The sequence below is a fragment of the Aquamicrobium segne genome, from assembly GCF_042656785.1.
Classification (GTDB): Bacteria; Pseudomonadota; Alphaproteobacteria; order Rhizobiales; family Rhizobiaceae; genus Mesorhizobium; species Mesorhizobium segne.
The window spans coordinates 1-56,889 of the sequence record NZ_JBHSLL010000062.1 but is presented as its reverse complement, the minus strand read 5'-3'; the positions used below and the strand labels follow the sequence as shown (position 1 = coordinate 56,889).

The following is a 56,889-nucleotide window of genomic DNA, read 5'->3' as shown; positions in this document are numbered from 1 at the left end:
CGTTTGAATATGGTGTCACCATTACCGGCATCGAGGCTTCCGGTGGCAAGATCACCGGCGTCATGACAGATGCCGGCAGGCGCAGCGCCGATAGCTATGTCATGGCGCTCGGCTCTTATTCGCCGATCTGGATGCGCAAGCTTGGCCAGTCGATTCCGGTCTATCCGGTCAAGGGCTATTCGATTACGGTTCCGATCAAGGATGCTTCCCGGGCGCCTGAATCAACCATCATGGACGACACCTACAAGATCGCCATCACCCGTCTTGGCGACCGTATTCGTGTTGGTGGCACGGCAGAGATTTCCGGCTATAATCTTGATCTCCATGATGCCCGCCGCGACACGCTGGTGAATTCGGTAAGCGATCTGTTTCCCGGAGCCGGAGATTTTGACCAGATGACTTTCTGGGCCGGTCAGCGCCCGATGACGCCGGATGGACCGCCAATCATCGGAATGTCGAAATATTCCAACCTTTACCTTAACACGGGCCATGGCACACTTGGCTGGACCATGGCTTGCGGCTCGGCGCGGGTGCTTGCCGATCTGATGTCAGGCCGCAAGCCTGATGTGGATGCCAGTGCGCTGGGGCCACAGCGCTACACAGCCTGAAGGTTCATGTTTCGGGTATGAAATTCAGCGCCACACCATTGATGCAATAGCGCAAGCCAGTGGGGGGCGGACCATCGGGGAAAACATGGCCCAGATGGCTGCCGCAATTGGCGCAATGCACCTCCGTGCGGACCATGCCGCGGCTGCGATCTTCAGTGGTTGCAACCGAGCCGGGCACCGGATCGTTAAAACTTGGCCAGCCGGTGCCGCTCTCGAATTTGAGTGTGGCTTCAAACAGTTTTTCATCGCAGCCCGCGCAATGAAAAGCGCCTGCGCGGTGTTCATGCAGCAGGGCGCAGCTTCCCGGACGTTCGGTGGCATGCTGGCGCATGACCGCATATTGTTCGGGCGAAAGCCGCGCCCGCCATTCGGCATCGCTGCGGGTGACGGGGAAAGTGGCGCTATCCATGAAATTCTCCTGCCAATGCGGTTGTTTTAACTTTTAAATAGGGATGCAGACGGCATCTGACCAGCGCTAAAGCTTGTCTCTTGAGACTTGAAAACCAGTTTCGAGATAAAGACATACGTAATAACAATAACTTAAAGCGTGTCGTATGAATCTGAAAGATCGCGACATGCTTTAAGGCAAACAAACCGGTTTTGTAGCGCCTTTCCTTATGCGCCGACTTTGTGTAAAGCCATGGTCAACAATTCTCGCAACGTCACTATGGGTACAGACCATGGATAAATTCACCAAACTCACTGGCGTCGCCGCACCCTTACCCATCGTCAATGTCGATACCGACATGATCATCCCCAAGGATTATCTGAAGACGATCAAGCGCACAGGGCTTGGCACCGGCCTGTTTGCCGAAATGCGCTATCATGAGGATGGTTCGGAAAATCCCGACTTCGTGCTGAACAAGCCAGCCTATCGCAATGCGCAAATTCTGGTTGCCGGTGATAATTTTGGCTGCGGTTCCAGCCGCGAACATGCGCCATGGGCGCTGCTTGATTTCGGTATCCGTTGCGTGATCTCGACCTCATTTGCCGATATTTTCTACAATAACTGCTTCAAGAATGGCATTTTGCCGATTACGGTCAGCCCTGAAGATCTCGACAAGCTGATGGATGATGCCTCGCGTGGCGCCAATGCCACCTTGTCGGTCGATCTGGAAGCCAAGGAAATCCGTGGCCCTGATGGCGGCGTCATCGCCTTTGATCTGGATGAGTTCCGGCGTCACTGCCTGTTGAACGGTCTCGACGATATCGGGCTGACCATGGAAAAATCCACCCTGATCAGCACATTTGAGGCAAAAAACGCCGAAACGCGCCCCTGGGCCTGATCTGTTTGGGCTTTGTGCTGTGTCAAAAAATTCCATCCGCTTGCAAAACATCCTAAAGCGGGTCGCAATCTTTCAGATTCACGCAACCCGCTTTAAGCTTTTGTTTTTATGCATGTCTTTATCTCGAAACTGATTCTTAAGTTCGAGAGACAGGCTTTAGCAAAATAACCACTCACGCCCTTTTTTAGGAAACACGACATGGCTGTGAAAAAACTTCTTCTTCTTCCCGGTGACGGGATTGGTCCCGAAGCCATGGCGGAGGTGAAGAAGCTGATTGCTGTCATGAATACGCAAGGTGCGGGCTTTGAGACCGAGGAAGGTCTGGTTGGCGGCTGCGCTTATGATGCCCATGGGCAGGCCATTTCCGAGGCCGATATGGAAAAGGCGCTGGCGGCGGATGCCGTGCTGTTTGGCGCGGTTGGCGGCCCAAAATGGGACCCTGTTCCTTACGAGGTTCGCCCTGAAGCCGGGTTGTTGCGCCTGCGCAAGGATCTTGAGCTGTTTGCCAATCTGCGTCCGGCCATCTGCTATCCGGCTCTTGCTTCGTCCTCTTCGCTGCGGCAGGAGGTGGTGGAAGGGCTTGATATTCTTATCGTGCGTGAACTGACCGGTGGTGTCTATTTTGGTGAACCCAAGCAGATCATTGATCTGGGCAATGGCCAGAAGCGCGGTATCGACACGCAAGTGTATGACACATTCGAGATCGAGCGCATTTCGGGCGTCGCCTTTGAACTGGCGCGTACCCGCAACAACCATGTCACCTCCATGGAAAAGCGCAATGTCATGAAGTCGGGCGTGTTGTGGCATGAGGTTGTGTCTGCCACGCATAAGGCAAAATACAGTGACGTGAAACTGGACCACATGCTGGCCGATGCCGGTGGCATGCAGTTGGTGCGCTGGCCCAAGCAGTTTGACGTGATTGTCACCGACAATCTGTTTGGCGACATGCTTTCCGATGTGGCGGCAATGCTGACCGGTTCGCTGGGCATGTTGCCTTCTGCCTCATTGGGGGCACCTGATCCAAAAACCGGCAAGCGCAGGGCACTTTATGAGCCGGTGCATGGTTCAGCACCCGATATTGCAGGCAAAGGCATTGCCAATCCGCTGGCCATGATTGCCTCTTTTGCCATGTGCCTGCGCTATTCCTTCAACATGATTGAAGAGGCCGACCGTCTGGAAAAGGCGATTTCTGCTGTTCTCGATGAAGGCTATCGCACCAGCGATATCATGTCAGAGGGCATGAAGCAGGCCAGCACCAGCGAGATGGGCGACGCTATCGTCGCCAAATATCGCGGCTGAACCTAGGGTCAGGACCTGTTAATTTGATCAGAATGGCGCTTGAAACGACAAGAAAATGCAAGGAGAAGTCCAATGGTCGATGTGCTTCCATCGACCGAGGGCTTCGACGTGGCAGTTTGAAGCCGTTTCAGCGTCCCTTTGGATGTGGTTCATTTGGTCGGCAACAGCGTCGAAAAGCCTTGAAAATGTTCATATTTCCTGCGCCTTTTCTTCTCGTATCCAACCAAATGACCTCACATCATTCTAAACAAATTAGCAGATCATGACCCTAAGGTCAGACCGCGCTCTTTGCCCGCAATGAGCTGGTCTTGAACAGCCATTCCTCCTCCACGCTGCTTGGTATCAGCCTGATGGCTGCCGCCATGCTTTTGGTGCCGACACTGGATGGCATCGCCAAAATGCTGAGTGCGTCCTATTCTCCTTTGCTGATAAGCTGGGCGCGCTACGCATTTTCCTGCATCTTTGTGCTGCCATGGGCGCTTTTGCATCGCGGCAGAAATTTTTTGCCGCGTGAAGAACTGCCCGCTCACGCCTTGCGTACCTTTTTTGCAGCAGCATCCATGTGTTGTTTTTTCATGGCGATTTCATTTTCGCCCATGGCCGATGTCACCAGCGCCTATTTCGTCGGCCCCATCATTGCTGCCTTGCTGTCCGTCTTTATTCTGGGTGAGGCACTGACCGCCCGCAAACTGGCAGCGCTGGTTTTCGGTTTTATCGGCGCTCTCATTATCGTCAATCCGGCCGGGGGGCTGAATATCGGCCTGTTGCTTGGGGCAACCGCAGGTGGGTTCTTTGCGCTTTATGCCATCACAACAAGGCAGGCCTCACGCGCCAGTGATCCTGTCAGCACACTGGCCTTCCAGTGTCTGTTTGGCACCTTCATCCTCGCCCCGCTGGCGATCTGGCAATGGTCGCTGCCGAGCATGGACCAGCTTTATCTGCTCTTTGTCATGGGGGCGATTTCAGCAGCCTGCCATTTCATGACCATCAGCGCCTTTCGCCATGCAGAGGCCTCACTGCTGGCGCCATTGGCTTATCTGGAACTGCTCAGTTCCGTTGCGGTCGGCTATCTCATGTTCAATGATCTGCCCGGCCCCCGCATTGGCATTGGCGCGATGTTGATTGTCGCAGGTGGATTGATTCTGGTGCAGCGGCGCAAGATGCTTCAGGCTTATTGAAGGAGGTGTCTGGATGGCACCCCTCATGGATTGCAAGTTTTACTGTTATGAGGATTTTGGCTTTTTCCGGGGCTTGGCCGGAGCAATTGGATTGGCAGGTTTCTTGCCAGATTTCGGTTTGGCTGGCTTTCCGGCCTTGCTCTTTGCTTCCCAGGGTTTGTCTTTCCCGGTAAAATTACCCTTGCCACGATGTGGCTTCTTGTCGGGTCGTGGCGTGCGGTAGGCGCTGCGTCCAAAATCAGGTTCACCTTCAACCATGGCAACGCGGATATTGCCCTGAATGGTCATTTGCGGGCCGATGGCCTGCAAGAAGCTGTCGGCGCTATTGGCCGCAATCTGCACAAAAGTTTCTTCCGGCTGCATACGGATGGCGCCAATCTCACGCTTGGTCAGATCTGCGGTGCGGCACAGCATCGGGATCAGCCAGCGAGGCTCGGCATTCTGCTTGCGGCCAACGGAGAGCGAAAACCAGACGCTGTCACCAAAATCATCACGGTCTCTGGAGGGGGTTCCTGCATGATTTGCAGATTTGCCCATGGCAGGAAGCGGCCCGCTTTCCGACAGATATTCAGGTGCAGAACGGCTGGACCGGTTCTGGCGCAGATAGGCGGCGGCCATCTGTTGCGGACCAAATTTTTCAAGCAGGGTTGTCACAAATTCCTGTTCGCTTTCGCCCACCGGCTCTGACAGGGCCGGATCGGCAAGCATCCGCTCATTGTCACGTGCAATCACATCTTCGGCTGAAGGCGGGCGCGCCCATTCGGCGGCAATGCGGGCTGCCTGCAACACACGCTCACAGCGGCGGCGTGCGGGGTGGGGCACGATCAGTGCGCTGATGCCCTTGCGTCCGGCACGACCGGTGCGGCCGGAGCGGTGCAGAAGCGTGTCCGGATTGGTGGGCAGATCGGCATGGATCACCAGTTCAAGCCCTGGCAGGTCAATGCCGCGTGCCGCCACATCGGTGGCAATACACACCCGGGCGCGCCCGTCGCGCATGGCCTGCAAGGCATGGCTGCGCTCGTTCTGGCTCAATTCGCCTGAAAGCGCCACCACTGAAAAATTGCGATTGTTCAGCCGCGCTGTCAGGTGATTGACGGCAGCGCGCGTATTGCAAAACACAATGGCGTTGCGCGCCTCATAAAAGCGCAGCACATTGACGATGGCGTTGTCACGATCGGAAGCAGCCACCAGCAAGGCGCGATATTCAATATCATGGTGCTGTTTTGCCTCGCCCGCCGCCTCGATGCGCACCGCATTGTGCTGATATTTTTTGGCAAGCGTTGCAATGGCGCGCGGCACGGTTGCCGAAAACATCAATGTGCGTCGCTCAGCTGGCGCTTCACCCAGAATAAATTCCAGATCTTCGCGAAAGCCGAGATCAAGCATCTCATCGGCCTCATCCAGCACCACGGCGGTCAAACCGGAAATATCGAGCGCCCCACGTGTGATGTGGTCGCGCAGGCGGCCGGGTGTGCCAACCACAATATGCGCCCCACGCTCCAATGTTCTGCGCTCGGAGCGCATATCCATGCCGCCGACACAGGTGGCAATGGTGGCGCCAGTCTGTTCGTAGAGCCATGAAAGTTCACGTGCCACCTGCAAGGCCAGTTCACGTGTGGGCGCAACCACCAGGCCCAGCGGGGCCTGAGCCTGGCCAAAGCGTTCAGCTTCACCCAGCAATGTTGGGGCCAGCGCCAGCCCGAACGCCACGGTCTTACCGGAGCCGGTCTGGGCTGAGACCAGCGCATCCGCCTGCTTCACGGCAGGCTCAAGAACGGCTTTTTGTACGGCGGTCAGTTCCAGATAGCCACGCTTTTCCAGCGCTTTGGCCAGCGCAGGCGCAATACCTTCAATCATTATTGTCATCTTTCGGCAATGTCAGGCTTGTTTGCGGCCTGCAACAAGTAAAGTCGGCCGCAAGCGGCAAATGCAAGCGCGACCGAAACGAATCTTGCGCCGCTCCTACTGCGCCTTGTCACACTTGTACAGTGCAATACAATTGACTCTTGCGGCAAAACGCGCCAAAAGCGCTCCGAACAGGGCGTTTTTGACATGCGTGGCCTTATTTTGGCTCATCTTTCATCGGGCGGCATTTTCAGCCGCAAGGACCCGGCTGGCGCCGGGCGCATGAGCGCGCCTGTGCTTTCGACCAAAACCATGGCCAAAAAAACGACCGCCACTACGGTCTGATCTCCCTTGGCCTGCTCGCCCTCTCCCCGGGTCCGGTCTGAGGGAGGCGGGACCCGCAACTGGCCAGCGGGTTTCTCCAAGCAAGCAAGCGGAGAGCGACAGGAGATAGATTTTATGGGCTTCAAGGTTGCGGTTGTCGGCGCCACAGGAAATGTGGGCCGCGAAATGCTCAATATTTTAGAAGAGCGCGGCTTTCCCGTCAGTGAGGTTGTGGCGCTTGCCTCGCGTCGCAGTCAGGGCACCGAAGTGTCTTTTGGTGACAGGACGCTGAAGGTCAAGGCGCTTGAGACCTATGATTTTTCCGACACGGACATTGCCTTCATGTCTGCCGGTGGCAATATTTCCAGGGAATGGGCGCCCAAGATCGGCAAGCAGGGCTGTGTTGTCATCGACAATTCCTCCGCCTACCGCACCGACCCGGACGTCCCGCTGATTGTGCCGGAAGTCAATCCTGCCGCCATTGATGGTTTTACAAAGAAAAACATCATTGCCAATCCGAATTGCTCGACCGCACAAATGCTGGTGGCGCTCAAGCCCTTGCATGATGCGGCCACCATCAAGCGGGTTGTGGTTTCCACCTATCAGTCGGTTTCAGGTGCGGGCAAGGAGGGTATGGACGAATTGTTTACGCAGACCCGCGCCGTGTTTGTGGCTGATCCGGTTGAAGCCAAAAAATTCACCAAGCGGATTGCCTTCAATGTGATCCCGCATATTGATTCCTTCATGGAAGACGGGTCCACCAAGGAAGAATGGAAGATGGTGGCCGAGACCAAGAAGATGCTCGACCCGAAGATCAAAGTCACGGCAACCTGTGTGCGGGTGCCGGTTTTCATCGGCCATTCCGAAGCCGTCAATCTTGAGTTTGAAAAGCCGATCACCGCCGAAGAAGCCCGTGATATCCTGCGTGAAGCACCGGGCTGTCTGGTCATCGACAAGCATGAAGATGGCGGCTACATCACGCCGATCGACAGTGCGGGTGAAGATGCTACCTACATCTCCCGTATCCGCGAAGATTCAACCCTTGATAATGGCCTGAACCTGTGGATCGTGTCGGATAATCTGCGTAAAGGGGCAGCCCTTAACACCATTCAGATTGCCGAGCTTTTAATTGCCCGCGGGTTGATCCAGCCAAAGCAGCAAGCCGCCTGACCCTTTTGCCGGCAGATGGTTTTTTCTGGTGCGGTATAAGGGCGGTTAAAATAAACAGTTTAGAGCGCTGTGCATCCAGCGCTCTAAACAACATTGCGCCCGCCAGCCTTGGCCAGCGCTTCGGGAGTGTCGACATCGACAGCGGCATCTGCCCCGATCTCGACATCAATAATGTCCAGCTCGCTTGTTTCAACCAGATGGCGGGCGCCAATATCGCCGTGCAGACCAGCAACAGTTTCAAATAATGAGCGGGGCAGGATGACGGGATTGCCACGCTTGCCGTTACTGACGGCCCGTACAATGCTGGTTCCACCGCTGGTGCGGAATTCATGGATCAGAAGATCCATATCCTCACTGGTGATATTGGGCATATCACCCAGAACGATCAGGGCTCCATCGGCAGAATCTGGCACAGCCGCAATTGCGGTCTTGAGCGAGGTGGACAAGCCGTCGGCAAAAGCAGGATTGTGAACCAGCCTCAGGTCAAGATCCTGCAAGGCTGCTTCCACCAGTTCGCGCTGATGGCCGGTGACCAGAAGCGCGCCATCCGCCTTTGTCGCCAGAACCCGTGCAGCGGTGCGGTGGACCAGTGGCTCATCATCAAACAGAGCCAGCATCTTGTTGGGGCCGCCCATGCGGCTGGAGCGGCCAGCCGCCAGCACTACAGCGTGTACTTTAGGGTGATCGGATGGTGGCGGGGCTCCACGCGGTTGTGGTCTGGAAGGAATTTCCATCAACAGACCGCCAACACCCATTGCAGCAATATCGTGAGAGGTTACGCCAATTCCGGCAAAAATACGGTCCAGTGCCCAGTCAAAGCCATTGGGGCGGGCGCTGCGTGCACAGCCCGGGGCGCCAAGGACTGGCTTGCCCTCGTGTTCGCCCAGCACAAACAGATTACCCGGATCAACCGGCATCCCGGAGCGCAAGACCTTGCCGCCGGATGCGCGGATCGCCGCGGGGATCACATCATCTTCCGGGTCGCTTAAGGATGAGGCGCCAAAGATCAGCACCATATCGCTGCGCGCCGCCAGGTCATGGATTGCATCGGCCACATCTTTTGCCGTGTGAGGGGTACGCAATTCGTCGCAAATATTGCTGCCCGAGCGCAGTAACCGGCTTTTGGTGGTCTGCGAGGTTTTATCCAGAACGCTTTCCTTCATGCCCGGCAAAACGGTCTGCACAAGGCCGACCTGATGCGGCTGGAAGGCATGAACGGCAAAGGCAGAACGACCAGCGGCCAATTGCACAATGGCCTCCACGGCGGAAGAGGACATGGCAAAGGGAATGATCTTCAGGGTTGCGATCATCTGGCCGGGAGTTACCGAAACATAGGGGGCCAGCGTTGCCAATGTGGCATCGGGATCGATTTCGTTGATGGCGTCGACCAGCGCCTTGTTCACGGTAAACAGACCGGCGCGCTCGGCAAAAATACTGACACGCCCGGTGGTTGCCGGTTTGGCCTGCGCTCCACTAAACTCAAGCGCTGCTGCAATGCGGGTTGCAGCCTCATTTTCCTCAATATCGCCTTCTTCCAGAATTGCCACGACAACCTGTTCAATGTGGGCGGCGCGCAATGTTTCAATATCTTCAGCGCTCAATATATGGGCCTTGCGGATACGCTTGCCGCTTGCCGTGATTGAATGCGCCAGCAAAGCTCCTTGTGCCTGGTCGATAGGAACCGGGCCATATTTCATATCGCTACTTTCCTGCCTTGATGCCGCGTGTGCGAAAAGCCTGTACGATTTGGGCAAGGATTGCAACTGCGATTTCTGAAGGGTTTGCCGCTGTAATGTCGAGCCCGATTGGTGCGTGGATGCGCGCAATCTGTTCCTGGCTTATACCGGCAGTCAAAAACCGTTCAACCCGTCTGGCATGTGTCTTGCGGCTGCCCAGTGCCCCGACATAAAAACAATTGGCTGCAAGGGCGGCCTGAAGCGGCATGTCGTCAATCTTGGGGTCATGCGTCAAAGCCGCCAGCGCGGTATAATCGTCAAGCGGCATCCGGGCCAGCGCCTCCTGCGGCCAGCAGGCCTGCAAGTTGCCATCGGGAAAACGCTCTTTTGTTGCAAAAGCCGTGCGCGGATCAATAATTTCAACCGGAAAACCGGCAATGCGGGCCATGGGTGCGAGTGCTTGAGTGATATGCACCGCACCGACAAGAACAAGGCGTGGCGATGGCACATGAACATTGAGAAACAAGGCGTGACCTTCAACCTCGATGTTGCATGATTTTCCGGTGCGCAATGCCTCGGTCACGGCTTCGCCCAATGGGCCTTTCACCTCGTCTTCCTGGCGCAGCAAATAGCTTGAGCCATTGTCCAGATTGGTGACGACAATGGCGGCGCGACGTGCATGGCGTTCTTTGTTGAGTGCTTCAAGAACATCACGTTTCATAAGTTCGATCCTAGAGCACTTTGCAGTCAGATGGAAATATCTGGCGCGGCTCAATTAAGCGCCTGGATTGTCTAAAACCTGCCTCCCGGACCGGGAACCGGTTTCGGGATAAGGACAGGCATAAAAACAAGGGTTTAAAGCAAGCGTGTGAATCTGAAAGATCACGTCATGCTCTAATGTGGTGTCCTGACCGAAAATCAGAAGGGCAGTTTCATGCCGGGCGGAAGCGGCAGGCCGGCCGTCAGTGCGCTGGTCTTTTCCTGCATGATCTGTTCCACCTTGGCTTTGGCATCATTATGTGCGGCCAGGATCAGGTCTTCGAGAATTTCTGCTTCATCGGGTTTGAGCAGGGAAGGGTCGATATGCAGGGCCTTCATGTCAGACTTGCCGGACAGCGTGACACGGACCAGCCCGCCGCCTGACTGGCCTGTTGCGTCGATCAGGGCAATTTCTTCCTGCATGGCCTGCATTTTAGCCTGCATTTCCTTGGCTTTGCCCATCAGGCCGAGCAGATCTTTCATTGCAATATCCTTAAATCAGTTTGTCGGGTTTGCGCGCCCATCAAAGGAAGGGGCCGTTTTTTAATCAGAGTCGTCAGTTTCGGGATCGGTTTCAGGCCCCGTCAGCATATCGCCATCGGCAGTCTGATCCTGCAAAGCGTCGGGAATGCGAATATCAGTGATTTTTGCACCGGGAAAGTGCTCCAGAATTGCAGCCACTGCCGGATCGTTGCGGGCATCAAGCAGGGCGGTTTCGCGCCGTTGCGTTTCCGCCTCAAACAGTGTGCTGCCGCCTTCCTGACTGGACAGCGATACAACCCAATGCCGTCCCGTCCATTGTTTCAACTTGATGGTAAGCTCATTGAGCAGGGTGCGCGGGGCATCTTCGGTAAGGTTGACCTCGGCATGTCCGGGTTCAATACGCACCGGGCGAATATAGCGCTTGATCGAAACCTTGAAGGCGATGTCGCGTTGTGCGTCAGCCAGCGCGATCATGTCGTTGAGGGAGCTAATGGAAACCTGTGGCAGTTCAGGTTCTGGCTGCTCTTTTGGCGGGGCGGTGAAAGAGACGGGTTCTGCCGCCTCCACCAGCCGCATGACTTGCGCATGGCCTGAAGGGGCGGGTCTTGCGGGAGGTATTGCTTGTTGCTGGGCCGGTTGCGGGGTGATTGTGGCTGTTGGAGGATTGCGCGGTGTTTGAACAGGTGCGGATTGGGCTGATTGTGGACGCGGCGCGGAGGCTGACTGGCTGTCGAGTGCTTTGAGCGCCTCATCCAGTGTCGGCAGATCGGCCGCATGGGCAATGCGGATCAGCACCATTTCGGCCGCACTGACCGGGCGGTTCGAGCTTTGCACTTCCGGTATGCCCTTCAGCAGCATTTGCCAGCAGCGCGACAGTACTTTTACGGAAAGCGCATCTGAAAATTCAAGGCCGCGGCGGCGTTCGGCTTCTGAAAGCGAAGCATCCGCGGCTGCATCAGGCACAAAACGCAGGCGTGTCACCAGATGGTTGAACTCGGCCAGATCAGTCAGTACCGAGGCGGGATCGGCGCCCGTATCATATTGGGTGCGAAATTCGCCAAGTGCTGCCGCAACATCGCCCTTCATCAGATGTTCAAACAGATCAATAATCCGGCCGCGGTCGGCAAGGCCAAGCATGGCGCGCACCGCTTCAGCAGAAACCGCACCTCCACCATGGGCAATCGCCTGATCAAGGATGGACAGGCAATCGCGCGCCGAGCCTTCGCCGGCACGGGCAATCATCGCCAGTGCCTCATCGTCAACGGCAACGCCTTCCTGATCGGCAATGCTGCTCAAATGTGTCACCAGCTGGCTGGCATCGATGCGGCGCAGGTCAAAGCGCTGGCAGCGCGACAAAACGGTGATCGGCACCTTGCGGATTTCAGTGGTGGCAAAGATGAATTTGACATGGGGCGGCGGCTCTTCCAGCGTTTTGAGCAGGCCATTGAAGGCCTGTGTGGAGAGCATATGCACCTCGTCGATAATATAGACCTTGTAGCGGGCCGATACCGGCGCATAGCGCACCCGGTCGATAATATCGCGAATATCGTCAATGCCGGTATGGGAGGCGGCATCCATTTCGATCACATCGACATGGCGGCCTTCCATGATGGCCTGACAATGCTCACCTTGCTCGGCAAGGTCGATACAGGGCCTGTCGATTTGTGATGTGCGGTAGTTAAGGGCACGGGCCAGAATGCGGGCTGTGGTTGTCTTGCCCACGCCGCGTACACCCGTCAGCATCCAGGCCTGGGCAATGCGGCCGGAAGAAAAAGCATTGGTGAGTGTGCGCACCATCGGCTCCTGGCCGATGAGTTGTGAAAAATCGGAAGGACGATATTTACGGGCCAGAACCCGGTAGGGCACGGAAAGGGGTCCGGCTTGTGAAATACCCTGATCGCTGGCTCCGGCGTTGTTCATGGATCAACTCTGCTCCAGACAAGTAACAAAAACGCGACCGGAAGCCATGGCCGACGCATGTCCGTTTCGCCGATGCGCCCGAGACAGTCTTTCCCGAGGCACTTAACGGGCAAGCCGTTATGAACGCGGAACTTGATCAACGCGGAACCTGGCGAAGATGAGGCGGGAGGCTGGAACAATGACCCGTTCCGGGCTCGTTAGGGCTGCTTCCTTCCGGACCTGACCCGGTTGGCGAGTGGATCGTCCACCACCAACCTCCCGGTTTTCATATCGGCAATTTGGCCATGAAATGCAAGTGCAGGAATGAAAACATCGTGGCCATGAAGCCAAAACACTTGCAGCGCGGGCAAGCTCGCAATACCGTTCCGATCTGAGGGCAGCAATGTCTTCATTCAAGATCATGCGCCGGTGATGCCGGTTGTGGGAGAACGCCGATGTTGCGCGAACTCAAGACCGGATTTTCGCTGGATGCACGTCTTGAAGCGGACAGTGAGCCGTTGATGTGGCTTGGCCTGTGCGAATTGCGGATCATGAATGACTGCCGCTGGCCCTGGCTCATTCTGGTTCCACAGCGGCCCGGTGCAGAAGAAATCCACGATATGGCGCCGCTGGATCAGGCCATGCTGACTTTCGAGACCAATATGGTGGCGCAGGCGCTCAAACAGGTGAGCGCCTGCACCAAGATCAATATGGCGGCTCTTGGCAATATGGTGCGCCAGCTTCATATCCACGTCATTGCCCGTGATATAGGCGATCCGGCCTGGCCCGGACCTGTCTGGGGCCATGGTGTAGCCAAGCCTTATCAGGCTGATGATTTGCACCGGTTTACAGAAAGAGTTCGGGCCGCATTATAAGCGCCCTTTCCCGTTTTGGATCATTTCTGATGTATTTTCCCTTTTTTGACACGCCTTTGCGTGAACCCAGCCAGTTTGTCGGATTTGCTGGCAATCGCATCGATCGGCAGTCGGAGCGGCGTCCTGATCATTGTGTGTTTGATGCGCTGACCGATCCAAGTGCGCGCATCATGGTTTTAGGCAATGGGCGTGTTCTGCTGCGGCCCCATGGCGAGGCTTTTGATCCGTGGTTTTCGGTGGCCGAATGCGGGCAACTTGGCTTTGATGTTGCAGGCGCCATTCTGCTTGGCACGGCTGATCATGGCCCGGCATTGGCTCTTTCTGCAGCACTTGATCCTGAAAAACCGCTTGCCGGGCTGGAAATTCTGGAACACCGCACCGTCTATATACAGGGGCTGATCGGGGAGCCGGAACTGGGAGCATTGGCGCAGGCGTCTTCCTTGCTGACTTGGAACCACACGCATGGGTTTTGTGGGCGTTGCGGGCAAAAGACGGATATGCGCGCCGGTGGTTATCGGCGCAATTGTCCGGCCTGCGGCACGGATCATTTCCCGCGCACCGATCCGGTGGCAATCATGCTGACGGTGACGGAGGAAAAATGCCTGATGGGGCGCGGGCGGCATTTTGCGCCGGGTTCATATTCCGCCCTTGCCGGATTTATTGAACCGGGTGAGACTTTTGAAGATGCGGTGCGGCGTGAGACTTTTGAAGAGGCCGGTATCCGGCTTGGCCGTGTCGTCTATCACGCCAGCCAGCCCTGGCCTTTTCCGCATTCGCTGATGATTGGCTGCTATGGCGAGCCATTGAATGACGAAATCAATATGGATCTGAATGAGCTGGAAGATTGCCGCTGGTTTTCGCGCAACGAAGTGCGCCTGATGCTGGCGCGCACACACCCGCAGCAGCTTGTCGTGCCGCCGCAAGGTGCGATTGCTCACCATCTGATCAGGGCCTGGGCGGAAAATACGCCGTAAGGTCAGGCATCTATATTAGAGCATTTTGCAGTCAGATGGAAACATCTGGTGTCGCAGAAGTGCGGCTAAAACAAGAGATTAGAGCATTTCACCCGTTTCCGTAAAAACAAGAAATGCTCTAGGTATCTATATTTTGTGTGGCGCGAAATTCATGGGCCGGATAGACGCCCAGAATGCGCACCTCCCTGGAGAAAAAGCGCAATTCCTCAAGGGCGTTTTTCAAGCCCGGATCATCGGGATGGCCTTCCACATCGGCATAAAACTGTGTGGCCGTGAAGGCCCCCAATTGATAGCTTTCCAGCTTGGTCATGTTGACGCCATTGGTGGCAAAGCCACCTGTCGCCTTGTAAAGGGCTGCGGGCACGTTGCGCACACGAAAGACAAAAGTGGAAATCATTGCCTGCCCGTTGATGCGTGGCGCCCAGCTTTTGGTTTTTGACAGCACCACGAAACGGGTGACATTGTTTTCAGTGTCCTCGACATTTTCTTCAATGATGTCGAGGCCGTAAAGGCTGGCTGCAAGGTGGGGCGCAAGGGCTGCCATGGTGCGGTCCTGCGTATCTGAAACCAGTTTGGCCGCACCCGCCGTGTCGCCGGCCACGATCGGTGTCCAGCGATTCTTGCGGATATATTTCCGGCACTGGCCAAGCGCATGAATGTGGCTGTGAATCGTGCTGATTTCTTCGCGCCTGACGCCCGGCAGCACCATGAGTTGAAAATGGATCGGTAAAAAATATTCGCCGACAATATGCAGCTTTGATTCGGGCAGCAGATAATGAATATCGGCCACGCGCCCGGCAATCGTGTTTTCGATCGGGATCATCGCCAGATCAGCCTTGCCTGTTTCCACGGCATTGAAGGCGTCTTCAAAGGTCGGACATGGCAAAGGGTCCATGGCGGGGTAGACATTGCGGCAGGCCGTGTCGGAATTGGCGCCCGGTTCGCCCTGAAAGGCAATTTTATTGGTTTTTGCTTTATTGATTTTTGCTGGCATTTTTTGCCCTGTTAATTGGAAAGAATTTCTCTGGCGCGTTCCAGATCTTCAGGCGTGTCAACACCCAGTGGCAGAGAATTGACGATCTCGACATCAATGCGCATGCCAGCCTCCAGAGCGCGCAACTGCTCCAGTTTCTCGCGTTGTTCCAAAACGGAGGGCGTCAGTGCCACAAAGCGCTCCAGTGCGGCGCGCCGATAGGCATAAAGCCCGATATGGTGATAGAGCGGTCCTTCCCCCCAAGGCGCGGTGGCGCGGGTGAAATAGAGCGCTCTCATGCGAAAGGCCGAGAGTGGTGAGCCAATGATCTTCACGACGGCCGGATTGGTTTTTTCCTCATCGCGTACAATCTCGACGCCCAGCGTGGCAATGCCCACAGCTTCATTTTCAAGCGGGCGCAGGGCGGCGGCAACACTGTCGGGGTCAAGCGTTGGCAGGTCACCTTGGATGTTGATGATTGTTTCGACTTTTTTGTGTGGGTCGAGCGCTGCCAGCGCCTCGAAAATGCGATCAGACCCTGATTCGTGATCGGTGCGGGTCAAGATTGTCTCAAAACCATGGGCTGTCACGGCCTCGATGATTTCCCGGGTGTCTGTGGCGACAACGATACGGCCAAGCCCTGCTTCTGCGGCGCGGCGCGCCACATGCACGATCATCGGCAGGCCCGCTATATCGGCCAGTGGTTTGCCCGGTAAACGGGTTGAGGCCATGCGCGCCGGAATAAGAACAAGTGTGGACATGGATACCGTGCGAAATGGAAGTGTCTGTGATAAAGTGTCAAAAGGTCTCACTGATATGCTCTTATAGGTGTTGCAAGAGCGGAGCAAAAGACCTAGTTTTTGCCCAATTTCGCGGCCTTGCGTTTTCAGGGCGGTGAGGGTATTGCCAAAAAAACGGAGGGCGGATCAGTCAGCCGGTTATGGGAGTCTGGGCGGTATGGGTTCATTCGAGGTCAATAAGGTCCTGGGCGCTCTGCTCGGCGCCGTTTTTATCATTTTCTCGGTTGCTATCGTTTCCAACTCGCTTTTTGCTACGCATGCCCCCGAGACGCCAGGCTTTGCCATCGAGGTTGCTGAAGCGGATGCGGGCGGGTCTGCTGCCGATGCTGCCGAAGAAGTTTCGATTGCCGAACTGCTGGCCAGCGCTGATGCCGGTGCAGGTGAGGCCGTGTTCAAGAAATGTGTTGCCTGCCACTCGATTGAAAAGGGCGGTCCAAACAAGGTTGGCCCCGATCTGTGGGACATTGTCGATCGTCCTGTCGGCATGCATGAAGGCTTTTCCTATTCCAGCGCCATGAAGGAATTTTCCAAGGGTGGCGAGGAGAAGTGGACCTTTGACAATCTCGACCATTTCCTCACTTCGCCCAGAGGTTTTATCAAAGGGACCGCGATGGGCTTTGCCGGTCTGAAAAGGGATAGTGAACGGGCCAATCTGATCGCCTATATGCGCGAACAGGCCGACAGCCCGGTTCCTCTGCCCTCACCCGAGGCTGCTGCTCCTGCAGAAGAAGAGGCCGCACCGGCTGAAGAAGCGCCTGCTACAGAGGAAGCTGCACCTGCTGAAGAAGCACCTGAGGCCGAAACGGCTCCTGCAGAAGAGGCTGCGCCGGTCGAGGAAGCGCCTGCTGAGGAGGCCGCACCGGCCGAAGAAGCACCTGCTCCAGAACAGCCCATTGAGCAGGAACAGCCGGCTGAATAATAAATTGTACTTTCGTCGAGTCTTGAAAAAGCCGGGTTTTTCCCGGCTTTTTTGCTACTGTGGACCGGATACGGCATTGTCGTCACAATCCGGGGGAAACTGGCCGGGGGAAACTGGTAAAATGCTGATTCAGGCAGCGAAAGGACAGGGATGAACTTTCACCATATCAAGGCACGGATTTTGGCTCTGGGGCTGACGATTGTCGCTTTGTCGTGCAGCGCATGGGCAGAGGAATGGCACACCACCTCCTCGCTGACTGGCGGTTCCAAATATGGTGAGAATTTTGAACATTATGATTATGTGAACCCGGATGCTCCCAAGGGCGGAACGCTCAATTCCACTGTTATTGGCACTTTTGACAGTTTCAATCCCTATATTGTGCAGGGCACACCGGCAGCAGGACTTGTTCAGTTCGGCGGCGGGCTGCTTTATGACACGCTGATGGAGCAGGCCACCGATGAAGGCAGTGTCAGCCATCCGCTGCTGGCGCAGGCCTATCAATATCCGGATGATTTTTCTTCCGCCACCTATCGGCTTGATCCGCGCGCCCGCTGGCATGATGGTCAGCCAGTGACGGTTGAAGATGTGATCTGGTCTTTTGAGGTGCTCAAAGCCAACAGCCCCATGTATAACCGCTATTATGAGAACGTCACTGAAGCGGTAAAGCTTTCGCAGCATGAGGTGAAATTCCAGTTTGACCAGAAGGGCAACCGTGAACTGCCAAAGATCATGGGCGATCTGGTGGTACTGCCCAAACATTGGTGGGAAGGTGAGGATGCCAAAGGTGTCAAGCGCGACATCAGCCGTGCAACGCTGGAGCCGCCGCTGGGGTCAGCCGCCTACCGCATCAAGAGTTTCAAGCCGGGTGCTGAAATCATCTGGGAACGGGTGCCCGATTATTGGGGGGCGGCGTTGCCGGTAAAAGTGGGTCGTGAAAATTTCGATCTGCGCCGCTATCGTTATTTTCTTGACAATAATGCGGCCTGGCAGGCTTTCACCAAGGGTGGCTTTGAAGATATTCACTCTGAAAACAGTGGCCGCCGCTGGATGACGGCCTATGATTTTCCAGCACTTCATTCCGGTGATGTGATCAGGAAAGAATTTATCTCAAATGCGCGGGCCAATATGCAGGGCTTTGTCATGAACACCCGCCGTCCGCTGTTTCAGGACCGGCGCGTGCGTGAGGCATTATCTTATGCATTCGACTTCGACACGGTCAATCGCACCCAGTCTTTCGGGCTGAACACGCGCATCACCAGCTATTTCATGGGTGGAGATTTTGCTTCCCATGGACTGCCGCAGGGCAAGGAGCTGGAAATTCTTGAAAATTATCGTGACAGCCTGCCGCCAGAACTGTTCACGACAGAATTTGCGTTGCCGCGCTTTGATACACGGCAGGCCGAGCGCAAGATTTTACGTGATGCGGTGGCCCTGTTCAAACAGGCAGGCTGGGAAATTCGCAATGGCCGGATGGTCAATGTCGAAAGCGGCCAGCCATTCAGCTTTGAAATTCTTGAGACACGCCAGGATGCGGAACCCACCATCAACCCGTTCATTGAAATGCTGCGCAAAATTGGTGTGACCGCCACGCTGCGCATTGTTGATACCAGCCAATATATCAACCGGGTCAATGATTTTGACTATGACATGATTACCGCGGTGCTGCCGCAATCGAGTTCACCGGGCAATGAGCAGCGTGACTATTGGAGTACGCGGGCGGCCAATACACCCGGATCGCGCAATTATTCGGGTATCAAAGACCCGGTTATTGATGAGCTGGTTGATCGCGTCATCTTTGCCGATGATCGTGAGGATCTGATTGCCGCCACCCGTGCGCTCGATCGTGTCTTGTTGTGGAGTTATTATGTGGTGCCGCAATTTACGCGGCCGAATGTGTGGCTTGCCTATTGGAACAAGTTCGGCATTCCTGAAAACCAGCCTGCCTATCTTGGCGCGGATATTGATTCCTGGTGGATCGACCCGGTAAAGGAACAGGCATTGGCAACCCACAACCAGAGCGCAAACTGATGGGTGCTTATATTCTGCGCCGCCTGCTTTTGATGATCCCGACGCTGTTCGGCATTATGGCGATCTCTTTTGTGGTGATCCAGTTTGCACCGGGCGGACCGGTTGAACAGGTGGTGGCGCGGCTGACCGGGCAGGGTGGCGATTCCAGTGACCGTCTGGGTTCTGGTGGTGGCAGTGACCTTGGCATGGGGGCTGGCTTTGAAGCTGGCGGTGGCGCGGTTTCCAGTAAATATCGTGGTGCACAGGGGCTTGATCCTGAATTTATTGCCCGGCTGGAACAGCAATTCGGTTTTGACAAGCCGCCGCTGGAACGCTTTGTTCTGATGTTGTGGAACTATGCCCGTTTTGATTTTGGTCAAAGCTATTTCCGCGACATTTCGGTGGTCGATCTGATTTTGGAAAAAATGCCGGTGTCGATTTCGCTGGGGCTGTGGCTGACGCTGATTTCCTACCTGATCTCGATACCGCTTGGCATTCGCAAGGCGGTCAAGGATGGCTCGGCTTTTGACACGTGGACCAGCGCCATTGTCATTGTCGGCTATGCCATTCCCGGCTTTTTATTCGCCATTTTATTGATGGTGCTGTTTGCCGGCGGCTCCTTCTATGACTGGTTTCCGCTGCGTGGCCTGACCTCCGACAATTGGGAGCAATTGTCGTGGCCCGACCGTATCATCGACTATTTCTGGCATCTGACGCTGCCGCTGACGGCCATGGTTTTGTCGGCCTTCGCCACCAACACATTGCTGACCAAAAATTCCTTCCTTGATGAAATTCGCAAGCAATATGTGGTGACGGCTCGCGCCAAGGGACTTTCTGAACACCGGGTGCTTTATGGCCATGTGTTCCGCAACGCCATGCTGATCGTGATTGCCGGTTTTCCCGGCGCGTTCATTTCCGCCTTTTTCACGGGCTCCTTGTTGATTGAAAATATTTTCTCGCTGGATGGTCTGGGCCTGCTGGGTTTCAAATCGGTGGTGGATCGCGATTATCCCGTGGTGTTTGCCAATTTGTATATTTTTTCGCTGATTGGCCTGTTTGTCAGTCTTATTTCGGACCTGACCTATACATGGATCGACCCCCGCATTGATTTTGAGCGGAGGGATGTGTGATGAGCGATGCTGTTTTGCCTGCGGCTTCAGCCAGAAGGCGCCGACCATGGCTGTCACCGCTCAACCAGCGGCGGTGGTCGAATTTCAAGGCCAACCGGCGCGGCTACTGGTCGTTGTGGATTTTTCTTGTTTTATTCATTGGCTCGATGTTTTCCGAATTTATCGCCAATGACAGGCCAATTCTTGCCTCTTACAAGGGTGAAATCCTGTTTCCGGTGCTGGTTGCCTATCCGGAAGAAAAATTTGGCGGTTTTTATGCGGTGACCGATTATCGTGATCCGGTCATCCGCGACGAGATCGAGGCCAATGGCTGGATGATCTGGCCGCCGATCCGCTATTCCTACCGTACCGTCAATAATGCCGTGCCGCAGGCGGCCCCGGCCAAGCCCTCATGGAGCTATGATGCCGCCACACGCTGCGCTCGCTATATGGAAGGGGCGGCCGACCCCGACTGTATTGTCGGCAACTGGAACTGGCTGGGCACGGACGATCAGGCCCGCGATGTGCTGGCGCGTGTCATTTACGGCTTTCGTGTTTCCGTGCTGTTTGGGCTGATTCTGACATTGGGGTCGGCCATTATCGGTGTTTCGGCAGGGGCCATTCAAGGCTATTTCGGTGGCTGGGTGGATCTTCTGTTCCAGCGTTTTGTTGAAATCTGGTCAGCAATCCCTGTGCTTTACCTGCTGCTGATCGTGGCAGCGGTGCTGCCGCCCGGTTTCTTCATTCTGCTTGGCCTTATGCTGCTGTTTTCATGGGTGGCCTTTGTCGGTGTGGTGCGGGCCGAGTTTTTACGGGCGCGCAATTTTGAATATGTGAATGCGGCGCGCGCGCTTGGTGTGTCTAACCGCACCATCATGTTTCGTCACCTTTTGCCCAATGCCATGGTGGCGACGCTAACCTTCCTGCCCTTCATTCTGAATGGCTCGATCGCCACGCTGACCTCACTGGATTTTTTGGGCTTTGGCCTGCCGCCCGGCTCGGCTTCCCTGGGTGAAATGCTCAAACAGGGGCAGCGTTATCTTAATGCGCCATGGCTGGGCATTACCGGCTTCATCACGCTTTCCATCATGCTGTCGCTGTTAATCTTCATCGGTGAAGCCACCCGCGACGCCTTCGACCCGAGGAAGACATTCCGGTGAGCGCACCTCTTCTTTCCGTTCGTGATCTTTCTGTGGCCTTTTCAGCGGGGGGCAAAACCTCGCTGGCTGTCGATCAGGTTTCCTTCGACATCGCCAGAGGCGAAACGCTGGCGCTTGTTGGCGAGTCAGGCTCGGGCAAATCGGTCTCGGCGCTGTCGGTGCTGAAATTGCTGCCCTATCCGCCTGCCTCCCACCCTTCAGGAAAAATCCTGTTTGGCGATCAGGATTTGATGCAGATGGGTGAAAAGGAATTGCGCAAGGTGCGCGGCAACAAGATCACCATGATCTTTCAGGAGCCGATGACCTCGCTCAACCCGCTGCACACGATCGAACAGCAGATTGTTGAAGTGTTGAAGCTGCATCGCGGCATGGGTGATGGGGTTGCGCGTCAGCGCACGCTGGATCTGCTCAATGAGGTGGGCATTCGTGAGCCGGAAAAGCGCCTTTTTGCCTATCCGCATCAGCTTTCAGGCGGCCAGCGCCAGCGTGTGATGATTGCCATGGCGCTGGCCAATGAGCCGGAATTGCTGATTGCCGATGAGCCGACCACGGCGCTTGATGTGACGGTGCAGGCGCAAATTCTTCTGCTTCTGGATTCCTTGAAGAAAAAGAACGGCATGTCGATGCTGTTCATCACCCATGATCTGGGCATTGTGCGCAAGATTGCCGATCGGGTCTGTGTGATGACCGGGGGCAAGGTGGTGGAGACGGGACCAACACAGGAAATTTTTGCCCGCCCACAGCATGACTATACCCGCCATTTGCTGGCGGCTGAGCCAAAGGGCAGGCCGCCTGCTGCTGATCCTCAGGCAAAAATCGTGATGCAGGGGCAGGATGTAAAGGTCTGGTTTCCGATCAAGCAGGGTTTTTTCCGAAAAGTCGTTGATCATGTGAAGGCGGTGGACGGTATTGATGTGACGGTGCGTGCCGGTCAGACGCTGGGCATTGTTGGCGAATCGGGTTCGGGAAAGACCACGCTTGGCCTTGCGCTGGCACGCATGATTTCATCAACCGGAAACATATGTTTTGACGGGCGCGCTATTGATGCTTTGTCCTTTAATGATATGCGCCCACTGCGGCGTGAAATGCAGATCGTGTTTCAGGACCCTTACGGATCGCTCAGCCCGCGTATGTCGGTGTCTGAAATCATTGAGGAGGGTTTGAAAATTCACGAGCCGAAATTGTCGGCTGATGCGCGCGACAAGCGCGTGGTTGATGTGCTTGAAGAAGTTGGTCTGGATGCTGAAACGCGCTTTCGTTATCCGCATGAATTTTCAGGAGGCCAGCGCCAGCGCATCGCCATTGCCCGCGCCATGGTGCTGAAGCCGCGCTTTGTCATGCTTGATGAGCCGACCTCGGCGCTGGATATGAGTGTGCAGGCGCAAGTGGTGGACCTGTTGCGCAATTTGCAGGCAAGACATGATCTTGCCTATCTGTTTATCAGCCATGATCTGAAAGTGGTGCGGGCGCTGGCCAATGAGGTGATTGTCATGCGCAATGGCAAGGTGGTGGAGGCAGGCCCTTCCCGGAATATATTTGAAACCCCGAAAACAGATTACACCAGAGCGCTGATTTCGGCGGCTTTCCAGATTGAAACTGCACCGGAAGGGGTGGTTTCGCAATAAAGCATGGCCCCAAAAAGTTGCAGACTTTTTGGATAGGGACCATGCGATACAAGGCAGGCATGGCCTTAAAAAAGTTGCAGGTTTTTTTGGATAAGGACCATGCGTTAAGCAAGAAAAGCTCTAAAGAGCGCAGCACGCTTTGATGATGAGGAGAATGATTTGAGTACAGGCCGTATTCTTCTGGAGGTGAATAGTTTTCAGCCCAAGCGCTGGGAAGAGCTGATTGGTGCGCAGCGAAAGATTGCTCTTGAGCGCTCGCCTGAAATCGATCCATCCATCACCTATGCAGTGTTGTGGAAGCAGAAGCCCAACCTGCTTGCCGGTCTTCCCAATCTGAAGGTGATTTTCTCGGTTGGCGCCGGTGTCGATCACATCATGGAAGATGCCACCATTCCCGCCAATATACCGGTGGTGCGCGTGGTGGCCGATGATCTGACCAGACATATGGTTGAATATGTGGTGTGGCGGGTGCTCGATCATCATCGTCAGGGTCGCCACTATCGTGAGTATCAGCGGCTGCGGGCCTGGCATGAACTGCCCCAGAGCAACGCCTCGGATATATCGGTCGGCATTATGGGGCTGGGGCAATTGGGGCAGGCTGCGGCACGCGCACTGATGGCGCTGGGCTTTCGCGTCAATGGCTGGTCGCGCCGGGCAGCGGAGATGGAAGGGGTCAACAGCTTTGCCGGTGAGGCCGGATTGACGCCATTTTTGAACGCCACCGATATTCTGGTCGTGCTGCTGCCTTTGACGAAGGCAACCACCGGCATCATCGACTATCAGCTTTTGAGAAAATTGCGCCGGGATAACCGGCTGGGCGGTGCGGTGCTGATCAATGGGGGACGCGGCCGGCTGCAAAAGGAAGCCGACATCTTGCGCGCGCTGGAAGATGAAACGCTCAAGGAAGCCAGCCTTGATGTGTTCCAGATTGAGCCATTGCCGAAAACCAGCCCGTTATGGAGCCATCCGGCCGTGTTTATCACGCCACATGCGGCGGCGACCTCAGACCCCATGCATCTGGTTCCGATCATGCTGGAGCAGATCAAAGCCTATGAGCGGGGTGAGCCATTGCAAAATCTGGTTGATCGAGAATCAGGCTACTGAATGTCTGTGATAGCTGGGGCGACGCATTTGCGGCGCTTCAGCGAGCGGTTCATGGCGGCAATTTCGCCACGTGCCTCTTCGGCCTTGCGGCGTTGCAGGGTGCGGGTATCGGGTGTCAGCGGTCCTATGCCATAAGGCTGTTTGACAAAAACGGGATTGGCGTCAAGCGGCAGCCCATATTGGGCGGCCAGCGCATTGCGGTTCATGAACAGAATCTGGCAGGAAACGCGATCATAAGGCAGGGCCGAGGCAACAGCCTGATCCTGATGCACTGTCAGCGATGAGCCGCAGCCAGCCAGTATCAGGCCAAGACCTGCCAGGCTGAAAACATGTTTTAGTGTCCTTGCTGCTGACAAGGCAGTCTCCGGATTTTTTAGCCAGAGCCTGCTTATGGCCAGATTTGGGCATTGTGTGGGCAATGCAAACCGGTTTTTGTTTTTGAAAAAATGCCCTATAGGCACAATTCATAAAATAAGGCCATGAAATAAGGACTGCTAGGCAACAGTAGCAGGCGTGCAGGAGTGCAGAAAATGAGTGCAAAGACCCTGATTGCCCCATCGGTTCTGGCATCAGACTTCTCAAAACTTGGCGATGAGGTCGAGGCGATTGTCGAGGCCGGTGCAGACTGGGTGCATCTTGATGTGATGGATGGCCATTTCGTGCCCAACATCACCTTTGGCGCACCTATCATCAAGGCGATCCGCAATCGCACCGACGCCTATTTTGACGCTCATCTGATGATTGCGCCGGTCGATCCTTATCTGGAGGCTTTTGCCGAGGCTGGCTGTGATGGCATTACAATTCATGCCGAAGCCGGACCGCATCTTGACCGCTCCTTGCAGACCATTCGCAATCTCGGCAAAAAGGCCGGTGTCTCGCTCAATCCCGGCACGCCGGAACATGTCATTGAATATGTGCTCGACCGGCTTGATCTCATCCTGCTGATGACGGTCAATCCGGGCTTTGGCGGGCAGGCCTTCATTCCGGCGGTGGTGGAAAAAGTCAGGCGCGTCAAGGCCATGATCGGTGATCGCCCCATCGACATTCAGATAGATGGCGGCGTGACTGCCCAGACCGCGCCGTTGGTTGCGGCTGCCGGGGCAAATGTGCTGGTGGCGGGTGCTGCCGTGTTCAAGGGCGGAACGGTGGAGGCTTACCGCGCCAATATTGAGGCAATCCGTCAGGCTGCGGATGAAGCCAGCAGTCGATCATGATGCCTGTCAGTTCTTGAAAACCTGCGCTCCGTCAATCCAGACGCTGCCAACATCAAGTGTGTCGTTCAAGGCTGTGATATTGGCGCTGGCGCCTTTGACCAGCCGTCCCAGACGGTGTGACTGGCCAATTGCCTGTGCGGGATACAATGAGGCCATACGCAAGGCTTCACCCAGATCAAGGCCGATGGTGCGGTGCATGAAGCGCACGGCCGAAATCATGTCGAGATCGGCTCCGGCCAGCGTGCCGTCTTCCAGCCGCAGACTGCCCTGGGCGCGCCGGATGGTGCGGCCATTCAGCGTAAATGAAGGCAAGGATGTGCCGATTGTTGCCATGGCGTCGGTAACAAGAAAGAGTTTTGCAGGCTTGCGCTTGGCGCGCAGTGCAAGGCTGATGGTGGCCGGATCGACATGGATGCCATCTGCGATCAGCCCGGTAAATAGCGTGTCGCTATCAAGGGCTGCCCCGACAAGTCCCGGTTCCCGGTTGCCCAGCGGGCTCATGGCATTGAACAAATGGGTGACCATGCCAGCCCCTGCCCGAGCATAGGCACACGCTGTTGCATGGCTGGCATCGGAATGGCCAAGGCTGACAATGACGCCTGCTTTTGCCAGTGCTTCAACCTGTTCAAGTGTAACCGATTCCGGCGCAAGGGTGGTGAGCAATACGGGAAGGCAACTGACCGCGGAGATCAGCGCGTTCAGGTCTTTCTCCTCCATCTTGCGGATCAATCTTTCATCATGTGCGCCCTTGCGGGAGGTGGAAAGATGCGGACCTTCCAGATGCAGGCCCAAAAAACCCGGAATTTTTTGCTCATGGGCTTGTTGCCCCGCCTTGATTGCAGCAGCCGTGATTTTGGCTGTGTCGGTAATCAGGGTTGGCAATAATGCGGTTGTGCCAAACGGCGCATGGGCAGCACAGATGGTTTGAATGGAGGCAAGATCGGGATGGTCATTGAGCATGACCCCGCCACCGCCATTGACCTGCAAATCAATAAAGCCTGGAGCCAGCAGAGCACAATCGGCATCCACATGTTTGATATCGGTAGAAAGAGTGGCCAGCGGCGTGATAGCCTCAATCACATTGCCGACAATGACAAGGGCTGCGTCCTTATGCCAGTCCTGTCCGTCAAAAATGCGGGGGGCGCAGAGTGCATAATGCCCGCTCATACTGTTTCCGTGACCTTGTTCAAATGGCGGGGCTGATCAGGATTATGGCCTTTGTGCCGGGCAAAAGCCTCGACAAAAGCATAAAAGGAAACAATCAGCGGCAGCGGATGATCGGTCGTGACAAAGGGCAGGCGGGCAGCCCTGGTAACCCGGTCACTGGTGGCAAAGACTGCTGCCTGTTTTTCGCGCATCGCATCGGCAATTTGTGTCAGTGAAGGCTCGGCCGCATCGCGCGCAGCCAGCGCCAGTATCGGAAAGCCGGGACCGACCAGCGCCATCGGGCCGTGCATGACTTCGGCAGCGCTATAAGCTTCGGCATGGATACTGCAGGTTTCTTTCAGCTTGAGGGCAGCTTCATTGGCCATGGCGCTTGATGGGCCGCGCCCGAGAATATAAAGTGAGTTTTGATCCTCAAACGCTGAGCTTAGCGCGCTCCAGTCGCAGGAAAGCGCCTGTTCCAGTTGTGGCGGCAGATTTTTAAGGGCGCCCAGAAGCGCCTTGTTTCTGGTCGCATACGCCATCAGCGCCAATCCTGCCACGATAGAATTGACGAAGGTTTTGGTGGCGGCCACACTCAGTTCGGGACCTGCCATGATGTCGATGGGATAATCGCAAATAGCAGCCAGCGGTGAACTGGCTGCGTTGGTTAGTGCAACCGTGACCGCACCTTGCGTGGCTGCATTATTGGCAAGTGCGATAATATCCGGACTTTTGCCCGATTGTGAGACGATAAAACAGGCGGCGTTTTTCAGTCGCAGCCTTGTTCCATAGATGGAAGCAATCGAAGGGCCAATGGGGGCAACAGCCAGCCCGGTGGTCAGTTCCAATGCGTAATTCAGATAGGTTGCGGCATGGGCGGAAGAGCCCCGTGCGACAGTGGCGATAAAGCTGGGCGAGCGGCGGCGCAAATCCTGCCCGATATTTGACAAGGACTGGTCTGACTGGTCGAGGAAGCGGGCAACGGCCTGCGGTATTTCCTCGATCTCGGTGCGCATGTAGGTTTTGACTGCCATCATGTGTTTTCTCCCCGCTCAGAGGCAGGCTGGTGGCTGAAGCTGCGTTTGGCAATGTGCAATGCGCCGCTTAAGGCATCGCCTTTTGGTTTTTGCAGCAAGGCCTGGTAGCGGGGGCCAAGCAATGGCGCATAAAGCTCTGCCAGACCGCCCAGCAGGCAAAGCGGTTCATTTTCGTGCAAATTCAGTGTGTTGAGAACAGCCTCGATATCGGCCACTGCCTTGCCGATGATGAATTGCGCCACAGCGTCTTCTTGTGCGGCATGATCAAACAGTTTGGGTGCAAAACGGCCATAGTCGCCCGGTCTTGCGTCAATGGTGAATTCTACAAGCAAAGCGGGGTCATTGTTGAAAGCCGCCATAATGTCACGGGTCAGGGGCGAGGCGTGGATGATGTCGTCATAAGCAAGCAGCGTCTGTTCCAGCAGATCGCGGCCAAGGCGGGCGCCGCTTGCCTGATCGCCAAGCTGAAAGCCCCAGCCGCCAGTGGAGGAAACAACACCATTGCGGCGCAGCATATAGACACTGCCGGTGCCAAATATGGCAATAGCGCCGTCATGTGAGCCGATCGCCCCTTCCAGCGCAATCTTGGCGTCGCTTTCTATCCGGCTTTCCCGGAATGGCAAAAGTGTCTGCAATTGCTGACGATAGGGGCCGATATTGGTGCCTGCCAGCCCCAGCACGGCAGGGATGTGTGATATCAGTTCGGGATCTAGTCCCGCAGCGTTCAAAGCCTGATTTGCTGCCTCGATGATATGGGCGCAAGCGCCAGTCAGGTCGGTGCGGATATTGGCGGCCCCGGAATGGCCGCGCCCCAGCACCTGCCCCTCGCTATTGGCCAGTGCCGCCCTGCATCCGGTGCCGCCGCCATCAATGCCCAGTATGAAATCCACCAACCGTGCCCCCTGATGGATGATACCAGCTCTTTTTTAGCCGCCCGGAAAAAAGATCAGTCGACGAAAGCGCGTTCGACCACGAAATCGCCGGGGCTGCTCAATGAGCCTTCGATGAAGCCGCGTGCTTCCACCAGCGCCTTGACATCATGCAGCATATTCATCGACCCGCAGATCATCACACGGTCGGTTTCGCGGTTTAACGGCTCAATGCCAAGATCGCTGAAGAGTTTGCCGTTTTCGATCAGGTGGGTGATGCGCCCCATGACCGGGGTCTCTTCGCGGGTGGTGGAATTATAAAGGGTGACGCGCCCGGCAAATTCACCAATCAGCGGATCTTTTCTCAGATTGGCAAGCAGGTCCTGCCCATAGGTCAGTTCGGCGCGGTCACGGCAGGTATGGGTCAGGATGACCTCGTCAAACCGGTCATATGTGTCAGGATCGCGCAGCAGGCTGGCAAAGGGTGCAATGCCGGTGCCGGTGGAAAACATGAACACCCGTTTGGCTGGGGTCAAGGCATCCAGCACCAGCGTGCCGGTGGATTTGTGGCGCATAAGGATCGTATCGCCGGGCTGAATTTTCTGCAAATGCTCGGTCAGCGGGCCATTGGGCACCTTGATGGAGAAGAATTCCAGTTCTTCATCCCATGAGGGGCTGGCAATCGAATAGGCCCGGTAGACCGGCTTTTGGGCATTGGGCAGGCCGATCATGACAAATTCGCCCGAGCGGAAGCGCAAGCTTTGCGGGCGCGTGATCCGAAAAGAAAACAGCCTGTCGGTGTAATGTTTTACAGATACGACCGTTTCGACATGAACATTGGCTGGAATTGGAAACTGGGCCGGAGTGCTCTGAACTGGCGTGTTCTGAACTGGTGCGGTCTGGGCCGGGTCCAGACGGGGAACTGTATTCATCAAGAAAACTTTCTGCACGTGCAGCGCATCGAATCTACGCTATCCATATGTTGAGTACCGGCGCGCGCAAATATTATTCGTGTGCGCACCGTGAAAGTCCTGTCTGCCCAGAGCCTAGATATATGATCGGCAGGTTTTTCGTCAAGAAGCGTGGCCAGACCTTGCTTGCAATCTGCTTGCCTCTGCCGGTGGGGGTTCCTATAGAAGAAACAAGCCTGTTTTGGACCCGCACCCGGCATAAAGCTGTATGAGCGGAACAAAACAACAGGAAAGGAACCGGATGGCTGATCAGCTCGCAAGTGAAATCATCGACAAGATCAAGGAGCATGCCGGACCGGGTGAGGAGGAGATCACCACCGGCACGGAACTGACCTCGCTTGGTATCCATTCACTGGAATTGACGGAAATCATTTTCGATCTTGAAGAGCAATATGGCATTGAGATCGAGATGAACACGGTTGATGCCTGGGCCAATCTGAAAAATGTCGGTGACATGGTCGAAGCCGTGCGCGACCTGATCGCGCAGAAAAGCTGAACAGTCGCCCATGAGCAAGCGCGTCGTCATCACCGGCACAGGCGGGCTTTGCGGCCTTGGCACCAATGCAGCGGCAATCTGGGATGCCATGCGCGAGGGGCGTTCAGGCATCGGGCCGATTATCAGCCCCGCCTTGCATGATATCAAAATCACAACCGGCGGTGAGATCCGGCAATTGCCGGAGCATGGCATTGAGCGCAAGCAGCTTGTCGGCATGGACCGTTTCAGCCTGCTGGCGGTGATTGCTGCGCGTGAAGCGGCTCATCAGGCAGGATTGGCGATTGATGAGGACAACACACATCGTATCGGCGCCGTTATCGGCACTGGTGTGTGTGGCTGGGAAGTTATCGAGGAAAATTATCGGGCCATTTTGCTGGAAGGTAAATCACGCGCCGGTATTTTTTCTGTACCACGGGCCATGCCCGGTGCGCCTGCCGGGCAGGTCAGCATGGATCTGGGGCTGCGTGGCCCTGTCTTTGGCGTCACATCCGCCTGCTCTTCTTCCAATCATGCCATTGTCTCGGCCATTGACCAGATCAGGCTTGGCCGAGCCGATGCCATGCTGGCCGGTGGTACGGAAGCGCCCTTGGTATGGGGGATCTTGAAAGGCTGGGAGGCGCTTCGTGTGCTGTCGCCTGACACATGTCGCCCATTCTCTGCCGACCGGCAGGGGCTGGTGCTGGGCGAGGGGGCGGGCATGGTGGTTTTGGAAAGCCATGAACATGCCATGGCGCGCGGCGCTGAAATCCTGGCGGAAATTGCCGGTGTTGGTTTGTCGGGCGATGCGTCCGACATTGTTGCGCCCACCATTGACGGGCCTGAATATGCGATGCGGGCCTGCCTTGCCGATGCCGGGCTGAATGCGGAAGATATCGACTATCTCAACGCCCATGGCACCGGCACCCGCGCCAATGACCAGATCGAAACGGCTGCAATCAAGCGCGTATTTGGCGATCATGCCTATAGCCTGTCGGTGTCATCGACGAAATCCATGCACGCTCATTGTCTGGGGGCATCGGGGGCGCTGGAACTGATTGCCTGTGTCGGGGCGATTCGTGAGGGCATTATCCCGCCAACTGCGAACTATCGTGAACCGGACCCCGAATGTGATCTTGATGTGACCCCCAATGTGGCGCGTGAACGCAAGGTCCGTGCGGCTTTATCCAATGCCTTTGCTTTTGGAGGCACCAATGCTGTCCTGGCGATCAAGGCCGTATAATTTGATCGCCTTTCCGGCATTCTTTTTACGCAGGAGTTTTCCTCATGGCTGATTTGTCCGCTTTTCCCATCACCACACGCTGGCCTGCCCGGCATCCTGAGCGTATCCAGCTTTATTCATCGCCGACGCCCAATGGTGTGAAAATATCGATTGCTCTTGAGGAGCTGGGGTTGGACTACGAGCCGCATCATATCGACATCGGCAAGGACGAGACCTGGACGCCTGAATTTTTATCACTGAACCCCAATGGCAAGATTCCTTCCATCATCGACCCGAAGGGGCCGAATGGTGAGCCGCTGGCGCTGTTTGAATCGGGCGCCATCCTGCTTTATCTGGCCGAAAAGACCGGCAGGCTTTTACCTTCCGACCCGTCCAGACGCTATGAGACGATCCAGTGGGTGTTCTTCCAGATGGCGGCAATTGGCCCGATGTTTGGACAGCTTGGCTTTTTCCATAAATTTGCCGGTCGCGAGATTGCCGACAAGCGGCCATTGGAGCGCTATCGTGCAGAATCGCGCCGTCTGGTCGGTGTTCTGGAAAGCCGCCTGAACAGCCGTAAATGGATCATGGATGATGAGTACACCATTGCTGATATTTCCATGCTGGGTTGGGTGCGCAATCTGATCGGCTTTTATGAAGCACGCGAACTGGTTGGCTTTGATGATTTCCCGGCGGTCGAGGCATGGCTGGAACGCGGTCTGGCACGGCCTGCCGTACAGGCTGGCTTGAAAATTCCGCAGCGTGCCTGACGAAAGCACAAATGCGGTTAAAATAAAGAGACAGAGTCTTTTGCAGTCAGATTTTGACGGTCGATCAGCGTTGAGACAGGTTTATAACTTTATTGTGTTGTGTGTGCTGGTAGCCTTTGCTGCGGGCTGCACCACATCCATGCGACCCGAAGCCGTACTTTCCGTACCAGCCGCGCCGCAAAAATATGCTTCGCTTGTGGTTGATGCCCGTACCGGCAAGCAGATTTTCGAGATGAATTCGAGCGCGCCACGCCATCCGGCCTCCCTGACCAAGATGATGACGCTTTACATGCTGTTTGAGGCGCTGGAGGCGGGACGTGTGGAAAAGAATGCTGAAATTCCTGTCTCGTCCTATGCCGCTTCGCGCCCTCCCAGCAGGCTTGGCCTGCGTGCCGGTGAGCATATTGATGTAGATACAGCCATTCGTGCGCTGGCAGTACGCTCAGCCAATGATGTGGCAGCCGCTGTGGGTGAGTATCTTGCTGGCAGCGAAGATGGTTTTGCTGTGGCCATGACGGCCAAAGCTCGCCAGCTTGGCATGAAAAATACCACATTTCGCAATGCGTCCGGTCTGCCGGATGAAAACCAGTTGACCACGGCCCGCGATATGGCGGTGCTGGCCATTGCGCTGCGTAATCATTTCCCGCAATATTATCATTATTTTTCAAGCACGAATTTCATGTTCAGGGGCAAGCTGGTGCGCGGGCATAATGACATGCTGGGCCGGGTGCGTGGCGTCGATGGCCTCAAGACCGGCTATATCCGGGCTTCCGGCTTTAACATTGTCACGTCCTACAGTGCTGATGGACGCCGCTACATTGTGGTGGTGATGGGCGCCAATACAGCCCGCGAACGTAATGCCCATGCAGAAGCACTGCTGGAACAGGCCTTGAGTTCCTCAGCCTCCAGAACGCGGGTAACGCTTCATTAAATCATCACGCTTCTTATTGGGCGGAAATAACAATCTGGTCGGTCTTGTCGCTTTTGGGGCGCTCTGTCGGCAATTGTTCTCCCGTGGTAATATAATAAATAGTTTCAGCGATATTGGTTGCATGGTCGCCAATACGCTCAATGTTCTTGGCGCAAAACAGCAAATGTGTGCAGGGCGAGATGTTGCGCGGATTTTCCATCATATAGGTTAAAAGCTCGCGAAACAGCGATGTATACATGGCGTCGATCTGGTCGTCGCGGTCGCGCACAAAGCTGATCGTTTCGACCGAACGTGACGCATAAACGTCGAGCACTTCCTTAAGCTGGGTCAGGGCCAGATGGGCAAATGCCTCCAGCCCGCGATAAAGCGAAGCCAGTTGCAGATTGTCTCCCACCGAAGCCACGCGCTTGGCAATGTTCTTGGCAAGATCGCCGACCCGTTCAAGATCAGCCGAAATGCGGATGACGCCAATCACCTCACGCAGATCGGAAGCCATAGGCTGGCGCTTGCCGATCAATAGAATTGCCTTGTCGTCAACTTCGCGCTGACCCTGATCGAGAGCAAGGTCAGCTTCGATCACTTTGCGTGCAAGATCGGTGTCGCTGGCAACCAGAGCTGCAATGGCTTGCTCGATCATGCGCTCGGCATGACCGCCCATGGCGGCGATGTGTTTTGACAGTTGTTTCAGCTCATCGTCATAGGAGCTGACAATATGCAAGGATTGCATGTGTAAAACCTCCATGGCTGCCCTGCTTTCGCCAGCCTCTTTTCCCTGCCGTTACGCCATTCGCATGACAATTGAATGAAAGATGTAATTTAACCTGGATATTTGTCATGGTTGCATCTGTATTGCGCCCGGCAAAGCCATTTGCGTTCACAAAATGCTCTAAGCTCGGGAGACAGATTTTAGATCATTTTCCATCTGGCGGCAAAATGTTCTAAAAGCCCACCATGTCCAAGCGAATCGCCGGTCCTGAAATTGAACGCCTGATCCAGCTTCTGGCCAAAGTGCCGGGGCTTGGGCCGCGTTCTGCGCGGCGTGCGGCTCTTCATCTCATCAAGAAAAAAGAACAATTGCTGGGACCGCTTGCAAGCGCCATGGGTGAGGCGCTGGACAAGGTGCGCGTCTGCTCTGCCTGCGGCAATGTCGATACAAGCGACCCTTGCATCATCTGCAGTGATCCGCGCCGCGATGGTTCGACCCTGATCGTAGTTGAAGATGTTTCAGACCTGTGGGCGCTGGAGCGGGCTTCAGCTATGAATGTGCGCTATCATGTGCTGGGCGGCACACTTTCCCCGCTCGATGGTGTCGGCCCTGACCAGTTGAACATTCGCTCGCTGGTTGACCGGGTGGCGATGGGCGATGTGAAAGAGGTCATTCTTGCGGTTAACGCTACGGTGGAGGGCCAGACCACAGCCCATTATCTGACCGACCAGCTTTCCGGCTTTGAGGTGAAGGTGACACGCCTTGCCCATGGTGTGCCGGTGGGTGGTGAACTGGATTATCTGGATGAAGGCACGCTGACGGCGGCACTGCGATCGCGGACCTTATTTTGAATTCAAGCGGAAGGCATTTGCCATGAAACGTGGAGCCATTATTTTCCTTGCTGGAATTCTGGCGATGGTTTTGTCTGTTTCAAATATTTTTTCTGCCTCGGTCGATGAACAGTTCCGTGTTTGGCTGGCCAATGATTTATGGCCACAGGCAAAGGCGCAAGGCATTTCAAAAAAGACTTTTGAGGCTGCTTTTGCAGGCGTAAAACCTAATCTCAAACTGCCTGATCTGGTTATGCCGGGTCAAAAGCCAAAAACACCAAAGGCCCAGCATCAGGCTGAATTTGGCGCGCCCGGTGCTTATTTTGCGGAAAAGACGGTTGGGGCGCTTGCGGCTGGCGGACGTAGCCGGTCCCGCACCCATGCCCGCGCATTGCTGGCAGCAGAGCAGCGCTTTGGTGTGCCTGGCTCCATCATACTGGCGATCTGGGGTCGTGAATCCGGTTTTGGCGCTGCCAAAATTCCCCATAATGCCTTTGAAGTGCTTGGCACCAAGGCTTTCATGGCTACCCGCAAGGATATGTTCCGCAAGGAGGTGCTGGCGGCTCTTGCCATGCTTGAGCGTGGTGCTATCAGCCGGGCTGCGATGAAATCTTCATGGGCAGGAGCGCTCGGCCAGCCGCAATTCTTGCCCTCGTCCTTTCTGGAACATGCCGTCGATATGGATGGTGACAGCCGGGCCGACATCTGGAATTCAGTGCCCGACACGCTTGGCTCGATCGCCAATTATCTTGACCATCATGGCTGGCAAAAGGGCCGTGACTGGGGTTTTGAGGTGATTGTTCCTGAAAATGTGTCCTGTGCGCTGGAAGGGCCTGACCGCGGCCAGAAAATCGCGCAATGGGTGCAAATGGGTATAAGGCGGGTCAATGGCAAACCATTTCCGGCACATGAGGCCAGAGCGCAAGGCTTTCTCTTGATGCCTGCCGGACGCAACGGACCGGCCTTTATCGTCACGCCTAATTTTTATGTCCTCAAAGACTATAATATGAGCGATCTTTATGCGCTGTTTATCGGCCATGTCGGTGATCGCATTGCCTATGGCGACAAGAGTTTTGCGGGCCGCTGGGGTGCCCTCGACAAGCTCTACCGTTCTGATATCGCCGCTTTGCAGAAAGCGCTGGAAGGCAAGGGCTATGATGTCGGCGGCGCTGATGGGCTGCCCGGCTTCAAGACACGGCGCTCCATTGGCGACTGGCAGGCAAAAAACGGACGCAAGGCCACTTGTTTTCCCGATGCAGCGCTGGTGCGCACCTTGAAATAATGGTGCACGGGTCTGGCACCTTGCCGCTTGTCTCCTGTACGAATTTGCCTCCCGTTTGAATTCTTATGTAACCGCGAATTCCTCATGCGTGCGCAGGAAGCGCAGAAAATCCTCACCGCCGAGGATCAGGTCGCGTTCCATTGCCGTGCGCGCCTTGGCCGGGTTCTTTTCCCGCAGGGCCGAGATCACATGCTGATGCTCGGTAGCACCGATATATTTGTGCTCGCCTTCCTTGAAGAACACCGTCAGCATCGGCCCCATCGAGACCCACAGGCTTTCGATATGGGCGACCAGCATCTCCATGCCGGAGAGCTGGTAGACGGCGAAATGGAAGTCGCGGTTGTAGCGGAATGCCTGTTCGGGATCGCCGGCGTGATCGACTTCCTTGAACACCGTCTGGATTTCGATCAGCCTGTCGATGTCGCTTTCGGTGGCGTTATCGGCAGCCAGGCTGGTCGCCAGTCCTTCGAGAGCGAGCCGGATCGTGCGAACTTCCATGTAGCGCGCAAGCGTCATTGCCGGAACGGTGACAAAGCGACCCGAGCGCAGTTCCAGCCCGCGCTCGCTGACCAGCCGCTGGCACGCCTCGCGCACCGGGGTGACGCTGGTGCCGAGTTGGTCGGCAAGGTCCTGCATCACCAGCCGCTGGCCGGGCCGGAACTGACCCGCTATCAGCCCTTCACGCAGGGCGATGTAGGCGCGGGCCGAAAGATTGCCTTGTTCGAGCGGCTGGATATTCACGGTCGTTTCCTCTCAATTCTAGAGCATTTTGCAATCAGACGGAATCGTCTGACGTCGCAACAATGCGACTAAAAAAGAAGCTGGAGCAGCGGAAGCCGCGTTCGTCAGAATGCCTGTTGCTCTAGCGTCAGTATCCCCGCACCGATTCTGCAAGGATTAACTTGCATAACAAGGTTAAGCCAGCCTCAAGCCCGGTCCAGCAGCGCCAGCGCCACCTCCTCGATACCGGCGGCGTCGAGCTTGTAGTGGCGGTAGAGATGGGTCGGCGGTCCGATCAGGCTGTATTCGTCCTTGATGCCGTGACGAACCAGCCGCGTGCCGCCGCCCTCCTCAGCCAGAACCTCGGCGACAGCGCCGCCGAGCCCGCCTAGTATCGTGTGTTCCTCGACGGTCAGGATAACCCGCGACCTGCGGGCAGCCGCCATGATCGCCTCGCGATCCAGCGGCTTGATCGTGTGCATGTCGATTAGCCCGACAGAGTGGCCCTTTGCCTGCAAGGCCCGCATTGCTGTGAGTGCTGGATGAACCGGCATGCCGGTGGCGATGATGGTGAGGTCATCGCCGATGTCGTGGATAACGGCCTTGCCGAATTCGAACGGAGCGTCCTTGGCGTAGACCACCGGGTCATGCCCGCGCGAAATGCGGAAATAGATCGGCTGGGCATAGTTCACCGAGGCACGTAGTGCGGCTGCGAATTGCGGCCCGTCGGCGGGCGAAACCACCGTCAGGTCGGCGATGCTGCGCATGATGGCGATGTCTTCCGTGGCATGATGGGAGGTGCCGTAGAAGCCGAGCGAAATGCCGGTGTGATGGCCAATCAGCCGCACTGGTTGGGCGCCATAGGCGACATCCATGCGGATCTGCTCGCAGCACAGCAGCGCCAGGAAAGACGCGAAAGTCGCCACATAGGGTATCACGCCGGTTGTAGCCATGCCGGCGGCAGCCGAAACCATGTTCTGTTCAGATATGCCGAACTGGGTGAAGCGTTCCGGGAAGCGCTGGGCGAACCCGACCAGCCCGTTGGAGTACTGAAGATCGGCGGTACCGGCAACCACCGGATGGCCGGCCTCGGCAAGCTCGATCAGGGTGTCGGACAGGGTCGCCAGCGAAGGTGCACGCTGGTTGAGGGCGCGGTATTGCCAGGAATCGGGGTGAAGGTTGTGGGTCATGCTGCACCTGCGTCGGCAAGAAGGGTTTTTCGCGCGCGTTGTTCGTCGTCGGGCGCCAGATAGCCCAGATGCCAGCCGGGCTCGGTTTCCATATAGTCGATGCCCTTGCCCTTTACGGTCCGGGCGATGATGCAGCACGGCTTGCTGCGGGCGCTGTCGGCCTTGACCCTGCGCAGGAGATTGGCGAGCGCCACCACATCGTGCCCGTCCACCTCATGGACTTCCCAGCCGAAGGCCCGCCATTTCTCGTCGAGCGGTTCGACCGCCGCAACGTCGTCGACCTTGCCGTCGAGCTGGTAGCCGTTGCGGTCGATGATGGCGACCAGCCTGCTGAGGTTGTGGGTGGCGGCACTCATCGCCGCTTCCCAGACCTGCCCCTCCTGCATCTCGCCGTCGCCCAACAGTACGAAGACGTTGAAGTCCTGCTTCTGGAAACGCGCCCCGAGCGCCATGCCGACGCCGTTGGACAGCGCATGGCCGATCGAACCCGAACTGAAATCGACGCCCGGAACCTTGCGCATGTCGGGATGATCGCCGAGCGGACTGCCGAGCCGCGTATAGTCGTCCAGCCATGCCTTGTCGAAGAAGCCGAGATCGGCAAGGATCGGGAACTGGCCCACGGCGGCATGGCCCTTGCCCATCAGGAAACGGTCGCGGTCCGGCCAGCCGGGCTCGCCGTGGCGCAAGGACATTGTGTCATAATAGAGGGTCGAAAAGATTTCCGCGCAGGAAAACACGGAAGAATAGTGCCCGACCTTGGCGATGGAGATCAGCCGGATCGTCTCCAGCCGCACGAACAGCGCCCGCTCGCGCAGCCGTTCGGCCTCTTCCTCCGAAATGGCTCCGTGGTGCGTTGAATTGCTCGGCCATGATGTTGCGCCGGATAACGCCATTCCTGTTCTCCTGTTGGTGTAAGCGAGTTCGATACTCGACAACTTATAACTTATAAGTTACTGGATAAAGCTGTCAGGGACAAGCTCGAACCCGGCAGAAACAGCAAATGCTCCACAGCGCCCGCGTCCATCATCAGGTCTGGCGAACTGGCGGCAGCGTTGCTCTTTGTTAGCCCGGCTCGTTGCCGACCCGTGCCGAATTCCGATAAATCCATTGCACAGGAACAGACCATGTATCCGCAAGTAAGACTTTTCATCGATGGCGCCTGGAGCCCTGCGGCCGATGGCAAGACGCTCGATGTCCTCAATCCGGCGACCGGCCAGGTGCTCGGCCAGGTAGCCTGTGCTGGCAAGGCCGACCTCGACCGTGCGCTTGAAGCCGCGGAGCGCGGCTTCAAGGTCTGGCGCAAGGTCTCCGCTTTCGAGCGCAGCAAAGTGCTGCGTGAGGCGGCGCGGCTGATCCGCGAGCGGGCCGGAACGATTGCCGAGCTTCTGACGCTGGAACAGGGCAAGCCGACCGTCGAAGCGTTGGCCGAGGTCAATGGCTGTGCCGACCTGTTCGACTGGTTCGCGGAGGAGGGCCGCCGCACCTATGGCCGTATCATTCCGGCCAGGGCCGAGGGCGTCTACCAGCTTGCGACCAAGGAGCCGGTCGGTCCGGTCGCCGCCTTCACGCCGTGGAATTTTCCGGTATCGCAAGCCGTGCGCAAGATCGGTGCCGCACTGGCCACCGGCTGCTCCATCATCGTCAAGCCGCCGGAGGAAACGCCTGCCTCGCCAGCCTGCCTTGCCGATATCTTCAAGGAGGCCGGCCTGCCGGACGGCGTGCTTAATCTGGTCTATGGCAATCCGCCGGAGATTTCCGAATATCTCATTCCGCATCCGGTGATCCGCAAGGTGTCGTTCACCGGTTCGGTGCCCGTCGGCAAGCATCTGGCAGCTCTTGCCGGGCAGCACATGAAGCGTGCCACGATGGAACTGGGTGGCCATGCACCGGCAATCGTGTTTGACGATGCCGACGTCGATGCCGCCGCCCGCCTGCTTGCCGCGGCCAAGTTCCGCAATGGCGGCCAGGTCTGCGTGTCGCCGACGCGCTTTCTGGTGCAGGAAAAGTCTTATGCGCAATTCGTCGACAAGCTCGTCGACCATGCCCGCGAGGTCAAGGTGGGTGACGGGCTGGCCGAGGGCACCCATATGGGACCGCTCATCAACGAAAGGCGGTTGCAGGCGGTCGAAGCACTGATTTCGGAAGCGGTGGCGGACGGCGCGACCCTCGAAACCGGCGGCAAGCGGGTCAGCAACAATGGCGCCTTCTTCGAGCCGACAGTGCTGAGCGGCCTTCAGCCCGACATGCGCATCATGAATGAGGAGCCGTTCGGCCCCGTGGCGCTGGTCATGCCGTTCGCCACCTTCGACGAGGTGGTGGCGGAGGCAAATCGCTTGCCCTATGGGCTTGCCGCCTATGCATTCACCCGATCGGTCAAGACCGCCACCGATCTCGGCTCCGAGATCGAAACGGGCATGCTGACCATCAACCATCTCGGCCTGGCGCTGCCCGAAGTTCCGTTTGGCGGGGTGAAGGACAGCGGCTATGGCTCCGAAGGCGGTACGGAGGCGCTGGAAGCCTATCTGGTCACGAAGTTCATCAGCCAGGCGGGCGTTTAGAGCGTTTTGTGAGCACAAATAGCGCCCGTCGGCGATGACAGGATCATTGCCGATGGCCCATTGTGGGTGTAGCGTTCAGGCGAAGATTTCGGGGTGCTTTTCCAGTTGCAGCCGTGTGCGCCTGATATGACCGTAGAGGATAAGCGCCGATTGCTCGGCATCGCGCCGCCGCAGGGCGTCGAGGATGAGACGATGCTCGGCATGGACGGCCGCCATGCCGTCCTGCCCGGCAATCGCGGTGAAGGCGCGCCGGTACTGCTGCGTCGAATTCCAGAAACGGTGGATCATCTGCGTCAGTTGCGGCATGTTCGCGCCCTCGTAGCTGAGCAGGTGGAATTCCCGGTCGAGCCGCAGGAAGTCGTCCGGATCGTTGGTCTGTTCGATCTGGAGGATGAGTTCCTCCATCCGCTCAATCGTCTCGGCAGCGAGGCGGGCGCTGCTTTCGGAGATGGCGAGCGGTTCGAGGCGCTCGCGGACCTTGTAGATCTCGATATACTCGTCACGGTCGAGCTTCGAGACCCAGGCGCCGCTGTTGGGCACCAGGATCATCAGCCCCTCGCTTTCAAGCTGCCGCAAAGCCTCCCGCACCGGGATGCGGCTAATGCCGAATTCCTCGGCCAGTTCTGCCTGGCGCACCCGGCTGCCCGCCTTCAGGCGTCCCGACAGGATCGCCTCGCGCAGTGCATCGGTGATGCGGCCGCTGGCAAGGGCGACGCTGTCGCCGGTATGGTCGGCTCCATTGCCGCGTCGGGCGCTTTTGTCGGGCATGGTCTGTCATCCTCGCATGTCGATGTCAAAAACGATGTTAGAGCCTTCCGGGGCTACAGGGAAACGGAATGCAGCCACGGAACCATGGGAAGTTTCTCGTAGGGGTACTTCATTTTCTAAAATGTATCCATGACTATACAATGATCCATTGGGATAGCCAGATATGCCGGGTATGATCGCCAAATTGTATCCAATATCGCATACAAATATCAGGAGGAGAATATGGTCAGCCAGGAAACCGGCGATTCGGCGGGACGGAACAAACGCGTTTTTCTGGTGACGGGCGGGACGCAGGGCATTGGCGCGGCCTGCGTGGCGCGTCTCGCGGCGGACGGCGCGCAGGTGGTATTCACCGGCCGCGACAAAGAAGCGGCGCAAGCCGTGACGGCTTCCGTTCCGCAAACAGTTTTCGTCGAAGGAGACGTGACCAGCGAAGCGGATTGTCGGCGCGCTGTCGATGCGGCCCTTGAGATCGGCGCGGGCAGGATTGCCGGTCTCGTCAACAATGCGGGCGTCAGCGCGCGGATAGCGTTTGAGGATTCGACACTGGCCGACTGGAACCGGATCGTCAGCGTCAATGCCACCTCGGCCTATCTGTTCACGCGCCATGCGCTGGCGGGCCTGCGTGCGGGCAGGGGTGCGGTGGTGACGGTTTCCTCCATCGCCGGATTGGTCGGCGAGGAGGGGCTTGCCATCTACACCGCCTCCAAGGCGGCGCTTATCGGACTGACGCAGGCGCTGGCGCTGGAATATGGCGCGGAGGTACGGTTCAATGCGGTATGTCCTGGCCAGATCGCCACGCGCATGATGGCGAAGACGCTGGCCATTCCGGGCCGGCGCGAAATGCTGGAAAGCCGCATACCGGCGGCAAGGCTCGGCACGCCGGAAGACGTTGCTGAAGTCGTGGCATGGTTGCTGTCGTCGGCGGCGGGTTTCGTCAACGGCGTGGCGATGAGCGTCGATGGCGGCGAGACGGCTGGCTTCATGACCCCCGAAACGCCTTCGGTCAGCTAAAGCGTGTCGCAATCTTTCAGATTCACGCGACCCGCTTTAAGCTTTTGTTTTTACGCATGTCTTTATCCCGAAACTGGTTCCCAGTTCGGGAGACAGGTTTTAAATCTTCACTACTTTGCCCGGGTTCATGATGCCGTGCGGATCGAGCGTCATCTTGATGCGGCGCATCAGGGCCCGTTCGGTTTTGCTGCGGAAGCGGTCCGCCAGTTCGATCTTGGCCTGGCCAAGGCCGTGCTCGGCGGCGATGGAGCCGCCATGCTGCACGACTGCCTCGTAGACTGCCTGCGAAAGCGCCATTTCGCACCCGTCAAAATCGTCATGGCCTTGCGGCGGCGACAGGTTGAAGTGGATATTACCGTCGCCGAGGTGTCCGAACGGATTGATGCGTACGCCCGGCATGACCGTCTTGGCAGCACGTGAGGCATCGGCGATAAAGGCGGCGATCCGCGCCACCGGAACAGAAACGTCATGCTTGATCTGGCGGCCTTCGAGCCGCTGGCCTTCCGGCATCTCCTCGCGCAGCCGCCAGAAGGCTGCACGCTGGGCCTCGCTTACCGCGATGGTACCGTCCAGCACGTCGCCCTGTTCGAAGGCGGCAGCCAGCGCGTTCTCCAATATGTCGTCGAGGGCGATACCGGGAATGGAACTGGCGATTTCGACAAGGACATAGACCGGCCCCGCCGTTTCGAGCGGTCGCACCAATTCCTCGACATGATCGAGCGCTAGCGACAGCCCGAACTCGCCGAAGAATTCGACAGCGGCCAGAAATTCGCCGGTGCGGGCGCGAAGCAGCGCGCCGACCCGCTGCGCGGCCTCAAAATCCGCCAGTGCCAGCAGTGCGGCAGAGCGTCCGCACGGCGCCGGGAAAAGCCGCAGAACCGCCTTGGTGATAATGCCGAGCGTACCTTCCGCACCGCAGAGAAGGCGACGCAACTGATAACCGGCATTGTCCTTGATCAGGGCGCGTGCGCCGTCCCATATGGTGCCGTCGGGCAGCACCACTTCGAGGCCGAGAACCAGATCCTGCATCATGCCGAAGCGCATGGCATGGCTGCCGCCGGCATTGGTGCCGATCAGGCCGCCGATCTGGGCGCTGCCTTCTGCCCCCAGATGCATCGGGAAGGCGAGGTCCCGGTCGGCGAGCGCCTCATGCAGTGCGCCCAGCACCACACCGGCCTCCACGGTTGCGGTGAAGTCGACCGAATCGACCGACAGGATGCGGTTCATGCGAGCGAGCGAGACGATCACGCTGCCGTCGCCCGTTGCCACCGAGCCGCCATTGAGACCCGTATTGCCGCCCTGTGGCACGACCGGCACGTCATGGGCGGCGCACAGGCGCACGACCGCCGCAACCTCATCGGCCGATGTAGGGCGGGCAAGCCCGAGCGGCGGCTTGCCGTAACGGTTCAACCAGTCACGCGACTGAGCGGCCGCGTCTTCCGGGCCTGTCAGCCACCCACGCTCGCCAAGACATTCCCGCATGGCGGCATCGAAGGATTGCAGGTCTGGCATGGACTTATTTCTCGATGTTGGGGTGCGGGATGCCAATGGATTGCGCGACATGGTCGGCTATCGCCAGGCAGGAGGTCAGGCCCGGGCTTTCGATGCCGAACAGGTTGATCAGACTTTCGATCCCGTGGACTGAGCCGTCCTGGATGACGAAGTCGGCATTGGGCTCGCCTTTCGCCGACAGTTTTGGGCGAATGCCGCTATAGGCTGGCTGCAGGCTGCCATCGGCAAGGGCAGGCCAGTATTTGCGAATCTCGCCATAGAAGCGGTCGGCGCGTGAAGGATCGACCCGGTAGTTGGTTTCGTCCACCCATTCTACATCGGGGCCAAAACGGGCGACGCCATTAAGGTCGAGCGTAAGGTGGACGCCGAGACCGCCCGGTTCGGGCACCGGATAGATCAGCCGCGAAAAAGGCGCACGCCCCGTTACCGAGAAATAATTTCCCTTGGCGTAGTAGAGCGTCGGCACGAAGGCGGCGTCGAGGCCTAGGATCGAGCGGGCCAAGGCGACGGCGCCAAGACCGGCTGCGTTGACGACATGGCGCGCCGCGATCTCAAAACCTTCGCTGCTGCCAGCGTCGAGTGTTTGCAGCACGATCCGGCTGGGCTCTACGCGCCCCGAAACCACGCGCGTGGAAAGGCTGAGCGCTGCCCCGCTGTTTTCCGCATCGCCGAGGAGGGAAAGCATTAAGGCGTGGCTGTCGATAATTCCGGTGGCTGGCGATAAAAGTGCGGCGGTGCAGTGAAGCGCTGGCTCCAGCGCCCGTGCTTCGTCAGCGGTAAGCCGCATAAGGTCGCCGACGCCGTTAGCACTTGCCGCGGCCGTGATAGTTGCCAGCGCCGGTTCCTGTTCCGCGCTGGTGGCGGCGATCAGCTTGCCGCATCGCGCATGTGGCACCCCGCGCTCGCTGCAATAGCGATAGAGCATATCGCGCCCGGCCACGCACAGCCGGGCCTTCAGCGATCCGGCCGGATAATAGATGCCCGCATGGATCACCTCCGAATTGCGCGAACTGGTCTCGGTGCCGATTGCGTCGGCGGCTTCGAGGACCAGCACTTCCAGCCCGCGTTCGGAAAGTTCCCGCGCGATGGCGAGACCGACGACCCCCGCCCCGACGATGATGCAATCGACCTGATCCATGATATGCCGCCTAGTTGCCGGTGCCGTGGCGCGCCGTCAGGCGCTCAAAGATGAGCATGCCGGCGTCGCCGATGTCGCTGGCGATTGCCTGCTCGGCTGCATCGGGGTCGGCGGCCTCGATCGCCTTGAGGATCGCATAATGGTGGTCGATCATGACGCGTCCGCCGAACGGATAGGATTCTGCGATCAGCGGTCCCATCTGTAGCCACAACCGGTTGAGAATGCCGCGCAGCACCGCCATGTCGGCGATCTCGGCCAGGGCGAAATGGAAGGTCTGGTTGAGTTCCAGCGCCTCGACCCAGTCTTTTTGCGCAATGGCGAGTTCGTTGCGCTCAATCAGGCCACGCAGGTGCTCGATGTCCTGAGGACCGGCTTTCAGCACGCTTTCGCGCGCTGCGAGCCCTTCGAGCTTGATGCGGATCTGGCGGATTTCGCGATAGCGCTGCGGTGTAATGACGGGCACGTGGACCTCGCGCGGCGATTTTTGCACCAGTGCCTCGTCCTGGATCAGGCGAAGGATGGCGTCGCGCACGGGCGTTACGCTGGTTCCCAGCGATTGGGCGAGGTCGCGGATGGTAAGCCGCGCATCCGGGGCGAACCGGCCTCTGGATAGTGCCTCGGCAAGGCGCGTATAGACCGTTTCGCCGAGATTTTCTTTCTCGATCGCGTCCAGGCTGAACTGTGGCTGCGTCCGCTCATTCATTCCGGCTGCGCCCCTCAAAACGCCCAATAACGGGCTTGACAATATAACTTATAAGAAACATGATGCATCAAGACAGAAAATGCAAGAGAAGACCTGTACAGCATGGCTTCGCAGCCGTCACGCAGGTCGGATCCCATCGGACGCAAGGCAGGAATCATCATGGACGCTCAACCCAATTCGCTTGAAGCTCGCGACATTCACTATCACCTGCACCCCTATACCGATGCGCGCAAGCATCAGGAAACCGGTCCGGTCATCATCGAAAAGGGCGACGGCATCTATGTCGAGGACAATGCCGGCAACCGCTATATCGAGGCGATGGCAGGGCTGTGGAGTGTCGCAGTCGGCTTTTCCGAGCAGCGTCTGGTCGATGCGGCCGCCCGTCAATTCGCCAAGCTGCCTTACTATCACAGCTTCTCGTCCAAATCGCATTCCCCGCTGGTCGATCTTGCCGAAAAACTCGTCAAGATGGCGCCGGTGCCGATGAGCAAGGCGTTCTTCACCAATTCCGGTTCCGAAGCCAATGATTCGGCCATGAAGATGATCTGGTATCGGTCGAACGCGCTCGGTCAGCCGCAGCGCAAGAAGATCATCAGCCGCCAGCGCGGCTATCATGGCGTGACCATCGCCTCGGCAAGCCTGACCGGCCTTCCCAACAACCAGACTTCCTTTGATCTGCCGATTGCCAATGTGCTGCACACGTCCTCGCCGCACTACTGGCGTGAGGCGCTGCCCGGTGAAGGCGAGGAGCAGTTCTCCACGCGCCTGGCAGACGATCTCGAACAGTTGATTCTGGCCGAGGGGCCGGAGACGATCGCCGCCTTCTTTGGTGAGCCGGTTATGGGTGCCGGGGGCGTGATCGTCCCGCCGGCCGGTTATTGGGAAAAGATCCAGGCAGTGCTTGCCAAATACGACATTCTGCTGGTCGCCGACGAGGTGATCTGCGGATTCGGCCGCACTGGCAACATGTTCGGGTCGCAGACCTTCAATATGCGGCCCGACATCATGGTCATGTCGAAGCAGATTTCGTCGTCCTACCAGCCGATCTCGGCGTTGATGATCAACGAGCGCGTCTTTGAGCCCCTGGCCGACGAAAGCAACCGTATCGGCACGTTCGGCCACGGCTTCACCTGCGGCGGTCATCCGGTGGCGGCGGCGGTTGCGCTGGAAAACCTGAATATCATCGAGGAACGCGATCTCGTCGGCAATGCGCGCCGGGTCGGCGGCCATATGCAGGAGCGTCTGGGCGAACTCGCCTCGCACGACCTTGTCGGCGAGGTGCGGGGCGTTGGCATGATCGCGGCGATCGAGCTCGTCGGCGACAAGGCGACCAAGGCGCCATGGGGCAAAGCTGGCGCGCTGGGTGCGCTGGTCAATGACCTGCTGCGTCAGAACGGCGTCATCTCCCGCAATATGGGCGATGCGCTGGCCTTCTGCCCGCCGCTCATCATCACCGAGGCGCAGGTGGATACCCTCGTCGACGTGGTCAAGCGTGCGCTCGACGCCGCTGCCGTCCAGGTCAAAGGCTGACGCGGCGCTCGCGGCAGCTTTCAGGTCGAGTCTTGATGGCGCTTTATCTTGACACATAACATATATGATGTACGTTGCATCGCGCAGATTGTATTTGCCAAGAAACGTCGACTGGATACATAATCACCTTCAGTATGCCATTGCCTGCCCTTTTCAGGAGGACGGTATCTGCATTGGATACAATAGCGCGATCTGGATCGGGGTGATCGATCGGCGTTACCACCAACTGTAACCGCCCGGAGGGGGCGGTTTGTTCAACCATATGGGAGATTGTTCGGATGAACGGGTTCAAGAAAGCGTTGGTTCTGGCTCTTTCGGCCACGATGATGTCGGCAGCGGCGGCGCAGGCCGCCGACTAGTGGCCCTTCAAGATCGCCTCCGCCAAGGATGGCGACCTGAATAACGTTCAGGAGATCGAATATACGCCGCTCGAAAAGGCGGAGAAGCCGTGGAATCTGTGCGTGCTCTTCCCACATCTGCAGGACAGCTACTGGGTTTCCGTCAATTACGGCATCATCGAGGAAGCCAAGCGCCTTGGCGTGAAGGTCACCGTGTTCCAGGCGGGCGGTTATACCGCGCTGCCCAAGCAGATTTCGCAATATGACGACTGCGTGGCCTCGGGCGCCGACGCTATTCTGATCTCGCCCATCTCCGAAGCCGGTGTCGCCGCCAAGATCGGCGAAGGCATGGCCAAGAACATCGTCAATGTCGCTGTCGCCAACCCGATTCTGGAGACGCCGATCACCGCGCGCATCACCCCCGATTTCTACCAGAAGGGCTTCCAGACCGGCGAATACGTCAAGAAATATCTGGGTGACAAGCAGGGTACGGCCGTTGCCTTCCCCGGCCCGCAGGGAAGCGGCTGGGCCGAGACCTATATGGACGGTTTCCGCGACAGCACCAAGACCGGCAACATAGATCTGCTTGCGGAAATGTTCGGCGAAGCAAGCGTTCCCGCCCAGTTGCAGCTTGTCGAGGATGCGCTCCAGACCTATCCGGACGTCAATGTCATCTGGGGCGGCGCGCCGACCGCCGAGGCGGCCATTGGCGCCGTTGCTGATGCCGGCCTTAGCGACATCACCATCATATCGTCCTATGAGAACCAGACCATGCTGAAAGCGGTCAAGGATGGCTCGGTGCTCGGCTTCGCCACCGAATATCCGGTCATCATGGGCCGCGTCGGTGTCGATCTCGCCGTGCGCGCACTTGAGAAGAAGGACTATGAGAAAGTCCTTCTGGTTGCCCCGGGTATCGTCACCAAGGACAATGTCGAGGAGATCGACACCACACAGATCTTTGCGCCGGATGGATACAGGCCGGAATTCTCGGTCAAGTAAGTAAACTGACGGGCCGACAGGCCCGTCTTCCCAGCCGTTTCCACGTCGCGATACTCTCAAGTCTGGCCGCCTCCGTCGAGGCGGTCGGATTCCCCTGGCGGCGATTTTGAGCGTTGTAACAAGATGCTGCAAGTTTCAGGAATGACGAAGAGGTTCCGCGGGATCGTCGCGCTGGACAAGGTCGATTTCTCGCTGGAAAAAGGTGAAGTGCACGCGCTGCTCGGCGAAAACGGCGCCGGCAAATCGACGCTTATCAATCTTATCGCCGGCACTTTTCCATGGACCGAAGGGGCCTATAGTGTCCATGGTCATTCACTTTCTCACCTGACGCCGCAGGTTGCGCGGGAAATCGGCATCGCCGCCGTGTTTCAGGAATTCAGCCTGGTGCCCGACCTGACGGTGCTGGAAAATCTTTTCCTCGGCCGTGAACAGTCGCGCGGGCCGTTCCTCAAGCGCAGCGATATGCGCCGCGCGGCTGGCGAACTCCTCGACGAACTCGGCTTTCATGTGCCGTTGGACGAGACGGTGGCCTTTCTTTCCCGAGCCCAGAAGCAGATGGTCGAGATCGCCAAGGCGCTGCGCACGCATCCGCAGGTGCTGATCCTCGACGAGCCGACCGCATCGCTGACAGACGGTGAGGCGGAGAAGTTGTTTGACGCGATGGCGAGGCTCAAGGCCCGAGGCGTCGGTATCATCTACGTCTCGCACCGGATGAGTGAAATTCGCAACCTTTCCGACCGGGTCACCGTCCTTCGCGGCGGCAAGAAAATCGGCACTGTGACGACAGCCGACATCTCCGACGAAGGGCTGATCGAGATGATGGTCGGCCGCCCTGTCGATCAGCTCTTCCCGAAGATTGAACACAAGCCCGGCGATATCCGGCTTGAAATCGCCGATCTGACGACGGCAGGCGGCACGGTGATCGACGCCTCATTCGTGGCAAGGGCCGGTGAGGTGGTCGGCTTCGCCGGACTGGTCGGCTGCGGTCGCAGTGAACTGTGCCGCGCCGTATTCGGCCTTGAACCGATTACATCCGGCACCGTGAAATTGCGCGACAAGGTCGTCGAGCGGCCGTCGCCGTCGGCGATGCTGGCTGACAAGGTCTGCTATTTCCCGGCCGATCGCGGCTCGGAAGGCCTGGCGCTGATCCGCTCGGTGCGTGAAAACACGACCATGAGTTCGCTCGGCCTGCCATCGCTTTCGACCGGTCCCTTCCTGAAATTCTGGCGCGAACGCGATGTGATCAGAAAACCGCTGACGGACCTTGCTTTGCGGCCAATGGCGCTGGAGAGCAAGGTTTCCGCCTTTTCCGGCGGCAACCAGCAGAAGGTGATGCTGGCGCGCGGCCTGATGCAGCCCTTCGACGTCTATCTTTTCGACGAGCCGACCGTCGGCATCGACGTCGGCGCCAAGGTTGACGTCTACAATCTTATCAAGGAACTTGTCGAGGGCGGCGCCTGCGTCATCGTTTCTACCTCGGAACTGCCCGAACTGATCAATCTGGCCTCGCGCATCTATGTCATGCACGAAGGCAGGATCGTGGCCGAACTGGGTGAGAATGAACGCTCGGAGGCACAGATATTGCCCCATTATTTTGGGGGAACGGCATGAATACAAACGTCAAATCCGCAACCGGGACCAGTGCGGAAAAGCCGGTGATCCTCAATCGAACCGGGATTTCCCATGCCGGCCGCCTCGACCGCTTCCTGAAGCAGGGGGGTGTGGTCATCACCTTCCTTGTCCTGGCTGTCGTGGTAACCGCGCTGATCGAGCCGCGCTTCCTGAACCGGATCAATCTGCTCAATGTCATGCGCAATTTTGGCCTTCTGCTGATCCCGTCGCTGGCGCAGATGCTGGTCATGACTGCCGGTGGCTTCGACCTGTCGGTGGGCGCCGTGGTGGCGATAGCCTCGGTGGTTTCCGCCACCGTCATGTTCATCGCCATCCCCTTCTTTCCAGGCATGGAATGGGTGGCGATCCTGCTTGCGCTGGTGGCGGTCATCGGCGTGGGCATCATCGTCGGCTCGGTCAATGCGGGGCTGGTGGCCTATTTTAGCCTGTCGCCGTTCATGGTGACGCTTGCCATGATGTCCGTGCTGGTGGGTATCACCCTCTACTTCACGCAAGGCATACCAATCTACGGGGTCGCCGATTCCTTCATCGCCACTGTCGGGCGCGGCCAGATATTCGGCCTGCCGGTGATCCTCTGTATCGGGCTTGCCATTCTCGCCGCCTGCATCGTCATGCAGCGTTTCACCCCCCTTGGCCGTCACATCTATGCGGTTGGCAGCGACCTGCGCTCGGCCCGCCTCTCCGGCGTCGCCACGGGACGAACACTGATGGTGGCCTATGCGCTCGCCGGTGTGCTTGCCGCCTTCACCGGCTTTCTGATGACGGCGCGGCTCGGGTCGGGCCAGCCGACCATCGGCGGCACGCTGGCGCTGGAAACCATCGCTGCGGCGGTCATTGGCGGCGTATCCCTGCGCGGTGGGGTCGGCCGGGCCGAGCATGTGGCGATGGCGGCACTTTTCCTGGCGGTCATCGCCAATGCGATGAACCTTACCCAGGTTGACAGCAAGTTCCAGACGCTGGTGCTGGGCGCGGTGCTCATCGCCGCACTCGCCCTCGAACGGCTTCTTCTGCAGAGGCGCAAGGCATGAACCAGACATCCACAACAATCACCGCCGGTGCACCATCAAAGCCTTCCTATATGGAAATGCTGCTGGCAATCCGCCTGCCGCTGGCGATCGTGGTGACGCTTGTGCTGTTTGGCCTGTTCGAGCCACGCATCCTGTCGCCCGGGAACCTGCTCAATGTCGCCGTGCAGGCAAGCTATCTGGCCATCTTCGCCATGGCGCAGACCGTCGTCATCCTGACGCGCGGCTTCGACCTGTCGCTCGGCTTTACCGTTTCGCTGGTCTCCGTGGTCGCCTCCATGGCCATGGTCGCGATGGGCGGCGGCGACGCCTCCATCGTCTTTGGTATCGGCGCGGGCGTGCTTGTCGCCTTCCTGATCGGCCTCGCCAACGGCCTGATCATTGCCGGTATCGGCGTCAACCCGCTGGTGGTGACGCTTGGCATGGCCAATATCGTGATGGCCTTTGCCTCCACCGTCAGCGGCGGCTTTCCGGTGACCGGCCTGCCGCCGAACTTCACCGTCATCTTTGCACAGGCTGAGTTCCTGTCCATTCCAGCTCCGATCTGGATTACCGGGCTGATCTTCTTCCTGCTGCTCCTGACACTCAAGGCGACGCGCTTCGGCCGCAGCCTGTATATCATCGGCGCCAACCCGAAAGCGGCGGTTGCTGCCGGCATCCGCACCATGCCTGTGCTGACGGCCGCCTATGTGCTGTGCGCCGGGCTGACAGCACTTGGTGCATTGCTGTTGACCGCCCGCACCAGCTCGGGTGAGCCCACCCTTGGCGGCAATCTCACGCTGGAGGCTATTGCGGCGGCAGTGGTCGGCGGCGTGCGCCTGTCGGGCGGCGAAGGCGGCGTTGGCGCGGCCCTGCTCGGTGCACTGTTCATCACCGTGCTCTCCAACGGCATGAATCTTGTCCATATTGACGGCTATATCCAGCAGATATGTCTGGGCGTCATCATCATCGTCAGCCTGATCGTCAGCCACGACCACGTCAGGCGCTGAAACATCTCAAAAGACCCGTTTCGAGGAAAATTATGGCATATCAGGTTTGCATCGACATTGGCGGAACGTTCACCGACTGCCTCGTCTCGAGCGCCAACGGCGAAATCTCCATCTTCAAGTCACCGACCACACCGGGTGAGTTTGAGAAGGGCTTCATCAATGTCCTCAAGGTGGCGGCCGAAGGTTATGGCGTCACCGCAACCGACTTCATGAAGCAGATCGACCTGATCGTGCATGGCTCCACAATTTCGACCAACGCGCTGGTGGAACGCAAGACAGCCAAGGTCGGCCTTGTCCTGACCGCCGGTCATCAGGACATTCTCGTACTTCGCGAAGGCCCGCGCAAAGGCGCCTTCCAGTGGCGGCTCGACTATCCCGAACCTTACGTGCCGCGCCACCTGACCAAGACGGTTGGTGGCCGCATAGACGCGCGCGGTCGTGAACTTGTTGCGCTGTCCCTCGATGACGTCCGCAAGATTGCGGAAGAATTTCGCGCCCTCAAGGTGGAGGCGGTGGCCGTCGGGCTGTTGTGGTCCGTGGTCAACCCCGCGCATGAGCTTGCGGTGAAGGAGATTCTCGAAAAAGAGCTTCCTGGCGTTCCGATCACGCTCAGCCACGAGATCAACCCGATGCCGCGCGAATACAAGCGCATCATTGCCGCCGCAATTGACGCATCCATCAATCCGATCGTTCGCACCTATATCGAGAAGCTGACGGTAGCGCTCGATGACGAGGGTTTCGATGGCGAGCTTTTGCTGGCTAACTGTGTCGGCGGCATGATGCCGGTGGCCGACATGATCCGCAAGCCGATCTACAGCGTCATGTCCGGCCCGACACTGGCGCCGATGGCGGCGCTCGCCCTTTCCGACGAGCCCGACATCATCGTTGGCGACATGGGTGGCACCACCTTTGACGTCTCGGCGCTGCGTGACCACCAGATCATCGTAACGCCCGACAGCATGATCCACGACGATTCGCTGGGCATCCCCAAGGTCGATGTCCGCTCCGTCGGCGCGGGCGGTGGCTCGATCGCCTTCGTTGACGAGGGTGGTCTGCTTCAGGTCGGCCCACGCAGCGCTGGCGCCCGGCCGGGCCCGGCCTGCTACGGCAATGGCGGCACCGAGCCGACCGTGACCGACGCTAATGTCGTCCTCGGCATCGTCGACCCGGACTATTTCCTCGGCGGCAAGATGAGGCTTCGCCGCGATCTGGCGCTGGCCGCCGTCGGCAAGGTGGCCTCGCGCCTTGGCATCTCGCCGGAGGCGGCGGCCTATGCCATCTACACCACCTCCAACCACAACATGGTTGCGGCAATCGAGGAGATCACCGTGCGCGAGGGCATCAACCCACGCGACAGCTTCTTCGTTTGCGGCGGCGGCGCGACCGCCATCCACATCGCCGAAATGGCCGATATTCTGGGGCTCAAGCGCTATATGATCCCGCGCTTCATGGCTGGCCTGAGCGCCTTTGGCGGGCTGATCTCCGATCTTCGCAACGAAGAAAGCGCGGTTCTTTTGACCTCCGACGCCGATTTCAACCTCGAAGGTGTCAACGAGGCGCTGGTCAAGCTCAGGCAGGCAGGCGACAGCTTCCTTGCCGAAGCCGGTGTGGCGCCTGATGACCGCCGCTTCGAACTGGCCTTCCTTGGCCGCTACGAATACCAGTCTTTCGAGATCGAGGTGCCTTTCGAAACGACGAATGGTGCGCTTTCAGCCGACGACCTGCCCGGGCTTGTCGAGGCTTTCCACAAGATGCATGAGCGGATCTATTCCATTCGCGCCGACAATGACGTCGTCGAGTTCACGGCGTGGAAGCTGCGCGCCATTGGCAAACGTGCAGGCCAGGACATCTGGCAGAAGAAAATGCTCACCGCCCACAAGGGTGAGGTTGAGCCAAAGACGAAGCGCGGTGTCTATAATCAGGAACGGCAGCGCGTCGAGGACCTGCCGGTCTATGAAATGGTCGATCTGGGCTCTGGCGCCCGTGTCGTCGGCCCCTGCCTCGTCGAGGCCGAAACGTTCACCGCTTATCTTAAGGACCAGCACGAGGGCGAAATCGACCGTTACGGCAATCTCGTCGTCACCGTCGCCTGAACAAACGCCTGAACAAAACGAGCGCAAGAGGGAATGAGTCCCATGGACACTGCCAACAAATCCGAGCTCCACGCCGCAGGCCGGCGGGTAGACCCCTTCCTGATGTCGGTTCTGAAGAGCCGCTTCGAAGCCATCGTGCGTGAAATGACGCTGGTGGTCATGCGGGCCAGCCGCTCCGCCGTCATCAAGAATGCGCGCGACTTTTCCTGCGCCATTCTGACCTACGATCACAAGCTGGTTTCGGTCGAGGATGCGCTGCCTATCCACGTCATGTCGATGGACATGGCGACAAGGCCGCTGACCGAACTGTTCGACGATATCGCTGCTGGCGACATCTTCCTCAACAACTGTCCTTATACTGGCGGCACGCATCATGCCGACCTGATCATGGCGATGCCGGTTTTCCTTGAGGGTGAGCCGCTGTTCTGGGTCGTTGCGCTATCGCACCATGCCGATACCGGCGCACCGGTGCCCTCGACCTACCTGCCTTTCGCCAAGAACATCTTTGAGGAAGGCCTGCACTTCCCCTGCGTGCGCGTCGCTGAAAATTACAAGGAGAAGAAGGACATTCTGCGCATCGGCTCGATGCGCAACCGCGTGCCGGACATGTGGTTGGGGGACGTCAGCGCACAGATCGGCGCCTGCCGCACCGGCGAGCGCCGGATCGGTGAATTGCTGGCGCGCTACGGTCGCGACACGATCCTCGGCTTTGTCGAGGACTGGTTCGACTATGGTGCGCGCTGCGCCAAGGCGGCGATCGCCAAACTGCCGGCTGGTTCCTACAGCTACGAAACGCGCCACGATCCGGTGCCGGGCGTCGCCGACGAGGGCATTCCCGTTCGCGTGACCATCGAAGTCGATCCCGACAAGGGCGAAATCCTGGTCGATATCCGCGACAACATTGACAACGTGCCCGGCGGCCTGAACCTGTCGGAAAACACGGCGACCGGTTCCTGCCGTATCGGCGTCTTTAACAATCTCGACGAGAGCATCCCTCATAATGAGGGCGCGAAGTCGCAGATCAAAGTGGTGATGCGCGAGGGCGCGGTTGTTGGCAAGCCGAAATATCCGGTCGGCACGTCGGTTGCTACCACCAATGTCAACGACCGGCTGATGATCGCCAGCAACTGCGTATTTTCCCGCATGGGCGCGCCCTATGGTCAGGCTGAGAGTGGTTCGCACCTGCCCGCTGGCGTTGGCGTTATCTCCGGTCAGGATCCATTCAAGAACGGCAAGTCCTACGTCAACCAGGTCTTCGTCGGCTATGCTGGCGGCGGCGCCCGTCAGGGTTATGATGGCTGGCTTACCTATTGTGGCCCGGCCAATGCTGGCCTGATCCAGCTCGATTCGGTCGAGGTGGACGAATCCATGTATCCCATCATTATCGAACGTCGCGGCGTCATGCCCGGCTCGCAAGGCTTCGGCGAGTATGAAGGCGCGCCGACGACCGGCGGCGTCTTCTATCCGCTGGACCACGACATGACCATCGTCTACGCCGCCGACGGAACCAGCTTTCCGCCGCGCGGCGTGCTTGGCGGCGGCGATGGCGGCAAGAGCGAAACCATCAGGCTCGCAGGAGACGAAAGGGTCGTGCTGCCAGCCTTCAGCGAAGAGACGATCAAGGCCGGCACCAAGATCGAGTTTTCCGCCTGCGGCGGCGGCGGCTATGGCGACCCGCTAAAGCGCGACCCCAAGCGGGTTGCCGCAACCGTCAACCGGGGCTGGCTGAGCCGCGAGGATGCGCAAGCTGTCTACAAGGTGGTGCTGAAGGACGCCGACGAACCGGGACTGCTGGTCGTCGACGAGGCCCGCACGGCCGCGCTCAGGGCAGCCTGAGCACACTTTTGGGAAGGCGGGAAACCGCCTCCCTCATGGCACTCGGTAAAGGGAGGCGGGACATGCCGGATGCAGGAGAAGCTGTGCGTGATGGAGGCAGGCAGGCCAAGGCAAGGTTGCGCCTCGTGGATGCCGGTCTGCTCGTCTTCGCCGCTGCGATTTATGGCGGCATCTTTCCTGTCAACCGTCTGGCAGCCGAAGCGCTGTGGCCGCCCATGGGCTTTGCCTTCGCGCAATCGCTGCTGGCCGGGCTTGTCCTGGCGGGTGCGGCAATGGCGGCGCGTGGCGGCTTTGCCGCTTCGGCAGCGCATCTGCGGGCCTATCTGGTCATGGGCGGGCTGGTGGTCGGCTTGCCGATTGGCATTCTGGTTGCCGCCGCGCAGCATCTTGATGCTTCGGTGCTGACACTGGTGCTGTGCCTGTCGCCGATCCTCACACTTTTCATCGGCGCGCTGGCGGGTTTGGAGCGTTTCGACCGCCGCACCTTTGCAGGCATGTTGCTTGGCGCGGCAGGTGTGGCGGTGATCGCACTGCCGGATGCTGGCGTCGTCGGAGACGGTGGCGTGTTCTGGTTCCTTGTCGCGCTTTCCGCCCCGGTGATGTTCGCCACCGCCAATATTTGCGCCAAATGGCTGCGTCCGGAGGGAGCATCGTCAATGACGATGGCCGCCGGCACACTGCTTGGCGCGGCGGTCGTGGCAGGTGTCGTCATGCTGGCGCTGGGCAGCCCGGTACTGCCCGCAGCGGATGCGGCTGGCGGGCTTTTGCCGATTATCCTGGCCACCGCAATCAATGCCGTGTTCTTCTGGCTGTTCTTCGAACTGGTCGCGCGCATCGGACCGGCGCGGTTTTCGCTGTTCAACTATCTGGCGGTCGCAGCCGGTATCCTGTGGAGCCTTGTCGCCTTTCAGGAAAAACCGGCATCGCTGTTCTGGGTCGCACTTCTGCTGATGGTCGCCGCCATGTATCTGGCGCTGTCGCGAACGCCGCGTTAGAGCGCCGTGCGTCCAATCGGACGCACAAAGGACGCTCTAACACTTTGAATGAGCATCGGAATAATCCGAAAACCGATTCCACTTTTCGGTCCGATGCTCTAGGGTCGAGACTCAATCATGACCACCATATGCAGATAGCGGCCAAGTAGCATGTTGCTGCGAAGTTGACTGCAAGCTTGTCATATCTTGTGGCAATGCGTCTCCAGTCCTTGAGGCGGCAGAATGTGCGCTCGATGATGTTTCTGCGCTTGTATGCTTGGGCATCGAAGGGCTGGATATTCTTTCGGGTTGGATTGTTGGGGATCACCGGCTCGGTGCCTCGCGCG

Annotated in this window: 53 protein-coding genes and 1 other RNA gene (1 of these 54 only partly in view); 31 read left to right on the top strand and 23 right to left on the bottom strand. The window is 58.0% G+C overall.

The annotated features are described in order from the left end of the window. Positions 1-608, top strand: partial view of a D-amino acid dehydrogenase gene (locus ACFPLB_RS16995; protein WP_378231875.1) — the 3' end only. It extends 649 nt beyond the left edge of the window; 608 of the gene's 1,257 nt are visible here — the last part of the coding sequence; its start codon lies off the left edge, out of view; it ends in the stop codon at positions 606-608. 4 nt (positions 609-612) lie between these two features. On the opposite strand, the gene msrB is transcribed toward ACFPLB_RS16995, so the two are convergent. After that, positions 613-1,017 (bottom strand): peptide-methionine (R)-S-oxide reductase MsrB, encoded by a 405-nt coding sequence (gene msrB, locus ACFPLB_RS16990; RefSeq protein ID WP_378231873.1) that lies wholly within the window; start codon positions 1,015-1,017, stop codon positions 613-615. A 271-nt stretch (positions 1,018-1,288) separates the two neighbouring features. On the opposite strand from msrB, the gene leuD reads away from it, so the two are divergent. The 3 genes from leuD (at position 1,289) to ACFPLB_RS16975 (ending at position 4,371) form a co-directional block, all read left to right on the top strand. Further along, positions 1,289-1,894 (top strand): 3-isopropylmalate dehydratase small subunit, encoded by a 606-nt coding sequence (gene leuD, locus ACFPLB_RS16985; protein WP_378231871.1) that lies wholly within the window; start codon positions 1,289-1,291, stop codon positions 1,892-1,894. A 198-nt stretch (positions 1,895-2,092) separates the two neighbouring features. Then, positions 2,093-3,193 (top strand): 3-isopropylmalate dehydrogenase, encoded by a 1,101-nt coding sequence (gene leuB / locus ACFPLB_RS16980; RefSeq protein WP_378231870.1) that lies wholly within the window; start codon positions 2,093-2,095, stop codon positions 3,191-3,193. A gap of 308 nt (positions 3,194-3,501) precedes the next feature. Continuing rightward, positions 3,502-4,371 carry a DMT family transporter gene (locus tag ACFPLB_RS16975; RefSeq protein ID WP_378231868.1) on the top strand — a complete coding sequence of 290 codons (870 nt, stop codon included), beginning with the start codon at positions 3,502-3,504 and terminating at the stop codon, positions 4,369-4,371. A 45-nt stretch (positions 4,372-4,416) separates the two neighbouring features. On the opposite strand, the gene ACFPLB_RS16970 is transcribed toward ACFPLB_RS16975, so the two are convergent. Beyond that, on the bottom strand, positions 4,417-6,228 hold the full coding sequence (locus tag ACFPLB_RS16970; protein ID WP_378231866.1) for a DEAD/DEAH box helicase: 1,812 nt from the start codon (positions 6,226-6,228) through the stop codon (positions 4,417-4,419). Between the two features lie 195 nt (positions 6,229-6,423). Between ACFPLB_RS16970 and ACFPLB_RS16965 the strand changes: the two genes are divergently transcribed. Then, entirely contained in the window at positions 6,424-6,561 is a 138-nt protein-coding gene (locus ACFPLB_RS16965; RefSeq protein WP_378231864.1) for a hypothetical protein, read from the top strand. Positions 6,562-6,675: 114 nt separating this feature from the next. Next, positions 6,676-7,710 carry an aspartate-semialdehyde dehydrogenase gene (locus ACFPLB_RS16960; protein ID WP_378231862.1) on the top strand — a complete coding sequence of 345 codons (1,035 nt, stop codon included), beginning with the start codon at positions 6,676-6,678 and terminating at the stop codon, positions 7,708-7,710. Positions 7,711-7,793: 83 nt separating this feature from the next. Here ACFPLB_RS16960 and ACFPLB_RS16955 read toward each other — a convergent pair whose 3' ends face one another. The 5 genes from ACFPLB_RS16955 to ffs form a co-directional block, all read right to left on the bottom strand. Beyond that, a complete protein-coding gene (locus tag ACFPLB_RS16955; RefSeq protein WP_378231860.1) occupies positions 7,794-9,407 on the bottom strand; it encodes an NTP transferase domain-containing protein in 1,614 nt (537 codons plus the stop codon). A gap of 4 nt (positions 9,408-9,411) precedes the next feature. Further along, positions 9,412-10,107, bottom strand: a complete 696-nt coding sequence (locus ACFPLB_RS16950) for an XdhC family protein (RefSeq protein WP_378231858.1) — start codon at positions 10,105-10,107, stop codon at positions 9,412-9,414. Between the two features lie 197 nt (positions 10,108-10,304). Continuing rightward, a complete protein-coding gene (locus ACFPLB_RS16945; protein ID WP_378231856.1) occupies positions 10,305-10,628 on the bottom strand; it encodes a YbaB/EbfC family nucleoid-associated protein in 324 nt (107 codons plus the stop codon). Between the two features lie 60 nt (positions 10,629-10,688). Continuing rightward, positions 10,689-12,548, bottom strand: coding sequence for a DNA polymerase III subunit gamma/tau (locus ACFPLB_RS16940; protein ID WP_378231854.1), 1,860 nt, complete (start codon positions 12,546-12,548; stop codon positions 10,689-10,691). A gap of 162 nt (positions 12,549-12,710) precedes the next feature. After that, positions 12,711-12,807, bottom strand: an RNA gene (gene ffs / locus ACFPLB_RS16935) — signal recognition particle sRNA small type. Positions 12,808-12,982: 175 nt separating this feature from the next. On the opposite strand from ffs, the gene ACFPLB_RS16930 reads away from it, so the two are divergent. Next, positions 12,983-13,402: an HIT domain-containing protein gene (locus ACFPLB_RS16930; RefSeq protein ID WP_378231852.1), complete on the top strand. Its 420-nt coding sequence runs from the start codon at positions 12,983-12,985 to the stop codon at positions 13,400-13,402. A 29-nt stretch (positions 13,403-13,431) separates the two neighbouring features. After that, the gene (gene nudC / locus ACFPLB_RS16925; protein ID WP_378231851.1) at positions 13,432-14,376 is read left to right on the top strand and encodes an NAD(+) diphosphatase; all 945 of its coding nucleotides are present in this window, start codon (positions 13,432-13,434) and stop codon (positions 14,374-14,376) included. A gap of 118 nt (positions 14,377-14,494) precedes the next feature. Here nudC and ACFPLB_RS16920 read toward each other — a convergent pair whose 3' ends face one another. Both ACFPLB_RS16920 and ACFPLB_RS16915 read right to left on the bottom strand, forming a co-directional pair. Further along, positions 14,495-15,370, bottom strand: coding sequence for a prephenate dehydratase (locus tag ACFPLB_RS16920; protein ID WP_378231849.1), 876 nt, complete (start codon positions 15,368-15,370; stop codon positions 14,495-14,497). Positions 15,371-15,381: 11 nt separating this feature from the next. Further along, on the bottom strand, positions 15,382-16,110 hold the full coding sequence (locus ACFPLB_RS16915) for a 3-deoxy-manno-octulosonate cytidylyltransferase (RefSeq protein WP_378231846.1): 729 nt from the start codon (positions 16,108-16,110) through the stop codon (positions 15,382-15,384). 196 nt (positions 16,111-16,306) lie between these two features. Here ACFPLB_RS16915 and ACFPLB_RS16910 point away from each other — a divergent pair, with 196 nt between their 5' ends. From ACFPLB_RS16910 to ACFPLB_RS16885, 6 genes are all read left to right on the top strand, one after another. After that, complete coding sequence (locus tag ACFPLB_RS16910) at positions 16,307-17,068, top strand: c-type cytochrome (protein ID WP_378231844.1); 762 nt, start codon at positions 16,307-16,309, stop codon at positions 17,066-17,068. A 150-nt stretch (positions 17,069-17,218) separates the two neighbouring features. Beyond that, positions 17,219-19,096, top strand: a complete 1,878-nt coding sequence (locus ACFPLB_RS16905) for an extracellular solute-binding protein (RefSeq protein ID WP_378231843.1) — start codon at positions 17,219-17,221, stop codon at positions 19,094-19,096. Further along, positions 19,096-20,205, top strand: coding sequence for a microcin C ABC transporter permease YejB (locus ACFPLB_RS16900; RefSeq protein ID WP_378231841.1), 1,110 nt, complete (start codon positions 19,096-19,098; stop codon positions 20,203-20,205). The genes ACFPLB_RS16905 and ACFPLB_RS16900 overlap by 1 nt, the downstream gene beginning before the upstream one ends. Next, the gene (locus ACFPLB_RS16895) at positions 20,205-21,344 is read left to right on the top strand and encodes an ABC transporter permease (protein ID WP_378231839.1); all 1,140 of its coding nucleotides are present in this window, start codon (positions 20,205-20,207) and stop codon (positions 21,342-21,344) included. Before ACFPLB_RS16900 ends, ACFPLB_RS16895 begins: the two co-directional genes overlap by 1 nt. Next, positions 21,341-22,969 (top strand): ABC transporter ATP-binding protein, encoded by a 1,629-nt coding sequence (locus tag ACFPLB_RS16890; protein WP_378231837.1) that lies wholly within the window; start codon positions 21,341-21,343, stop codon positions 22,967-22,969. The genes ACFPLB_RS16895 and ACFPLB_RS16890 overlap by 4 nt, the downstream gene beginning before the upstream one ends. Before the next feature lie 159 nt (positions 22,970-23,128). Beyond that, complete coding sequence (locus tag ACFPLB_RS16885; protein WP_378231835.1) at positions 23,129-24,073, top strand: 2-hydroxyacid dehydrogenase; 945 nt, start codon at positions 23,129-23,131, stop codon at positions 24,071-24,073. On the opposite strand, the gene ACFPLB_RS16880 is transcribed toward ACFPLB_RS16885, so the two are convergent. Beyond that, entirely contained in the window at positions 24,067-24,429 is a 363-nt protein-coding gene (locus ACFPLB_RS16880) for a hypothetical protein (RefSeq protein ID WP_378231833.1), read from the bottom strand. The two genes, ACFPLB_RS16885 and ACFPLB_RS16880, sit on opposite strands and share 7 nt — an antisense overlap. A gap of 174 nt (positions 24,430-24,603) precedes the next feature. On the opposite strand from ACFPLB_RS16880, the gene rpe reads away from it, so the two are divergent. Further along, positions 24,604-25,287, top strand: coding sequence for a ribulose-phosphate 3-epimerase (gene rpe / locus ACFPLB_RS16875; protein ID WP_378231831.1), 684 nt, complete (start codon positions 24,604-24,606; stop codon positions 25,285-25,287). Positions 25,288-25,293: 6 nt separating this feature from the next. Here rpe and nagA read toward each other — a convergent pair whose 3' ends face one another. From nagA to ACFPLB_RS16855, 4 genes are read right to left on the bottom strand one after another with little or no spacing between them, the layout of a single operon-like run. Continuing rightward, positions 25,294-26,454 (bottom strand): N-acetylglucosamine-6-phosphate deacetylase, encoded by a 1,161-nt coding sequence (gene nagA, locus ACFPLB_RS16870; protein WP_378231829.1) that lies wholly within the window; start codon positions 26,452-26,454, stop codon positions 25,294-25,296. Continuing rightward, a complete protein-coding gene (locus ACFPLB_RS16865; RefSeq protein ID WP_378231827.1) occupies positions 26,451-27,470 on the bottom strand; it encodes an SIS domain-containing protein in 1,020 nt (339 codons plus the stop codon). Before ACFPLB_RS16865 ends, nagA begins: the two co-directional genes overlap by 4 nt. Then, positions 27,467-28,363: a glucosamine kinase nucleotide-binding domain-containing protein gene (locus ACFPLB_RS16860; protein WP_378231825.1), complete on the bottom strand. Its 897-nt coding sequence runs from the start codon at positions 28,361-28,363 to the stop codon at positions 27,467-27,469. The genes ACFPLB_RS16865 and ACFPLB_RS16860 overlap by 4 nt, the downstream gene beginning before the upstream one ends. A 53-nt stretch (positions 28,364-28,416) precedes the next feature. Beyond that, positions 28,417-29,271 (bottom strand): ferredoxin--NADP reductase, encoded by an 855-nt coding sequence (locus tag ACFPLB_RS16855; protein ID WP_378231823.1) that lies wholly within the window; start codon positions 29,269-29,271, stop codon positions 28,417-28,419. A gap of 280 nt (positions 29,272-29,551) precedes the next feature. On the opposite strand from ACFPLB_RS16855, the gene ACFPLB_RS16850 reads away from it, so the two are divergent. The 4 genes from ACFPLB_RS16850 (at position 29,552) to ACFPLB_RS16835 (ending at position 32,705) form a co-directional block, all read left to right on the top strand. Further along, positions 29,552-29,806, top strand: coding sequence for an acyl carrier protein (locus tag ACFPLB_RS16850; RefSeq protein ID WP_378231821.1), 255 nt, complete (start codon positions 29,552-29,554; stop codon positions 29,804-29,806). A 10-nt stretch (positions 29,807-29,816) separates the two neighbouring features. After that, on the top strand, positions 29,817-31,025 hold the full coding sequence (locus ACFPLB_RS16845) for a beta-ketoacyl-[acyl-carrier-protein] synthase family protein (protein WP_378231819.1): 1,209 nt from the start codon (positions 29,817-29,819) through the stop codon (positions 31,023-31,025). A gap of 44 nt (positions 31,026-31,069) precedes the next feature. After that, on the top strand, positions 31,070-31,774 hold the full coding sequence (locus ACFPLB_RS16840; RefSeq protein ID WP_378231817.1) for a glutathione S-transferase family protein: 705 nt from the start codon (positions 31,070-31,072) through the stop codon (positions 31,772-31,774). 103 nt (positions 31,775-31,877) lie between these two features. Further along, positions 31,878-32,705, top strand: a complete 828-nt coding sequence (locus ACFPLB_RS16835) for a D-alanyl-D-alanine carboxypeptidase family protein (protein WP_378232000.1) — start codon at positions 31,878-31,880, stop codon at positions 32,703-32,705. A 13-nt stretch (positions 32,706-32,718) separates the two neighbouring features. On the opposite strand, the gene phoU is transcribed toward ACFPLB_RS16835, so the two are convergent. Further along, positions 32,719-33,432, bottom strand: a complete 714-nt coding sequence (gene phoU, locus ACFPLB_RS16830; protein WP_378231815.1) for a phosphate signaling complex protein PhoU — start codon at positions 33,430-33,432, stop codon at positions 32,719-32,721. 224 nt (positions 33,433-33,656) lie between these two features. Here phoU and recR point away from each other — a divergent pair, with 224 nt between their 5' ends. Continuing rightward, on the top strand, positions 33,657-34,262 hold the full coding sequence (recR, locus tag ACFPLB_RS16825) for a recombination mediator RecR (RefSeq protein WP_378231813.1): 606 nt from the start codon (positions 33,657-33,659) through the stop codon (positions 34,260-34,262). 64 nt (positions 34,263-34,326) lie between these two features. Next, on the top strand, positions 34,327-35,523 hold the full coding sequence (locus ACFPLB_RS16820; RefSeq protein WP_378231998.1) for a lytic murein transglycosylase: 1,197 nt from the start codon (positions 34,327-34,329) through the stop codon (positions 35,521-35,523). A 63-nt stretch (positions 35,524-35,586) separates the two neighbouring features. Here ACFPLB_RS16820 and ACFPLB_RS16815 read toward each other — a convergent pair whose 3' ends face one another. The 3 genes from ACFPLB_RS16815 to ACFPLB_RS16805 all read right to left on the bottom strand — a co-directional run bounded on the left by ACFPLB_RS16815 (position 35,587) and on the right by ACFPLB_RS16805 (position 38,326). Then, positions 35,587-36,264, bottom strand: a complete 678-nt coding sequence (locus ACFPLB_RS16815; protein ID WP_378231811.1) for a GntR family transcriptional regulator — start codon at positions 36,262-36,264, stop codon at positions 35,587-35,589. Positions 36,265-36,449: 185 nt separating this feature from the next. Beyond that, positions 36,450-37,433: a transketolase family protein gene (locus ACFPLB_RS16810; protein ID WP_378231810.1), complete on the bottom strand. Its 984-nt coding sequence runs from the start codon at positions 37,431-37,433 to the stop codon at positions 36,450-36,452. Continuing rightward, on the bottom strand, positions 37,430-38,326 hold the full coding sequence (locus ACFPLB_RS16805) for a transketolase (RefSeq protein ID WP_378231808.1): 897 nt from the start codon (positions 38,324-38,326) through the stop codon (positions 37,430-37,432). The genes ACFPLB_RS16810 and ACFPLB_RS16805 overlap by 4 nt, the downstream gene beginning before the upstream one ends. A 231-nt stretch (positions 38,327-38,557) precedes the next feature. Here ACFPLB_RS16805 and ACFPLB_RS16800 point away from each other — a divergent pair, with 231 nt between their 5' ends. Further along, positions 38,558-39,991: an NAD-dependent succinate-semialdehyde dehydrogenase gene (locus ACFPLB_RS16800; protein ID WP_378231806.1), complete on the top strand. Its 1,434-nt coding sequence runs from the start codon at positions 38,558-38,560 to the stop codon at positions 39,989-39,991. 75 nt (positions 39,992-40,066) lie between these two features. Here ACFPLB_RS16800 and ACFPLB_RS16795 read toward each other — a convergent pair whose 3' ends face one another. Further along, entirely contained in the window at positions 40,067-40,759 is a 693-nt protein-coding gene (locus ACFPLB_RS16795) for a GntR family transcriptional regulator (RefSeq protein ID WP_378231804.1), read from the bottom strand. Between the two features lie 276 nt (positions 40,760-41,035). Between ACFPLB_RS16795 and ACFPLB_RS16790 the strand changes: the two genes are divergently transcribed. Continuing rightward, on the top strand, positions 41,036-41,773 hold the full coding sequence (locus ACFPLB_RS16790) for an SDR family NAD(P)-dependent oxidoreductase (RefSeq protein WP_378231802.1): 738 nt from the start codon (positions 41,036-41,038) through the stop codon (positions 41,771-41,773). A gap of 99 nt (positions 41,774-41,872) precedes the next feature. Here the strand turns inward: ACFPLB_RS16790 and ACFPLB_RS16785 are convergent, their stop codons facing one another. Genes ACFPLB_RS16785 through ACFPLB_RS16775 form a run of 3 tightly spaced genes read right to left on the bottom strand, consistent with a single transcriptional unit; the run spans position 41,873 to position 45,126 of the window. Continuing rightward, on the bottom strand, positions 41,873-43,285 hold the full coding sequence (locus ACFPLB_RS16785) for an FAD-binding oxidoreductase (RefSeq protein ID WP_378231800.1): 1,413 nt from the start codon (positions 43,283-43,285) through the stop codon (positions 41,873-41,875). 4 nt (positions 43,286-43,289) lie between these two features. Further along, positions 43,290-44,423, bottom strand: coding sequence for an NAD(P)/FAD-dependent oxidoreductase (locus tag ACFPLB_RS16780; protein WP_378231798.1), 1,134 nt, complete (start codon positions 44,421-44,423; stop codon positions 43,290-43,292). Positions 44,424-44,433: 10 nt separating this feature from the next. Next, complete coding sequence (locus ACFPLB_RS16775) at positions 44,434-45,126, bottom strand: GntR family transcriptional regulator (RefSeq protein WP_378231795.1); 693 nt, start codon at positions 45,124-45,126, stop codon at positions 44,434-44,436. 159 nt (positions 45,127-45,285) lie between these two features. Here ACFPLB_RS16775 and ACFPLB_RS16770 point away from each other — a divergent pair, with 159 nt between their 5' ends. The 8 genes from ACFPLB_RS16770 to ACFPLB_RS16735 all read left to right on the top strand — a co-directional run bounded on the left by ACFPLB_RS16770 (position 45,286) and on the right by ACFPLB_RS16735 (position 56,563). Next, on the top strand, positions 45,286-46,656 hold the full coding sequence (locus tag ACFPLB_RS16770) for an aspartate aminotransferase family protein (RefSeq protein WP_378231793.1): 1,371 nt from the start codon (positions 45,286-45,288) through the stop codon (positions 46,654-46,656). 371 nt (positions 46,657-47,027) lie between these two features. Continuing rightward, positions 47,028-47,993, top strand: a complete 966-nt coding sequence (gene torT, locus ACFPLB_RS16765) for a TMAO reductase system periplasmic protein TorT (protein ID WP_378231996.1) — start codon at positions 47,028-47,030, stop codon at positions 47,991-47,993. Positions 47,994-48,134: 141 nt separating this feature from the next. Continuing rightward, the gene (locus ACFPLB_RS16760) at positions 48,135-49,604 is read left to right on the top strand and encodes a sugar ABC transporter ATP-binding protein (protein WP_378231792.1); all 1,470 of its coding nucleotides are present in this window, start codon (positions 48,135-48,137) and stop codon (positions 49,602-49,604) included. Next, positions 49,601-50,653 (top strand): ABC transporter permease, encoded by a 1,053-nt coding sequence (locus tag ACFPLB_RS16755; protein ID WP_378231790.1) that lies wholly within the window; start codon positions 49,601-49,603, stop codon positions 50,651-50,653. Before ACFPLB_RS16760 ends, ACFPLB_RS16755 begins: the two co-directional genes overlap by 4 nt. Further along, positions 50,650-51,639 carry an ABC transporter permease gene (locus tag ACFPLB_RS16750; RefSeq protein WP_378231788.1) on the top strand — a complete coding sequence of 330 codons (990 nt, stop codon included), beginning with the start codon at positions 50,650-50,652 and terminating at the stop codon, positions 51,637-51,639. The genes ACFPLB_RS16755 and ACFPLB_RS16750 overlap by 4 nt, the downstream gene beginning before the upstream one ends. 32 nt (positions 51,640-51,671) lie before the next feature. After that, a complete protein-coding gene (locus ACFPLB_RS16745) occupies positions 51,672-53,732 on the top strand; it encodes a hydantoinase/oxoprolinase family protein (RefSeq protein ID WP_378231786.1) in 2,061 nt (686 codons plus the stop codon). A 42-nt stretch (positions 53,733-53,774) separates the two neighbouring features. Then, the gene (locus tag ACFPLB_RS16740) at positions 53,775-55,568 is read left to right on the top strand and encodes a hydantoinase B/oxoprolinase family protein (protein WP_378231783.1); all 1,794 of its coding nucleotides are present in this window, start codon (positions 53,775-53,777) and stop codon (positions 55,566-55,568) included. Between the two features lie 62 nt (positions 55,569-55,630). After that, positions 55,631-56,563 (top strand): DMT family transporter, encoded by a 933-nt coding sequence (locus ACFPLB_RS16735; protein WP_378231781.1) that lies wholly within the window; start codon positions 55,631-55,633, stop codon positions 56,561-56,563. Between the two features lie 115 nt (positions 56,564-56,678). Here ACFPLB_RS16735 and ACFPLB_RS16730 read toward each other — a convergent pair. Continuing rightward, positions 56,679-56,889, bottom strand: a 211-nt coding sequence (locus ACFPLB_RS16730; protein WP_378231778.1) for a transposase, incomplete at its 5' end; no start/stop codon positions are given.

Bases quoted from the DNA above. Each gene is read 5' to 3' on its own strand.
- ACFPLB_RS16900 (WP_378231841.1), top strand. From the start codon at position 19,096: ATGGGTGCTTATATTCTGCGCCGCCTGCTTTTGATGATCCCGACGCTG.
- ACFPLB_RS16920 (WP_378231849.1), bottom strand. From the start codon at position 15,370: ATGCCAGCAAAAATCAATAAAGCAAAAACCAATAAAATTGCCTTTCAG.
- ACFPLB_RS16740 (WP_378231783.1), top strand. From the start codon at position 53,775: ATGGACACTGCCAACAAATCCGAGCTCCACGCCGCAGGCCGGCGGGTA.
- ACFPLB_RS16845 (WP_378231819.1), top strand. From the start codon at position 29,817: ATGAGCAAGCGCGTCGTCATCACCGGCACAGGCGGGCTTTGCGGCCTT.
- ACFPLB_RS16850 (WP_378231821.1), top strand. From the start codon at position 29,552: ATGGCTGATCAGCTCGCAAGTGAAATCATCGACAAGATCAAGGAGCAT.
- ACFPLB_RS16945 (WP_378231856.1), bottom strand. From the start codon at position 10,628: ATGAAAGATCTGCTCGGCCTGATGGGCAAAGCCAAGGAAATGCAGGCT.
- ACFPLB_RS16735 (WP_378231781.1), top strand. From the start codon at position 55,631: ATGCCGGATGCAGGAGAAGCTGTGCGTGATGGAGGCAGGCAGGCCAAG.
- leuB (WP_378231870.1), top strand. From the start codon at position 2,093: ATGGCTGTGAAAAAACTTCTTCTTCTTCCCGGTGACGGGATTGGTCCC.
- ACFPLB_RS16960 (WP_378231862.1), top strand. From the start codon at position 6,676: ATGGGCTTCAAGGTTGCGGTTGTCGGCGCCACAGGAAATGTGGGCCGC.
- ACFPLB_RS16795 (WP_378231804.1), bottom strand. From the start codon at position 40,759: ATGCCCGACAAAAGCGCCCGACGCGGCAATGGAGCCGACCATACCGGC.
- ACFPLB_RS16965 (WP_378231864.1), top strand. From the start codon at position 6,424: ATGCGTGGCCTTATTTTGGCTCATCTTTCATCGGGCGGCATTTTCAGC.
- ACFPLB_RS16750 (WP_378231788.1), top strand. From the start codon at position 50,650: ATGAACCAGACATCCACAACAATCACCGCCGGTGCACCATCAAAGCCT.
- ACFPLB_RS16950 (WP_378231858.1), bottom strand. From the start codon at position 10,107: ATGAAACGTGATGTTCTTGAAGCACTCAACAAAGAACGCCATGCACGT.
- ACFPLB_RS16785 (WP_378231800.1), bottom strand. From the start codon at position 43,285: ATGCCAGACCTGCAATCCTTCGATGCCGCCATGCGGGAATGTCTTGGC.
- ACFPLB_RS16755 (WP_378231790.1), top strand. From the start codon at position 49,601: ATGAATACAAACGTCAAATCCGCAACCGGGACCAGTGCGGAAAAGCCG.
- ACFPLB_RS16865 (WP_378231827.1), bottom strand. From the start codon at position 27,470: ATGATGGCAGTCAAAACCTACATGCGCACCGAGATCGAGGAAATACCG.
- ACFPLB_RS16910 (WP_378231844.1), top strand. From the start codon at position 16,307: ATGGGTTCATTCGAGGTCAATAAGGTCCTGGGCGCTCTGCTCGGCGCC.
- ACFPLB_RS16810 (WP_378231810.1), bottom strand. From the start codon at position 37,433: ATGACCCACAACCTTCACCCCGATTCCTGGCAATACCGCGCCCTCAAC.
- nudC (WP_378231851.1), top strand. From the start codon at position 13,432: ATGTATTTTCCCTTTTTTGACACGCCTTTGCGTGAACCCAGCCAGTTT.
- msrB (WP_378231873.1), bottom strand. From the start codon at position 1,017: ATGGATAGCGCCACTTTCCCCGTCACCCGCAGCGATGCCGAATGGCGG.
- ACFPLB_RS16800 (WP_378231806.1), top strand. From the start codon at position 38,558: ATGTATCCGCAAGTAAGACTTTTCATCGATGGCGCCTGGAGCCCTGCG.
- ACFPLB_RS16745 (WP_378231786.1), top strand. From the start codon at position 51,672: ATGGCATATCAGGTTTGCATCGACATTGGCGGAACGTTCACCGACTGC.
- ACFPLB_RS16840 (WP_378231817.1), top strand. From the start codon at position 31,070: ATGGCTGATTTGTCCGCTTTTCCCATCACCACACGCTGGCCTGCCCGG.
- recR (WP_378231813.1), top strand. From the start codon at position 33,657: ATGTCCAAGCGAATCGCCGGTCCTGAAATTGAACGCCTGATCCAGCTT.
- ACFPLB_RS16895 (WP_378231839.1), top strand. From the start codon at position 20,205: ATGAGCGATGCTGTTTTGCCTGCGGCTTCAGCCAGAAGGCGCCGACCA.
- ACFPLB_RS16955 (WP_378231860.1), bottom strand. From the start codon at position 9,407: ATGAAATATGGCCCGGTTCCTATCGACCAGGCACAAGGAGCTTTGCTG.
- ACFPLB_RS16930 (WP_378231852.1), top strand. From the start codon at position 12,983: ATGTTGCGCGAACTCAAGACCGGATTTTCGCTGGATGCACGTCTTGAA.
- leuD (WP_378231871.1), top strand. From the start codon at position 1,289: ATGGATAAATTCACCAAACTCACTGGCGTCGCCGCACCCTTACCCATC.
- ACFPLB_RS16805 (WP_378231808.1), bottom strand. From the start codon at position 38,326: ATGGCGTTATCCGGCGCAACATCATGGCCGAGCAATTCAACGCACCAC.
- rpe (WP_378231831.1), top strand. From the start codon at position 24,604: ATGAGTGCAAAGACCCTGATTGCCCCATCGGTTCTGGCATCAGACTTC.
- ACFPLB_RS16855 (WP_378231823.1), bottom strand. From the start codon at position 29,271: ATGAATACAGTTCCCCGTCTGGACCCGGCCCAGACCGCACCAGTTCAG.
- ACFPLB_RS16770 (WP_378231793.1), top strand. From the start codon at position 45,286: ATGGACGCTCAACCCAATTCGCTTGAAGCTCGCGACATTCACTATCAC.
- ACFPLB_RS16915 (WP_378231846.1), bottom strand. From the start codon at position 16,110: ATGTCCACACTTGTTCTTATTCCGGCGCGCATGGCCTCAACCCGTTTA.
- ACFPLB_RS16820 (WP_378231998.1), top strand. From the start codon at position 34,327: ATGGTTTTGTCTGTTTCAAATATTTTTTCTGCCTCGGTCGATGAACAG.
- ACFPLB_RS16970 (WP_378231866.1), bottom strand. From the start codon at position 6,228: ATGATTGAAGGTATTGCGCCTGCGCTGGCCAAAGCGCTGGAAAAGCGT.
- phoU (WP_378231815.1), bottom strand. From the start codon at position 33,432: ATGCAATCCTTGCATATTGTCAGCTCCTATGACGATGAGCTGAAACAA.
- ACFPLB_RS16780 (WP_378231798.1), bottom strand. From the start codon at position 44,423: ATGGATCAGGTCGATTGCATCATCGTCGGGGCGGGGGTCGTCGGTCTC.
- nagA (WP_378231829.1), bottom strand. From the start codon at position 26,454: ATGAGCGGGCATTATGCACTCTGCGCCCCCCGCATTTTTGACGGACAG.
- ACFPLB_RS16775 (WP_378231795.1), bottom strand. From the start codon at position 45,126: ATGAATGAGCGGACGCAGCCACAGTTCAGCCTGGACGCGATCGAGAAA.
- ACFPLB_RS16905 (WP_378231843.1), top strand. From the start codon at position 17,219: ATGAACTTTCACCATATCAAGGCACGGATTTTGGCTCTGGGGCTGACG.
- ACFPLB_RS16760 (WP_378231792.1), top strand. From the start codon at position 48,135: ATGACGAAGAGGTTCCGCGGGATCGTCGCGCTGGACAAGGTCGATTTC.
- ACFPLB_RS16940 (WP_378231854.1), bottom strand. From the start codon at position 12,548: ATGAACAACGCCGGAGCCAGCGATCAGGGTATTTCACAAGCCGGACCC.